This is a genomic window from Rhodococcus sp. NPDC056960 (genome assembly GCF_042674125.1).
Classification (GTDB): domain Bacteria; phylum Actinomycetota; class Actinomycetes; order Mycobacteriales; family Mycobacteriaceae; genus Rhodococcus_F.
On sequence record NZ_JBHURF010000042.1, the window covers coordinates 1 to 54,673 of the forward strand.

Consider the following 54,673-nt stretch of genomic DNA (forward strand, 5'->3'; position numbering starts at 1 on the left):
AAGTCCTCCGAGGTGGTGCCGTCCGCCTCGACCGGAAGCGCGCCGCTCGTCCACACCAGATCGCCGAGGACGGTGGCCGCGGAATACGGCGCCGTTGCGGGCGTCGACTCCAGTCGGACCAGTTCCCGCTCGACGAGACCGTTCGTGCTGGTCATAGAAGAAACCTCCAGATTATGTGTGGCATTCGGGGTGTTGTCGGCGCCGTGACCGACCATCGATTTCTGATCACATATCGCTGTGACCTGGACCTCACAAAGTATGCTGGCCGACCGAGTTGTCTACAAGAAGTAGTGCATGTGAATCCGAAAAAGATGCGTTTTGAGTTGTAAGTAAATATACAAATCATGTCGCCAAGTACGGGTTGAAAAAGATCGCGCGCCGCAGGCCTCAACTCACTGAATTCGCTCGTGTACGGCGCTACAGCATTTGGTCTCACGCGGGAGAAGCAGGCCGAACCCTCTAGACAGGCGAGCAATGAATTAATGACTCGTGCCGTCGGCTAATCCGAACCCTGGGCTGCTGCGGGCGTCGACCGCACGGTTTGCACCCGTCTCGCGAGCGCGGAAAGACGTGGGCTATTTGCGCTTGTCCGCGGGAGTTCCCGCGCCTTCATGGCGCCGGAACAGGTCGACCATGTTGAACACCGCGTTGTCGATCTTGCGGCTCCACAGGCTCGTCACCAGCTCGGGGTCCTGATTCCGCAACGCGTCGAGGATCGCCGTGTCGTCGGCGACGATGTCGTCGACCGAGTACGCGTAGTCCAGCCCCAGGATCGAGATGAACATCCGCAGTTGCAGCGAGAGGCGGACGAACATTTTCTCGATCCTCGGCATGTCGGCGGCATGAGCTGCCGCGTCCTGCCACCGAATGTCCGCATCTCCCGTGGCCGGGGCGTCGCCGGTCCGCGCGTTCCTGATGACGTCCTCCATTGCGGCTTCGACCGGCGCCAGCCGCGTTTTGCCTTTGGTGGCCACGCGCCGCAGGAGCAATGCACCGAGCGGACCACGCGCGGTATAGGTGTCGAAGATGTCCTGGCGGGTCGGAATGGGGATGTACGCACCGCGGTGCGGTTCGAGAGCCACAAGACCGTCCTCGGCCAGGATCTGCAGCGCGTCCCGGATAGGCCCCCGGGAGACACCGAGTCGCGCCGCGAGCGGTTCTTCGAGGATCCTCTGTCCGGCATCGAATGCACCCGTCGCGATCGACTCGCGCAGCGCCTTGACCACGGCAGTCGCCAGCCGCGGCGGCGTATTGCGCAGCGCACCTCCTGCGGCCGCCGGAACGGACGCAGCCGACACCGCGTCCTCGATGCGCGGTGGCCGGACCCACCGGAACGAGCCTTCCCTGCTCGCGGCCCAAGATCGAACCTGGTTTTCCACCGTGAGCAAATGTTCGCCCTGACGCCGATCGAGGGCTTCGGTGATCGAATCCAGTTGCGCGAGCCAGCGGCGTGGCGCTATCTCGTACACGCTGAACCGGGGGTGCCGATACAGCCAGCGTTGGATCTGCGGCGGGAGTTTCACGTCGACCAGCGTGATGATTCGTCGATCTTGTGGGGCCACCTTGTTGACTCGTTCCAGCATGTCGAGAAGGTCCGATCCGACAGCTGACTCGGCCGGCTCCGCTGAGGACACATCCGGCTCGTACGCGAGCTGGGCCGACAGCACGGTTCGCACCACCTCCCGCCACTGGCGGGTCCGGCTGGTGCGCGGCCGCGCGTCGCCACCTCCGGGAGGCGAGGCCGGCTCATGGAAGATGAGGACGCGAGTGTCCGCGCTCACGAACACCGCAGCAAGCACCACCTGGCTCGACGTGTTGAGCACCGATCGTGTGACGAGGTCGGGCGCATCCGTGAACGACAGCCGCCGGACTCGACTGACCGCAGTCTGACTCGTCCCCAGCTCGGCAGCGATCGTGCGCGTCGTCCATGCCCCGCCTGCCGGTTCCCGAAGCTGCACGCCGAGAATTGCTCGCTGCTCGTCGCGTCCGATGGAGACCGGACGACCGGGTCGCGCCAGGTCGCCGAGGCCTTGGATCCCATGTTCGTCGAACCTTTTGCGCCATTTCATGATGGTGCTCCGCGTGACCTCGAGGGTCCGTGCCGCCTCGGTCACCGACTGGTCTTCACTCGCGAGCACGATGCGTGCCCGCAGAGCCAAGGCCTGCGTCGTGGTCGGCGCCGCCACCAACCGTTCCAGCACGTCCCTGTCCGCGGCGGAGAGCGCCATGTCGTCCTCCTCATTCCTGCGCGTGTCCGGGCGGTCGGCAGCGAAGCCCTCTGTCACGCCCATAACCGCACTCCGAGTCATTAATCTGCAACAACAGTCTTCAGCGCTGCTTTGCGTTTACGCCCAGTTTTCTGGGGTTATCCGAGCCGAGCGCGAACCATGCCTTGGTTACGGAATTACAACTCAGAACTGCCTACTTCCGATTTTCAAGTCGATCTTCTTGTCGACAACTCCTGCAAGCAGCATACTTTGTGAGGCGCAGGTCACACAGGCCCGATGGATCCGGAGTTGTCCGACAGTCGACGGCGCGCTCGACAACGTCGCCTAGATCGTCCTCTCGGATCGGTCGACTTCAAGGGTCGATCGGTCCGGCACCACCCGGACGGCTCGTAGGAGCTCTTCGAATCGGCAATGCCATTACGAGCCGCAACACCTTTGCGGCGATTCAGGACGCCTGTCGTCTGCGCAACTCGATCTGAGACCCCCTATCCAATCCCCCGGCCCCGGAAGAGAATAAGGAGATCCCATGTCATCGTTCCGGATTGTGAGGAGTGACTGGTGTCGTCGATAAAGAATACGACCATTGTGTCGAATCAGGCCGACGCCGGCTTCAAGCGGCGCTTCCTATGGAAGCTGGTCCTCGTGCTTACAGGGGGGATGTTCCTGGACGGCTACGTCCTCGGAATCATCGGTCCGGTGACAGGGCCGATGGCCGACGATTTGGGCCTGTCGACGCTGTGGGAGGGGCTGATCGCAGCGGGCGCGTTGTTCGGCATCTTGATCGGCTCGCCGCTGGCGGGCTGGGCATCCGACAAGTTCGGCCGCAAGCTGATGTTCACGGCCGACATGGCACTGTTCGTGATCGCCTCAGCGATGCAATTCTTCGTCCACGAGCCCTGGCAGCTGTTCGCTGTGCGGCTGCTGATGGGAGTAGCGATCGGCGCCGAGTACTCGGTGGGTTGGCCGCTGCTGTCCGAGTTCGTCCCTGCCCAGCTGCGGGGCCGGTTGATGGGCGTGACGCTGATCGCCTGGTATGTCGGGTTCATGATCGCGTACCTGGTGGGGTATCTGCTGTCCAAACACACCGACCTGGGCTGGAGGCTCATCCTGGGCACGAGCACCGTGATCGCCGCGGTGTTGCTCATCGCTCGGATCGGCCTGCCCGAGTCGCCGAGGTGGCTGTGGAATGTGGGCCGCAGGGACGAGGCCCACGCCCTCGCGCACAAATACATGGAGTCCTTCGCCGACATGACCGACGTCGAGCACGAGGACACTCGCAAGGGCAGCTTCGGAATGCTGTTCTCCCGGCAGTACTGGCGGGCCACGCTGTTCACCGCTGGGTTCTGGTTCTGCGCAGTCACACCGTATTTCGCGATCGCCACGTTCGCCGACAGCGTGCTGGACCGATACGGGCTCAGTGGGGGGCTCGCCGGTGGGGTCGGGCTGTCCGCAGTCGCCGCAGGCGCCGTGGTGATCACCGTGCTGTTGGTCGACAGGGTCGGCCGCCGTGTTCTGACCGTGCCGCCGCAGTGGCTGTGTATGGTGCTGCTCGCGGTCATCGGCCTCTGGGCCGGGGCGCCCCCGATGGTCGTGTTGGTACTGTTCCTGGCCTTCTCGTTCTTCAACGCGATGTACAACACGCTGACCGGCATCTACCCGGCCGAGGTATTCCCGACCGAGATCCGCGGGATCGGCACGGGATTCGCGGCCGCGGTCAGCCGCGTCGGCGCCGGCATCGGCACGTTCATGCTGCCGTGGTCGATGGCGAACCTCGGCACCGCAGTCACCATGCTGATCGCCGCCGCCATCGCCGGCATCGGGGCCGGATTGTCCCAGTGGCTGGCCCCGGAGACCAAGGGCATGAGCCTCAGTGAGACTGCTGCGGGCGTAGTGCACTAGCGCAGGACTGGCGCGACGACCGAGCTATCCGCGTCGTGGGTGCCGAGAGCGCTCTGTCATGCCCTGAGAGCCCTGAGGGAAGTACGGAAACTGCGGCTGCTCGTCAGACGCACTCACTTCGCAATCCGAGCGCACGGCTCGGCTGGAAAGAAAGTCGAAATTCAATGCGATTCAGCAAAGTGTTCAACGTCGTCGGCTGTCACGTCGGCGGGGAGGTCGGCAACGTCGTGGTGGGCGGTGTCGGTGACGTCCCCGGCGACACCATGTTCCAGAAGCGGCTCTACCTCGAGAACAAGCGAGACGACATCCGGCAGCTGCTGCTGAGGGAACCGCGCGGCTCGATGATCCGCTCCGTCAACGTGGTCCTTCCCCCGACCCACCCCGATGCTGCCATGGGCTACGTGATCATGGAGTCCGAGGAATACCCGGCGATGTCCGGAGGGAACACCATCTGCGTCGCAACCGTGCTGCTCGAAACCGGGATGGTGCCGATGCAGGAACCGGTCACCGAACTCACCCTCGAGTCACCCGCCGGTCTGATCAAGCTGCGATGCGAATGCCGCGACGGCAAGGTCCTCAGCGTCCGCTTCGTCAACCAGCCCGCCTTCGTCTACCACATGGACGCACCCGTCGAGGTCGAAGGAATGGGCACCGTGACGCTCGACGTCGCATGGGGCGGAATGGCCTTCGCGATCATCGACGCTGCCAGCGTGGGATTCGACCTCGTGCCCGACGAAGCCCGCGACATATGCGTGGTGGGCGAACGAATCAAGGCGGCTGCCGCGGAACAGCTGAAGGCCATCCACCCGGAGAACCCCCAATTCGCCGGCATCACGATCACCGAATTCACCAACCCCCTCCGCCGCGAGAACGACACCCTCATCGCCAAGAACGCGGTCGTCGTCTCCCCCGGCCGCATCGACAGGTGCCCCTGCGGCACCGGCACCTCGGCCCGCTTGGCAGTAATGCACGCCCGCAACCAGATCCGGCCCGGCGAGAACTTCATTCACGAATCACTCATCGGCAGCCGGTTCGACAGCACCATCGAATCGCTCACCCGCGTCGGAGAATACGACGCCGTGGTCCCGAGCGTCGCCGGCCAGGCCTGGATCACCGACATGTCTCAGGTCGGGATCGACCCGACCGATCCCTTCCCCCTCGGCTACACCCTCTCGGACAGCTCGATGCGCGCCGGCGCCACCAGCTGACCGAAACGTCCGACCACGACCCGACAGAAGGATCACCCATGCCGCTCATCCAGATCACCCAACCGCCCGGCTTCGACAACGAACAGAAGCGCACCGCGATCGAAGCGGTCACCCAGGCCTACGTCGACGCCACCGGCAAGCCCGCATCCTCGGTATGGGTCACCATCACCGAAGTTCCCCGCGAATCCTGGGGCGTCGGCGGCACGCCGCTCGGCTGAACGTACGCATTCCGCGATCCACGACAGCTGACGAACCGAGGCGATAGCCGCTGATCGACCCGTGCGACCCGGTCCCGGTGCATTTGTGTGCACCGGGACCGAGCACTGTGAACAGCCGAATCGAGTCCCGGAACCGCATCCGGATCAAACCAGTTGCTTCAGCTTACGAAAGTTTTACCGTCTAGCGCTGGGAAAAACCGTCTGGCACTATATTTCGCGGAATATGCGAGACCAGATCGAAGCAACCCACGGTGAATTTCATGAAATGTCGTAACCGCACGAGCCCATCGGTGCTGGTTGTGTCCACCGCTGTCGAGAGCACGTTAGTCACCCACCTGCGCACGGTCGGACTGAGCGTGACCAGCACCCGCAGCGCACCGACACCGCGTCGCATCGCCGCAGTCGACGTCGTACTCCTCGACATGACAGACGCCCCGGACCACGCACTGGCCGCAGTCAGCGCGGTACGGACCGCCGCCCGGAGAACCGGGATCATGGTGATCGGCAACGATCCCGGTACCGATCACAGCGCCCTGCTCGATGCCGGTGCCGACGACGTGCTGATGACATCCGTGTACCCCGACGAGATGATCGCTCGGCTCCGAGCGATACTCCGCCGAGTCTCACCAGCGCCGACGGTCAGCAGAACAGTTTCATCCGACGACCTGACACTGCAGCCGAAATCGAGAGCGATCGAAGTCGGCGGTAGGAGTGTGCCCCTGTCACGGACGGAGTTCGGCTTGATCGCGATTCTCGTGGACAACATAGGACACGTCGTGTCCCGACCGCAGATATTGAGGACCGTCTGGGGCCTCTCGGCGGACGCACAAACCAACGTCGTCAATATGTGTGTCAGCTCTCTCCGCCGGAAGCTCGACATCCTCGGGGCACCACACACCATCCGCACCATCCGGGGAATCGGACTGCAACTGCAACCGGTCGTCTGAGGACCGCGGCTCACCGAGAGGATGCCGGTGTCGGTTGTCCACGGGGACCACCGACACCGGCCGCCCATCTGCCCTGACTCAGACCAGGTTGACCTGGGCCTCGGAGCGACGTTTCGCGTCGCGACGAACCAACCCGAGCAGGCAGATCAGCGCCACGACAGCGAGGACGACGATCATCAACCCGACTCGCCAGACATTCTCCGCTTGGCCGTTGACCAGGGCGACCATCGCCATCGGCGACATGCCGCCGAGGATCGCGGCACTCTGGTATCCCAGGGACGCCCCGGAGTAGCGGGTTTCCGGGGGAAACAGCTCGGCGAAGAGGGCGGCTTGCGGCCCGGTCTGAATCGACATGATGGCGCAGGACACGACGACCGCGATGCCGAGGCGGGCGGGGTTCTCGGGAGTGGCCGAGCCGATCAGCGTCCACATCGGGACGGCCCAGATTCCCATCCCGGCAATTCCGATGCCGTAGATGAGTTTGCGGCCGAAGCGATCCGACAGGTATGCGGTGGTCGGCACGATGGGAATCATCACCAGTGCTGCGAGGAGGATCCAGAGAAGTACGTCCGATCGGGTCATGCCCAGGGTGGTGGTGGCAACCTGCACGCTTCCGGTCATCGTGATGTAGAACATGGCGATGCCGACGAGGTAGGTGCCGCCGGCCAGGAGCAGGGTGCCGCCGTTGTGGCGGATGACGTCCAGGATCGGTGACCGTCGCCTGGCGGGTGCGGTCGCCAGTTTGGCCTCGGCCTCCTGGAACTCGGGTGTCTCCTCGAGGTACCGGTGGATGGCGAACCCGACGACCAGCATCAGCAGGCTGCACCAGAACGGCACGCGCCATCCCCACGACATGAACGCATCCGGTGAGAGCGCCCAGGTCATGGCCAGGAAGATGCCGTTGCCGAGGACCATTCCGATCGGAATGCCGAGCTGCGCGAAGCTGCCGAAGAATCCGCGACGGTTGGGCGGGGCGTACTCGGTCACGATGAGCACGGCACCACCCCACTGCCCGCCGACGGCGAGCCCCTGCAGCAGGCGCAGGCAGACCAGCATTGCCGGTGCCAGCCACACGATGGAGGTGTTGGGTACCAACCCGACCAGGGTGGTCGACAGTCCCATCAGCAGGATCGACAGGACCAGGATCGGCTTTCTGCCGTACTTGTCACCGAAGTGACCTGCCACGATTCCGCCGATCGGTCGTGCGACGAATCCGAGTGCGACGGTGGCGAAGGAGTTCATCGCCGCGACGACTTCGCTGTCGGTGGCGAAGAAGGTCTTGTTGAACACGAGCGCCGCGGCGGTCGCATAGATATAGAAGTCGTACCACTCGAGCGACGTCGACAGCGTCGCAGCGAACGCGGCCTTCCTGACGGCGCGGGGACCGCGGTTTGGCGACGCAGTGCCGATCTCGGAAGAGAGCGCGGGCGCTCCTCCCGCCGTGACCTTGACGTTCATGCGTGTACCTCCGTAGCGAGTCGATCTACCTGAATGTTCTGTTCACGAATAGATTTGGCCAATACGAGCATTGGATTCCACTACACGGGAGACTGACGCAGTGCCCATGACCGAGCCGGACACGGCGGCGGAGCCATGTGACTAGTTTCCCTGCCACCGGGCGGGTCGTTTCTCTCGGAAAGCGCGAAGCCCTTCCTGAAAATCAGTGGAATTTCTCACTTTTTCCTCCGCATCTGACGTGAGGAGCCAACCCTGACCGTCGCCACCGCGCACGACGGTGGAGATCGCGTGCAGGGTGGCCTGGACTGCCACCGGGGCGTTGGCAGCGATCTGTTCTGCGGTCGTGATTGCGGACCGCTCCGCTGCGCCGTCGTCGACGATCTCGTTGACGAATCCGCAGCTGTGGGCCCTGTCGGCGGTGATCGGCCGGCCGGTGAGGAGCATCTGTTTCGCGATGTTCAGCGGCAGGGGTTGGTGAGCACGGAAGAGGGCGCCGGCATTGGCGACCACACCGTGGGTCACCTCGGGCAGCCCGAACCGTGCCGATCGACCGGCGACGACGATGTCCGATGCCAGTGCCAGTTCGAGACCACCGCCGTAGGCGAAGCCTTCGACTGCCGCGACGAGGGGCTTGGCCCGAGGCCGGCCGACGACGCCGTATCTGCCGCCCCGAATGGTGGATTCTCCGGGACCCTCGATCAGATCTGTTCCGGCGCAAAAGTTGTGCCGACCACCGCTGAGTACTCCGCACCAGAGGTCCGGGTTGTCGTCCAGTTCGTCGAATGCGGCGTCGAGTGCCGCGGTCATGGCGGCGTCGATGGCGTTGCGTTTGGCGGGGCGCTGCAAGCGGATGAGCAGCACGCGACCGTGACGCTCGGTGATCACCCGCGCCGGATCGGCCCGTACGTCGGATTCGGACATCACTTGTCGATCCAGTCGACGACGTCGTCGATGGGCGCGCGGGTGGTCCGGTAGCTGTTCGAGAGGTGCTCGATGTGGGGATATCCGAACGAGATTCCGCACACGATGGTGCGGTCCCGACCCAGGCCGAGTTCTCGCCGCAGCACGCTCGGGTACATCGCGAGCGCCGCCTGGGCCACGGTCCCGACCCCGTGCGCCGTAGCGGCGGTGAGGAAATTGGCCACGTAGCCGCCACAGTCCACGGCCCCGTACGGGCCCAGCGCCTCGTCGGAGTGGATGATCGCCACATGGGGCGCTCCGAAGAACTTGAAGTTCTCCAGCACCTGCTCGTATTGACGCGCGCGGTCCCCGCGTTCGATTCCTAGTGCGTTGTAGAGCTGGAAGCCGCTCTCACGACGACGATCGAGGTGAACGCCGCGATACTCGCGGGGGAAGGGGATGTCGGTGTCCTCGGTGATACCGGCGGAGGCCGTCGCGTGCAGCGCATCGCGGAGCCGTTCGGTGCCTGCACCGCGGGTGATCGACACCTGCCACGACTGGCTGTTGCACCAGGATGCCGTCAGCTGGGCGGTTTCCAGAATCCGTCGGATGGTGTGCTCGGGTACCGGCTCCGGCGTGAAGGCGCGGTAACTGGCCCTGACCGCGAGAAGCTGTTCGAGCGTGCGTGCCGCATCCGGCGGAAGCTGTGCGGTTCGCCGTTCTGCCAATACGTCTCGGGCTTCGGTGCTGACCACAGTGGGCCTTTCTGTGTGGGCCGTGTCGACGACACGGGCATCCGGATTATTCGCCGGCGGAGGGTCAGCGCAGGCTCAGCGCGACCTTGCCTGTCGCCGCACGTTCATTGAGCGATTGCAGGGCAGCGGCAGCGTCGTCCAATTCGTACAGCGTGGGCTCGGGGACTGTGAGGGCACCGGAGGCCAAGAGCGGCAACAGCTCTTCCCATTGCCGCGTCAGATATCCGGGGTCTTCGCGAATGAATTCACCCCACCCGACGCCGATCACGGAGGTGTTCTTCAGCAGGAGCCGGTTCACCTTGACCGTCGGAATGCTTCCACCGGTGAAGCCGAGTACCAGGGCACGACCGCCGGTGGCCAGGCAACGGAGGCTGTCGGTGAACCGATCCCCGCCGACCGGATCGACGACGATGTCAACGCCCCTGCCACCGGTCAGCTCGAGAACCTGATCTTTGAAATCGTCTGCCAGAACCGTGTACGTGGCGCCGTTGCCCTTCGCCACCGCGGCCTTCTCCTCGCTGGAGACGACCGCGATCGTCTCGAGCCCGAGGGCAGCCGCGACGTGCAGTGCCGCGGTTCCCACACCCCCGGCCGCTCCGTGCACGAGGACGGTCCCCCCTTGTGGGCATGAGCGCGCTCGACGAGCGCGAAGTGGACCGTGAGGTGGTTCATGACGAATCCGGACGCCGCGGTGAGCGTCACCGTGTCCGGCAACGGAAACACGTAGCCCACCGGCACTGCCACCGTCTGCTGCCATGAACCCGACAGCGCGAGCACCGCGACGCGCTGTCCCTCTGTCAGACCGCTGCCGTGCGGAGCGGAGCGAACGGTGCCTGCGCCGTCGACACCGAGGACGCAGGGCAACGCCTGGACCATCTGGTAGCTGCCCGTCGTCTGCAGCAGATCGGGGAACGAGACACCCGCCGCATGCAGATCAACTACGACCAGATCATCGGCGGCATCCAGATCCGGTAGCTCGGTGACACGAAGCCCCGACGGTCCTGCGGATTCGACCAGTTGTACTGCTTTCATCACTTCTCCGACTCGAGAGTAGGGGTGAAAAGACGTCGCGAGCGACCCTCCAGCCAGGACATACCGGTCGATTGGCCACCCAATGCCTATGTGGCATTGAGTGGCACATTAGCACCAAGTATCACCGTTGGCTAGGATGCGGTGCATGAGTCCGAAGGCCCCCGAACCGCTCAAACAACGCATCAAGGACCAGATGCGGTCGGAGGTTGTCGAGATCACGATCGGGCTGTTCCTCGACCGGGGCTTCGACGAGACGACCGTCGACGAAATCTGCACAGCTGCCGGGATCTCCCGCCGGACGTTCTTCCGGTACTTCCGCGGCAAGGAGGACGTGGTCGTGTCACGGCTCAGCAAGCTCGCCGAGGAGGGCTGTCACTGCTTCGTCGACTGTCCCCTCGACGAGGACCGGTGGACGGCCCTGAGAATGAGCATGACTCCGTTCGAGAGCTGGGCACACGAGAACCCCGCCCGCGCCCTCGCGCTATTCCATCTGATCGAGGACGCCCCGTCGCTGCGCGCGAGCTACCTCGACCGCCTCGACCGATGGCGGGCCAGTCTCGCCACCGTCATCAGCACCAAGTTCGACCTGGATTCTCGAAGCGACCTCGACGTCGCCGTCATCGCGGCGGCGAGTGTGGGAGCGTATCTCGCGGCGACGCGGGCGTGGGCGGAGTCGGGCGGAAACGATTTCCTGCCGGTCTTGTTCGACCGAGCCTTCAACGCACTACGGCCGGAAGCACCGCAGCTCGGGGGGCGATAGTTCACAGAAACCGGTGAGCCCAAGCCGCGCTCCTCGATCGGGCGAGCACTTCCCGTGGGCGTCCCGGCGGCTGTGAGGCCGCGGTCGTAGTAGGACCTGGGGTTCGGGTCGAGGATGCAGTGCACCTGGACAGGGTGCGCCCGGGCATCGGCGCGATCAGCATTGCTGATCGCGCCGATGGAACGCGGCCACTTGGTGGACGCCTGGTGAGGTCAGCCGATGCTGAAGGGCTGTCCCCACAGGGTGACGGTGCTGCTCACGTTGTCCGTCTCGACAGAGACGTTCACATACGACCGCGCCTGCGCGTAGCCGGCACATCCACTGACCCCGAGGGTCGAGTCACTCCACGAAACCGAACCGGTCGGGCCCTCGACGTAGTTCCCACCCCAATGCGCCTCCCCACCGTAGGGATCGGCATATTCCTGATCGAGGATGTCGACCGGAATCGCCGAACCGGGACCCAGAGTGACCCCGCCACTCGCACCCCCCGACAGCGGGTTCCCCACCGTCCCGGCCACAATATCCGACCACGCCATCCCCGCCCCGCCCTCGGCGCCCGCCTCGGCCCCGAAGTCCACCTGACACGCCAGCACGTAGCCCGGATAGATGTACGCGGACTGCACACCATCCCCCTGCAGCTCCACCGAAGCCTTACCGGAAACCCACACATTGCGGTGCAACGGCGTCGACCCCATCGACGGCGACACGGTCGCACTCTCATCCGTCAGGTTCACCGTCACCACGGTGCCATCCGCCAGGGTCTGCGTGATGCTGCCACCAGGCAACGGAACGAACGTGTCGGCGTTCGCCGCACCGACGGAGCACAAGCCCATGGCCGCGGCAGCAGCGGCACCGACCGCGGCCAGACGCACACCGTTCTTACGGTTGATGATCATTGTTCCCTCTCAGGGATAGAAACCTCGCACACGCGAGAAAGTGGGTGGAAGAACAGCGAAAGAGACCGAAATCAGCCGATGCTGAACGGCGCACCGTACAGAACGGTCTTCGAGTAGTCGTTACCCACGATCTCCACGACCGAGTACGACCGAGCCTGCGCGAATCCACCGCACTTCTGCACCTGCAGCTCCGCGTCCTGGTACTGCAACGCGTACACGCCGTCCTTCTTGATGTCCTTCGCCGCAATCGGCACGTACTTGACCTCACCCGAGTTCAACGGAACCGTCAGACCCGCACTCGCCGACAACGAATCCAAACCCAGACTGAACGACGGCGACGCAGACAGACCGGTGATGTCCACCTGGCAACCCACGATGTACCCCGTCGACACCCGCGAAACACCATGCGTCGTCGACGCATTCGTACCGTTGTAGGTACCCGCATTGTTCGTCGTAGCGTTCGCGTCCGTCACGTCGGTGACCTCCTCGAGCCCGTTGACGTCAGCAGTCACCGTGCCCGACACCCACGCCACCCGACCGGCGCCATTGGCAGCCAACGACGGCGACGACAGAGCGCTCTCCGCGGTACGGGTCACCGTCACATTCGGACCGGTCTTCGAACCATCAGGCAGCGGGATGAATGTATCCGCGCTCGCCGCACCAGTGGACATCACACCGAGCAGGGCAGCCGCAGCAGCACCCAGGCCTGCAATACGGGCGCCACGGCGCAGGTTGGATTTGCTCGTCATAAATGGTCTCCTCGTCGAATACCCTCGCCGGGACGAGGCCTGGTAGTGGGGTAGGTGTACTGGACAGCTGTGTCGCGGCGCCGGACGGCGTTGCGTCTGGACGGTCAGGAATCGAAACCGAGTCCGACCGCGTCCATCGCTTTGAGCCAGAGATTCCGGCGTCCTTCGTTGCCGTCGGCCCGAGCCATTGACCACCGCGTCGCCTGCACACCAATGTAGGCGAGGGGTTCGGGCGGGAACGGTATCGGCTTGGTGCGCACCATCTTCAGCCGCGTTCGCTCGGTCTCTTCCCCTGCCAGCAGGTCCAAGGTCACCTCGGCGCCGAACCGAGTCGCAGCGACACCCAAACCGGTATAGCCGGCCGAGTATGCGACGTTCCCGTCCATCGCCGTGCCGAAGAACACGCTGAATCGGCTGCAGGTGTCGATCGCACCACCCCAGCGGTGAGTGAAGCGAACGTCGGTGAGTTGCGGGAACGTAGCGAAAAAGTGTTCGGCGAGTGTTCGGTAGGTCTGGGGGCGGTGGTTGTGGTCCGAACTGACCCGTTTACCGAAGTGATAAATCGCGTCGTACCCACCCCAGACGATTCTGTTGTCGGCGGTGAGCCGGTAATAGTGGAATTGGTTGCCTGCATCTGCCAATCCCTGTCGCCGGTGCCAGCCAATTCGGTCGAGTTGCTCGGCAGTGAGGGGTTCGGTGGCGAGGACGTAGTCGTACACCGGGACGGTGTATGCGCGCGCCCGGCGAATCAGCGAGGGAAAGACGTTCGTGGCGAGAACGGTATGTTTCGCGCGGATCGTTCCGTAGGTGGTAGTCAGGGTGATCCCGCCGTCGCGGTTGACGAGGTCTGTCACGTGTGAGTGTTCGTAGATGCGAACACCCGCGTCGAGGCAGGCGCGACGAAGCCCCCAGGCCAGGCGTGCCGGGTTGAGCACGGCGGCGCCCTTCTTGTCCCAGAGTCCCGCGCGGTAGGTCGGCGAGTGGATTTCGGCTTGCAGTTGGTCGCGGTCGAAGAACTCTGCGTCGCCGCCGGATTCGACGAATCGATCGAACTCCTCGGCCAGCCCATCGACCTGCCAGTCGTCGACGGCAATATCGAGTTGTCCGGTCCACTCGAAGTCACAGTCGATGTCGAGGTGACCGAGGTCGGCGACAAGTGCGGCGAGATTGTCCTGACCGAGTTGTGTCAGCGTGTCGATCTCCCGGGGGAAGCGGCTCAGACCGTTGCTGTATCCGTGCGTGAGCGAGTCGGAGGCGAAGCCTCCGTTTCGTCCGGAGGCGGCCCCTGCTACATCCGTACTCTCGACGAGGATGACGTCGGTGTCGGGGTTCCGGCGTTTGGCCAATAGCGCTGTCCACAGGCCCGAGTAACCACCGCCGACCACGGCTAGATCGGTGTGCTCGGTACCGACAAGCGCGCCCAACCGTTCGGGTCTGTCGGGGTCGTCGAACCACAGTACGTCCGGGGCGGCGTCGGCGAGGGCCTTGGTGGCCAGGGACCGATAGTCAGGCGTGATGGTCATGCGGTGACATCTCCCAGAACTATGCGGTGCCAGCCCTTGCGGGCAACGCCGGTGACATCGATCATGGCGTGTTTGACGTTGGTGTATTCGTCGAAGGCGTAGGTGCTCATGTCTTTACCGAATCCGGATCGCCCCACTCCGCCGTGCGGCATCTCGCTGGTCATGGGGATGTGGTCGTTGATCCACACACATCCGGCGTTGATTTCGCGGGTCGCGGTCATTGCTCGGTTCAGATCGCTGGTCCATGCCGATGCGGCCAGGCCGTAGTCGTTGTCGTTGGCGAGGGCGAGCCCGGTGTGGTCGTCATCGAAGGGCAGCACGGCCAGGACGGGGCCGAAGACCTCTTTCTGGACGATGTCGGAGCGCTGGTCGGCATCGACTACGAGGGTCGGTTCGTAGTACGCGCTGTGTTCGGGCATGCCGTCCGGCGCCTTGCCTCCGCACACGATCTTGGCGCCGGTGGCCCGGGCGTGTTCGACGGCATGCGCCACTCGGTCACGTTGTGTCGTGGAAACCAATGGTCCGAGTGTGGTTTCGCGCTCGTTGGTGGGACCGGGTCGCACCTGCGTCATCAGTTCTTGCACGCCGGCGACAAACTGTTCGTACAGGGGGCGTTGGATGTAGGCGCGGGTCGCGGCAGTGCAGTCTTGACCGGTGTTGATCAGGGATCCGGCGACCGCGCCGTGGATCGCGGCGTCGAGATCCGCATCATCGAAGACCACGAACGGCGCTTTGCCGCCGAGTTCGAGGTGAACTCTTTTGGCTTGCGCTGAGGCCGCCTTCATAACCGCTCGGCCCACCGCGGTGGATCCGGTGAACGAGACCATGGCCACGTCGGGGTGTGCAGTCAGTGCGGCACCGGCCAGTTCCCCGGTTCCGGTCAGGACGTTCACGACCCCGGGTGGGATACCAGCTTCGGTGCAGGCCTCTGCAAGCATCACCGTGGTCAGCGGGGTCAGCTCACTCGATTTGAGGACGATGGTGTTTCCGGCGGCGACCGCGGGGAGGATCTTCCATGCCGCCATCTGCAACGGGTAGTTCCAGGGGGCGATCGATCCGATGACGCCGACGGGTTCGCGTCGGATCATCGAGGTGTGGTCACCGGAGTATTCGGCGGCGGCCTTGCCCTCGAGGTTGCGGGCAGCGCCGGCGAAGAAGGCGATGTTGTCGATGGTGCCGGGGACATCGAACTCGGTCGCGAGGGTGATCGGTTTACCGGCCTGCCGGGACTCGACGTCGGCGAACGCGTCGGCTTTGTCAGTGACGATCTGCGCAAGTCGGGTCAGCGCACCGGCGCGCTCGGCGGGGGTGAGTCGACTCCATGTGGAGAAGGCCTGTCGGGCAGCGGAGACAGCGCGGTCGACGTCGTCCGCGCCGGCCAGGTCGACCTGAGTGATGGTGAGACCGGTGGAGGGGTCCACGACGTCGACGAAACCGCTGCTGCCCTGGGTGCGTTGACCGTTGATGAATTGGTACATGGTTCAGTTGCCGTTCTGCGCGATGTAGATTTTTCGAAGCGTGGATTCGACCACCCAGATGGTTCGGTCACCGGCGTGGAGGCGTAGCCCTACTCCGGCGGTGAGGGCGAGGGGTGGCCCGCCGTTGACGGTGACAGTCGCTCGGCCGGAGAGAACCAGGAAGAACTCGTCGATCTCCACATCACGGCAGGTGCCCTGGGTCATTTCCCACACCCCGACCTCGACCGGTTGTTCGAAGGAAAGGAGGGCGGTCGTGCCCGTCCACGGCTGCCCCTCGATGGTCTCCGCGTCGGGAAGGGCGGTGGTGACGATGGGCACCGCACCTACTGGGGTGGGACTCCGCAAGTCGTGCAGGGTGTGGGAGGCGGAGACGGATGTGCTGTGTGCACCGTCGCTGTCCGCCGTTGCTCTTTCTGCCATGACGCTTTTTCCTGTCGGAAGGTGTGATCTGTGTGGTGTTCCGGGGCGGCGGTAGAACGCCACCCGATCCCGATGGCGCTGTGCGGCAACGGTTGCGATGGTGTGGGGATGCCGCGGACGCCGACACCAGCGGTGGGCCGTTGATCGACGCACGGAGTGCGGTCGTGACTGCTTCGATCGAAGCCCGCCAGTTGGTCGCGGCAGCGGCTGAGTCGGCGCCGTCAGCGCGGATGCGGAGAGACTAACACTATTTAGAACGGTCTGTCATAAAAACTTTTGCGTCACCTCTGCCCGCGCCTCCGATCGCGCATCACCGAGCTCGCCGTCGTGCGCCGGCTAGGACACTCCGAGGCCGAGACCGCCGAGGATGCGGTGCAGGACCGCCACCTGCTGCTCCGGGGGCCATTTGTCGGGATGCTCGATCGCCGACAGCTGGATGCCGTTGGTCACCGCACGCAGGGCGGCCACGACCGGCTCGACCTCCGCCGGCGACACCAGTCCTTGCAGGTGGTCACGCAGCAGTCCGGTCATGTGCTTTTCCATCAGATCGAGAAATTCCTGGGCGTGGGGTTCGGTGCGCGTACCCCCCGCCAGCAGAACCCGGCCCTGCTCCTGATGTCGGGAGTCCTCGTCGAGCGGCAACAGCCATTCGAGCAGGATATGCAGCCGCTCGAGCGGCGTGGCGCCTTCTTCACGCTCATCGAGATCTTCTTGGAAGTTCACCAGCATCTGCTTGAAGATGCCCCGCATCAGTTCTTCTCGGGTCTTGTAGAAGTGGGTGACGAGGGTCATCGATCCGCCCATGGTCTGGGCGATCGCGCGAAGAGAAATGGCAGCGAATCCGCCCTCGGCGATGAGAGTCTGCGCCGCGCGAGCGATCTCGCGTTCGCGCTCCTGCCTGTTCACAACCTTCGGCATTGCCCCTCCGTGGTCGATGTCCGTACCGAAACAGTAGGCCCCGGCGTCGACGCGAGCGCGCGTGTTCGCTCGACCCGATCGACGGTGCCATCTCGTCAACTCTATGTTTTCCCAGCACCAGGGGGCTGTTTATTTGAAACAGGGTGTTATATATTGATCCGCAGTGAACTACATCACTCATTCTTCGTAACCGACTACTCCAGAACCGGAGGGACCGGATGGCTCTCGGCCCCCAGACGCATGCAGGCATCGACGCCCTGCTCCGTCCCCAATCCATCGTCGTACTTGGCGCCTCCGCCAAGCGATCCACCAGCGGAAACGCGGTAATTTCGAACTTGCTCCGGCACGGATATGCCGGGGAGATTCACGTCGTGCATCCCACGGCGACCGAGGTGGAGAACATCGCCGCACGCCCCACCGTCGCCGATCTGCCACACTCACTCGACGCCGCGGTCGTCTCGCTGCCTGCCGCGGCACTCATGGACGCGCTGCGGCAACTCGACGCACAGGGATGCCGCGCGGCCCTGGTGCCCACCGCCGGACTGACGGCCTCCCAGTCCGACGAACTGGCCGCCTTCACCCATGAGTCCCCGATGGTGGTGCACGGCAACAACTGCATGGGCATCGTCAACGTATCGGATGACATTCCGCTGTGGACCTACGACGCGATCTTGTCCGAGCAGCGACGAGGGGGTATTTCCCTGGTCTCACAGTCGGGCTCGGCGACCTTCGTCTCGCGCGCGATCGAACGCGCCGGCTTTTCGAAGATCATCTCCACCGGAAACGAGGTCAGCCTGACCTCATCGGACTACTTGGCATGGTTGGCGACCGACCCCGAGACCACCGTTGTCGGACTTGTTCTCGAATCTCTCAGCAATGTAGATGATTTCGTCGACGCGGTCCGGCTGTTGCGTGCGGCCGGCAAACCGGTCGTCGCCCTCAAGGTGGGAGGCACCGCACTGGGCGCAAAGGCCACCGCCGCACACACCGGAGCGATCGTCGGCGATCACGCCGCGTACCAGGCGCTGTTCCGTCAGCTCGATATCCCGCTCGTCGCCGACTACGACGAGCTCGCCGAATCACTCAAACTGCTCGGCACCCCCGGCGTCCCCCAGGTCCGGGGGCGCCGCGTCGCAGTGATCACCGACAGCGGCGGTGAGGCCGGGCTGGCCGCGGACCTGTCGAGCCGATACGACATAGAGTTGCCGACCTTCAGTGAGCCGACACTCGCCCGCGCCGGGGAACTGATGCCGGGCGCCTCGATCAACAATCCGTTCGATGCCGGCGCCAGCCCGGCCGCGTCCGAAGAGGCGTACGACGAAGCCCACGCGCTCGTAGCCGCCGACAGCGAGATCGACGCGGTCATGATCATCGCCGAGGCGCACCACACCCTGGGGAAAGCAGAAATCGGCTATCTCGAGGACATGCGGAGCGCTGTCGTCGCGGCCGCGAGCAGCGGGAAACCTGTCCTGATCGCGGCAAGTAGCTCGACCGCCACCTCCGCGGAGCTCGATCGGTTCCTCCCCGCCGACATCCCGGTCGTGCGCGGCATCGGGAACGCCTTCGCCGCCATCGCAGCCGCGGCAGGTAACACCGGCGCCGTCCCACCGCGTATCGGCAGGCCGGCACACCTTCCCTCTCCGACTGCCGTCCGCGCGCTTCGTGCCACCATCGGCGATCACGCCGGGTCACTGCCGCCGGAGCTGTGTCGTGAACTGCTCACCGCGTACCGAATCCCAGTCGTCGAATCTGCTCTCGTCCGCACCGCGGAGGACGCGCTCACCTGGGCTCGCGATCGCTTTCCCGTCGTGGTGAAGGTCGCCTCCGCGGACGTGTTGCACCGCTCGGATGTCGGTGGTGTCGTCACTTCCGTGCAGACCGAGGCAGAGCTCACCGATGCGATTGCCCGCATCCGTGAGTCCGTCCTGCGCGCCCACCCCGCAGCGATCATCGACGGTTACGAGATTCAGCACCAGGTCAATGGGGCACATGAGGCCCTTCTGGGCTTCACCACCGACCCGGTGTTCGGCGCTGTGGCGACCGTCGGCGCCGGTGGGGTCCTCGTCGAGCTCGAACGTGATGCCGTCTCGAGCCCAGCGCCCGTGGACACTACCGAAGCGTTGCACTGCATTGCCGGCACGAGGATGTCGCGGGTGCTCGACGGCTACCGAAACCTTCATCCCACCACCGACCTGTCGTCTCTTGCCGCCGCGATGACGAATCTCTCTTGGCTTGCAGCAGATTTCGCGGGCCTGCTCGAGGCGGCCGACCTGAATCCAGTCTTTGTCGAGTACGGCTCAGGAGCCATCACGATCGTCGACATGCTGATGATCGCCTCCGACGCCGAAACCCGTGAATGCCCCACGGCCACGACCAAGTCCACGCTCCCCCAGGAAGTGACGATCTGATGCCACTCACCCCCACACATACCGAGGCGCCGGTTCGTCTCTCGGTGCGTCTTGCCGAGACCCCCTCGCTGATTGGGCGAGAGTTCCGCGGCCCATGGTTCGTCATTGACCAGAATCTGTTGCCGCTCTACGACCGGTCCTGCGGTATCGACGACGAGACCAGCACGATGGATCCCGACAGCTACCCCGACAAACTCGTCGAGGGCTTTCACCTGCTCGGTTTCCTCGACCCCCTGCTCAACGACGTCGTTACCGTCGACGGCGACCCGTGGTACGGCCTGAACTACGGACTCGATCGGGTGCGGTTCGTCACCCCGGTCCTGGCCGGACAGCCCATTCGCCTGCGCGGCCGCATCGGTGACGTGCGCGAAAAGGGTGACGGGTACCTCGTACTGCACGAATGCGTCGTGGAGATCGAGGGCGAGGAGCGGCCCGGGTTCCTGGCCGATTTCTGGGCATTGTGGCGACCCGCCGCCAACGGGACAGTCCACGTCAATTCGGAAGGACGATGACAATCATGAATGACGACACGCTGTGCTGGATGTCCGCGACCGAACTCGCTCGCAGATATCGCTCCCGGGACATCTCCCCGGTGGAGGTTGTCGATGCCACACTCGAGCGCCTCGAACGGGTCAATTCCACGGTCAATGCCTTCGTGACGGTGACCGCCGCGACAGCACGTGAACAGGCAATCCAGGCCGAGCGTGACTTTGCCTCGAGTGACCACACCGCCCTCGGTGCCTTGCACGGGATCCCGATCACCATCAAGGATCTCACCGACACCGCTGGGGTCCGTACCACCTACGGGTGTCAGGGGCTGGCCGATCATGTCCCCGAACACGACGCCGCCTCGTACGCCCGGATCAAGGCGGCCGGTGCCATCTTGATCGGTAAGACCACCACCCCGGACTTCGGGATGCTCGGGGTCACTCGCAGTTCACTGACCGGTACGACCAATAATCCATGGGACCCGACACGGACCGCGGGCGGCTCGAGTGGGGGTGCCGCCGCCGCCCTGGCCAGCGGTATCGCGCCGTTGGCCTGGGGCAGCGACGGGGGAGGTTCCATTCGGGTGCCGGCCTCTGTCTGTGGAGTCGTCGGGTTGAAGGTCTCACCCGGACGCATCCCCCGAGCCGGGGACGGTGGCATCTTCGACACCGTCGGCACGCCGGGACCCATGGCGCGCAGCACCGAGGATGTCGCGCTGCTGTATTCGGTAACCCAGGGCTTCCATCCCCGCGACCCGCTCTCCCTGCCTCGTGTCTCCGAGGGCGAGATAATGTCGGCGGTCCACGGTCCATCGTTGCGTGGACTTCGAGTCGCGTACTCGCCGATGCTCGGCGCATCGTGGGTCTCGCCGGAGGTCCGCGCGGTCGTCGACCGTGCCGCACGGCTCTTCGCCACAGATCTGGGCGCCGACGTCGAGGAAGTCACGGTCGAACTCCCCGATCCCATCGAGTACTTCAAGAACATCTGGGGAATCGCGATGGTGGACTTCTACGACGAGATGAAGTCAGCTCAACGGTGGGATCCCGACCAACTCGACCCGCAAATCTTGAGCTATGTCGCCGCCGGCCGAGCCGTCACAGCACAGATGTACCACCGCGCCCTGCACCACACCCGCGCCGACATCGTCCGCGGTTTCACCACAATCTTCGACCGGTTCGATATCCTGCTCAGCCCCACCACACCGGTGACAGCCTTCCGGCACGAGGACGAAAGCACCGTCTTCAGCGTGCCGGACAACGGCAACTGGAACGATCAGGATTTGCAATTCCATGCCCTGACCGAATCGCCGAGCCACGCCGCCTTGCCCGCCATCAGTGTGCCGTGTGGTTTTTCGGAGGGCCTGCCCGTGGGATTGCAGATCATCACCCCCTGGCAAAACGACAACCTCGCCCTCCGTGCGGCCGCCGCCTACGAGGAGGCCACCTCGTGGCGGAAGAGTCGTCCACCCCTCGACGGAGCAGTCCCCACTCCCCTTTCGTGAAGAGACGCCCATGTCCAAACAAGCCCGAAAATGTTCCCCCAGTCCGCTCCACACCCGCCGCTCGTACAGCCGGGCCCACAGTGCCCTCACCGCGATAATCGGGTCGGCCACGGCTCTGTCGACACTCGTCGGCTGTTCGTTTGCCGCTGCGGGCAACCTGGAAACCCCCTCCCTCCAAGACCAACTGCCCTCGGCTGCAGCAGATATCGACCACCTGAACTGGGCTCTGCCGGCAGGTGAGCCCCCCAGCCTGAACCCGGTGATGAACGTCGACTATTCATCGACCTTCGTGATCTCGCAGCTGTGTGACACTCCACTGCAGATGAATCCCGACTACAGCGTCTCCGATAATTTGGTCTCCGCCACACAACTCGACGATCTCGCCGTCGAACTCCGACTGATCGCCGACGCCACGTTCTGGGATGGGACCCCCGTCACCACCGAAGACATCGCCTACAGCCTGCGGCGGGCCGCCGCCCCGGACGCACTGGTGAGTTTCGTCTACGCCAACGTCGCCAGCATCGATGTCACCGGCGAGAAGACTGTGACCGTTCGCTTCTCGGCACCCGACGAACTATTCCTCAAGGAGCTCGCCACACCGGTCGCCGCCATCTTTCAGAAGGCCCACGCCGAGAAGGCCGGAGCCGAATTCGGCACCGCCGCCGGGGGGATAATGTGCAGCGGTCCCTTCGCTCTCGACACCTGGAACCCCGGTTCGGCGATTGAACTCATCCGTAACGAGAACTACTGGAACCCACGGTATCGCGCCCACTCGACCTCTGCCACGCTCTCATTCGTTACCGACTCCAGCGCCCTGACGCAGGCGTTGGCATCCGGGCAGATCGACGGTGCCTACGAGGTACCGCCCTCGGTCATTCCCGCACTGCAGAAGTCGACGACCGGGACGGTGTACTACGGACCTGCCCCGCAGACGGTGGGCTTGTTCGTCGCGCGACCAGACGGTCCGCTAGCCGATTTCGATCTTCGGCGCGCGCTGGCCCTCGCCATCGACCGCCAGGCACTGCTCAAAGCCGCGTTCAACGGTGCCGGTACCGAGAATTACACCATGGTCGGGGCTTCGACCTGGGACATCAACGCCCGGCATATCTGGGAAGCGGCGAACGCCGAATACGTTCAGCGCAACGCGTTCGACACGGACGAGGCGCGTAATCTGGTGCAGAACAGCAGCTACGCGGGTGCGTCGATCGTCCTGGCCATCAAGTCCGGCGACGAAACACAGTCACGGGTCGCCCAAGTCATCCAGCAACAGGGACGGGACATCGGACTCGACGTCACGATCGACAAGGTGCAGCCACTCGAGTTCGCCCAGATGCAATACGATCCGGTCGCTCGCGCCGGTATCGATCTGCTGCTGGCCAGCTCGTTCACCGCGACCCCGTCCGATCCCCTCGAATCGATCGGGTTCAGCATCGCCGACGGCGGCCCGTACAACTACACCAATTTCCGGGACGAAACGGCGTTCGACCTCGTCAGCCGCGCCCGGCAGACCTTCGACCCCGCCGCCCGGGCCACCATGTTGACGCAGGCACAACAGCGCTGGGAACAGAGCTACATGGCGTCGACCTTGGTCAACCTCTACGAGGTGAGCTACCTCAACAACAGCTACTCCGGCGCCACCACCTCCTTCAGTTATCTCTTCACGCCGTCGCTGGCGTTGATCGGTGCGAGGTAAAACATGAACTCACCAGCAACTTCCCCGCTGACCCGGCCCTCCTCCGGGTCCACCGCCTCACCTAAAGTCTCTGTCCGCACATCGGCCACCTCGCTCCTCGAGGGGCTGATCGGTCCAGTCGTCACCATCGTCATTGCCTCCTTCGTCGTCTTCACCGCGCTCTCCTTCGCTCCTGGCGATCCGGTCAGCCAGAAGCTCGGGGCCCGCGCCACCGACGTGCAGCGAGCGGCCCTGCGTGCGCAACTCGGCCTGGACCAGCCGCTTCCGATTCGCTACTGGCACTGGCTCGTCAATGCCGCGCACGGAGACTTCGGATCGTCCATGGTCTCCGGATCGACGGTCAGTGAACTACTCGCGCCCCGCATCGCGACGACGATCTTCCTCGTCGTCTACGCCGGTATTCTCGTCCTGGTCGTAGGTTTCGCCCTCGGCACCGTCGGCGCGATGGTGCGGCCACTCAGTTCGGCTGTCGCAGCTCTCACGGGACTCGCCATAGCAATCCCGAGCTATGTCGCCGCCACCCTGCTCGTCGCCGTCTTTTCCCTCAGCTTGGGATGGTTCCCCGTCCTCGGCTCCGGCACCGGATTCGCCGACCGACTCTGGCATCTCACCCTGCCGGCCATCGCGCTCGCCGTCGGATGGAGCGCCTTCGTCACCCAGATCACGGCAGCGTCGCTGCGCCAGGAACGCCTCAGCGATCACGTCGAAACGGCACTCAGTAGAGGCATTCCGCCCGCCCAGGTGTTCCGGCGACACATCCTCCGCAACGCAGCGGTCCCGATCGTCACCACCACCGGTACCCTGCTCGCCGGCCTGGTTGCCGGGAGTGTGGTCGTCGAGACCGCGTTCGGGCTCGACGGGCTCGGCTCACTGCTGGTCACGGGAATCCTCAGCAAGGACTACAACGTCGTCACCGCCATCTCACTCATCCTCGTCGTGGTCTTCGTCATCTCGACCGCAATCGTGACGGCCATGCAGCGGACCCTCGATCCCCGCATCCGGGAAGGAGTCAAGCCATGACCGCCATCGCAGCGGTGCCTCTGTCCACCGACACGGTAGAAACCCGCCGTCACCGCCGGTTCGATCCGGTCACCATCGTCGCCGGCACGGTCCTTGTCGTCCTGGTCACCGCCGCAGTGATCGGGCCGTGGGTGACCCCGTACGACCCCCAGCAGGTCGACATCCTGGCGTCGAACCTGCCACCGAGCGCGCACCACCTGTTCGGTACCGATTCGCTCGGGCGCGACATCTTCAGCCGGGCGTTGGCCGGTGCCCGATTGAGCTTGATCGGCCCCGTCATCGTGGTACTGATCTCGAGCGCACTGGGAACTCTGCTCGCGCTCGCCGCCGCCTGGTACGGCGGACGGCTCGACACCGCCCTGAGCCGGGTGGTCGACGTGATGCTGGCCTTCCCCAGCATTCTCGTCGCGGTGCTGGCGGTGGGAATTTTCGGCGTCGGTCTTGCCGCACCCGTGGTCGCCCTCACCCTCGCATATGTCCCCTACTTCGCCCGCATCGTTCGCGCCACGGCCATCCGGGAAGCGCATCTTCCCTACGTCGAAGCCTGCCAAATGGCCGGGTTTTCCACGTGGAGAATCAATTTCAGGCATATCCTGCCCGCCGTGGCTCCGACCATCGGCGCCCAGGCGACCATCACGATGGGGACCGCCCTGGTCGAGCTGGCCGCAATCTCCTTCATCGGACTCGGCGCCCAACCCCCGTCCTCGGAATGGGGTCTGATGGTCGCCGAGGGCAGCACCGCGCTGCTCAGCGGCTACCCCTACCAAACGATCGCCGGAGGCATCCTCATCGTGCTCACCGTGGTCAGCGTCAATGTGCTGGGAGAACGCGCCGCACAACGAGTGGAGAACCGAGCATGAACACACCCCTACTGCGCGTCGACTCGCTCTGCGTCGATGCCACCGTCGACAACCAACTGCGCCCCATCGTGACGAACGTGTCATTCGACCTCGAAGCCGAAGGCGCACTCGGCATCGTCGGCGAGTCCGGGTCCGGCAAGTCGATGACGCTGCGCGCCATCCAGCGACTGCTCGCCCCGGGTGTGCACGTTCGCGGCGAAGTACTCTTCGACGGCACGGACGTGTACGCGATGAATGCGAAACAGCTTCGCCGCTGGCGCAGCCGAGACATCGCGATGATCTATCAAGACTGCCGGGCGCACATCAATCCGGTACGCACCATCGGTGACTTCCTCACCGAAGGATTAACTACCTGCCGCGGGGTCAATCGCACCGACGCGGTGAAAGCAGCCACGGAACAGCTGCGGGCGGTGGGAATCAGTGACGGACAGCGCCGCCTCAACCAGTACCCGCATCAGCTGTCCGGGGGGTTGCTCCAGCGGGTCATGATCGCCAGCGCCCTGTTGACCGATCCCAAACTCATCCTCGCCGACGAACCGACGACTGCGCTCGACGTGACCATGCAGGAGGAGGTCATGGCGATCCTCAACGACCTACGGACCCAACGCGGTCTGGCGATGATCCTGGTCACGCATGATCTCGAACTCGCTGCCGCTGTCAGCGACCGAATCGCCGTGATGTATGCGGGTATGTTCGTCGAGTTCGGCGACACCGTCCCCATCCACCGCAATACCCTGCACCCCTACTCCGCGGGTCTGCTCGCCTCACGCCCCTCCATCGACCAGCGGGTTCGTCTCCATCCGATTCCAGGCCGGCCCCGCGCGGCCTACGAGGTCGCACGCGGTTGCCGATTCGCAGAACGGTGCAGCTTCACCACCGACGACTGCACGTCGATCGAGCAGTCCCTACACCTGGTCGACGATCATCTCGTGGCCTGCTGTCGCGCAGAGCAGCTCGCCGGGCAGTTATCACTGCATACCGAATCGACGGGAGCGACACTGTGAGCCCGCTTCTCGAAGTTGTCGCACTTCGCAAAACGTTCCCGATGCGCAACACGCGCACCGGACCCGCGGAACTGATCGCCGTGGACGACGTCTCGTTCACGGTCGAGCGAGGTGAATGCCTGGCGATCGTCGGTCAGTCCGGATCGGGAAAGACAACCTGCGCCCGCATCATCGCCGGTCTCGAGAAGGCGACCTCGGGTCAGGTCCTGTTCTCCGGAACGCCACGTTCGACTGAACACAGTTGGGGAGGACGCGGCCGGCGAGAACACGCCCGTCAGATCCAAATGGTCTTCCAGGACCCGAACTCGTCGCTCGATCCTCGGCAAACCGCTCGAGCAGCGATTCTGGAGGTCCTGCGTGAGCATCCCGATCTCTACGGCCCGCCGACCGTCACGACCGCCACCGAACTCCTCGAACGAGTCGGGCTCGATGCGCGGACAGGCAACCTGCGCCCGCGAGCGCTCTCCGGTGGGCAGAAACAACGGGTGGCCATTGCCCGCGCCCTCGCCGCCAAACCCAGCCTCTTGATTCTCGACGAGGCGGTCGCCGCCCTCGACGTCAGCGTACAAGCCCAAATCATCAACCTCCTCGAGGATCTTCGCATCGGCTCCGACCTTGCCTACCTGTTCGTCTCCCACGATCTCGGTGTCGTCCGACAGGTCAGCGACAAATGCATAGTGATGACCGAAGGGCATGTTGTCGAACGTGGCTATACCGCCGATGTTCTCGACAACCCCCGCGAGGAATACACCCGCACGCTGCTCTCCGCGATCCCACGGCCGGGCTGGACACCTACTCGGCAACTTGCGGTTGCGACTTCACACGATTGAAGCCCCAGGACACCGCCGTCCGCCCACCTTCACTACCCGCTCCAGCACGTACCCCGCTCACCGAGCCGACTCTCCAAGGACCCGTATCAGATGGATATCATCCACACCGGACCCGCGCCCGTACCCGACGGTGTCACCAGTCCGTACATCCCCATGCGCGACGGCGTTCGCCTCGCCGCCGACCTCTACCGCCCCGACGGACCCGGACCGTTCCCAGTCGTCCTCATCCGGCTGCCGTACGACAAAGATGGCCGATATTGCTTCATGCCCGAGATCGCTCCCCGCTTCACCGAAAGCGGTTATGCCGTTGTAGTACAGGATGTTCGCGGTAAGTACCGTTCCGAGGGTGTCACCGAATTCGGTGTGCACGAGGTTGCGGACGGGTACGACACAATCGACTGGATCGTCGCCCAGGACTGGTCCGACGGAAACGTCGTCATGTGGGGCGACTCCTACTTCGGAATGACTCAGCTCGCAGCAGCGGTCTCCGCTCATCCCGCGTTGCGGGCCATCTCCCCCCGAGTGACAGGCACCGGACTCAGCTGCGTCACCCGAGAACCCGATGGCTTCCCCGAGCCCGAGCAGATGTGCCGGCGACTGTACCTCGCCAGCCACTACGTCGACCGCGACCAATACGAGTGGCAGTTGGACCCGCACACACGTCCCCTCAGCGCCGCATTCGAAGAATTCTTCACCGAACTCGGGCACCGATCTCGGGACTATGACCACGAACTCACCGCGCCTGGCGATCATCGCGGACCATCGGTGGCGCAACTACTGGCCGCTCCTCCCGTGCCCACCATGTACACGATCGGGTGGTACGACAACTGTGCCATCTGGTCGTGGCATGACGTCAACCAACTGCTAGCGCATCCGGACTGGCAGCAGTCGACCTATCTGCGACTCGAAGGTATCGACCACGAGAACTATCGCTTCTCGAACCGTCCCATCGGCGAGCACGACCGGTATGACAAGTCCGTCGACGCACGCGCGAAGCTCATCCCGCAAATGGTCGACCCCTCGATCGCCTTCTTCGATTTCTGGCTCGGAAGGTCGGTCACACAGCCCGAGAAGGTGACCTACGAGATCTGCCACGGCTCGTGGGACACAGCGCAGGCATGGCCACCCTCCTCGGCCGTGCGCTCCGTACTCCACGTACATGCACTAGATCAGACTCGCAGCGGCGAGCTGAAAGACACAGTGCCGTCAACCGCCGCCGCTCTGGTGTGGGAGTCCGACGGGATCAACCTCGTCCCCTCCGTGACAGCGAATCCCTTCGCCATGGCGCTGGAGATGGAGAATCTCACCCCCACCGACCGCACCGACGTCGCGTTCGTGACCGGCACACCGCTCGACGACGATCTCGTACTCGCCGGTCCCATCGAGTTGACGGGTTGGCTGACCTCCGACCAGAACAGCACCGACCTCTTCACCCGCCTGCTCGACGTCGCACCCGACGGATCCTCCACACTCATCGCGCGAGGCGGCATTCGTCTGAGTGATCTGCGAGGAGTATCCGAGTTCCGGGTCAGCCTTCTCCACGCGGGATACAAGATTGCGGCCGAGCACCGACTGGGACTGCACCTGGCGACCACCGACTTCCCCGAGTACATCTTCAACACCGGAAACGGGACCGACCCATGGGAAGCCGAGCTGGCAGCGAAGACAGTCACCCGGTTGCACACCGGGCCCCAACACGATCTGCGTCTCACCATCACCACCATGCCACCGTTCGGGCAAGTCGAATGACCCGCACACACCTCGAATGCAGGAAACCTCGTGAAGGAGGACACGTTCACAAGAGCCTTGCCGTGCAAGCCGACGGCTTTTCTCGCGGTGACCGCGACATCCTCGACCTCGCCGTCTTGTGGCTACCCCTTGGCGGGCTACCCGCCGAAAAAATTCGTCGCACACTCGGGATGAACCCGACGGAATTTCACGACCGGATCCGAAGCATTGTGCGGCACCACCTACGAGAGCCTCCTGTCAGAAATTACGATGCACTCGAAACCGTTTATGCACCATCAATTCTCACATCTGTGGAACAATCCGCCGCCGACCATAGGCTCGCGGTTGAATGAGGGCTCGCCGGGTTTACTGCAGCAGTTGAGAACATGGCCTGCCTCGATTCAAGGTAAGCGTTCAGGGTCGCCGACGTCATCGAGAATCGCCAGCAGTTCGGCGAGGAGATTCTCGGCTTTCGCCTTTGCCGTCGAGTATCTCGGTGACGTCCCAAGCGGGGTGTGGGGGTCCCGGCGGGCGGCTGCACGGACGAGACTCCGTGGTCAGTGGGCGCCCCTCTCGGCCTGGGTGACCCACAGCCGGTAGAGGGCTTCACGTCGATTTGCCGGGAGACGTAGGTGTAACGGTAGGCCTTGTTCGACCGCATCAGGCCGCGGCGTCGGAGTCGGACTTCTGGCCGTTGGTGGGCCCGTCGACGTCCTGCAGGTTCCGTGGGTCGTTGGCCAGGTCGCGGCGCTGTTCGGGGCCGATCGGCTGGGCACCCTTCTGCCACGTATCCGACAGCGCGACGCGATCGGGTGAGCACGCGAGGCGAGCGCGAACTCGGAGATCACCACGCCGACGAGGGCGTCTTCGGCGAACCGGTCACGTCGTTCGCGTAGCCCGGCGGCACGCTCGGCCGCGGGGAGTGCGATGTGGTGGAGACCCGTTCGCCACGCCGGTGAGCTGGCGTGGCGAACGGGCGATTGTGGGGTTGCCGGCGGTCAGGCGAGTGCTGCCGGGTGGTTCTGGAATCCGACGTCCAACGCGCGGGTGTGCTCGACGACCGGTGGTTCGGCGAAGTGCTCGGCGACGAGGGCTCGCCACTGGGCGAAGTCGTCGGATTCGCGGAACCGGACGGTGTGGTCCTCCACGGTGTCCCATTCGACGATCAGCCGGTAGCGTTGCGGGAATTCCTCGGAGTGCTGAACCTGCATGCCGCTGCAGCCGTGGGCGCGACGGAACAATGGGACAGCCTCGGCGACAGCGGATTCGAACTGTTCGTTGTGTCCGGGAAGGACTTCGAGTTGGGCGATCTCCCACACCATGTCATGTGCCTTTCGGGTCGGATCGACGGTCAGGAGATGTTGGTGCCGTGTTCCTCGTCGATACGGGTGGTCACCCCGGTGGCGACGATGGTGCGGTTCGCGTCGACCGAGGCGTAGGTCCAGAAGATGTGCAGTTCGTCGGTGTCGGACGTGTTCTGGAAGAAGTGCGGGATCCCGGCGGGGATGAACGAGTTGTCGCCGACGGTGACCGGGTACTCGACGCCGTCGATGTGCGCGACCGCCGAGCCCCTGATGATCAGCACGGACTCGTCGCAGTTGTGGATGTGTTCGGGGATCGCGGCGCCGGGCCCGAACATGGTGATGCCGTTGAGGAAGTCTTTCGCGCCGACCTGCGGGGAGACCAGCGGGATGGTGCGGGCGCCGCCGCCGCGCTGACGCGGGGTGATCTCCCCGGACTTCAGCACGACGGCGGGGCGTCCGTCGTCCCCGGCCGATGTCGTCACGTGGTGCCCGGGGGCGGGATCGGTGGTGGTCAAGAGAGGTCTCCTTCGGAAGTGGTTGCGGGAAAATCTATTCGGAAACCGGTGCCTGGGATCCCGGTTCCTTCATCGCCCACCAGGTGCGGACGTTGACGAATTCCCGGATCCCCGCCGAGGCGAGTTCGCGGCCGTAGCCGGAGCGTTTGGTGCCACCGAACGGCATCCGGGCATCGGACGCGACGACGGAATTGATGAAACACGCCCCGGACTCGATGCGCCTGCCGACCGCGATCGCCGCCTCGACGTCGGTGCCCCACACACTGGCGCCGAGCCCGAAACGGGTGTCGTTGGCCACGGCGACCGCCTCGCCCGGCCCGTCGACCGTGATGATCGTCGCGACCGGCCCGAACGTCTCCTCCTCGTACACCGACATCCCCTTGCGGACGTCCCCGAGCACGGTCGGCGCGTAGAAGAACCCGTCCGTGCCCTCCAGCGGGTGCCCGCCGTGCAGCACGGTGGCACCCTGCCCGGCGGCGGTCCGCACCTGCCGGTCGATGCCGTCCAGCAGGTCGCGGCGGGCCATCGGGCCGACATCGGTGCCGTCGATCTCCGGGTCACCGACCTGCAACCGGCCGACGTGGTCCACGAATAGCCGGGTGAACTCGTCCACGATCGACGCGTCGACGACGAACCGCTTCGGGGAGATGCAACTCTGCCCGGCGTTGAGGAACCGGCCCCTCGCGGCGAGCGCCGCCACCCGCGGCAGGTCGGCGTCGGCGAGGATCACGAACGGATCGGAACCGCCGAGTTCGAGAACGGACTTCTTGATCTCCCGCCCGGCCAGCGAGCCGACCGCGCTGCCGGCGCGTTCGCTGCCGGTGATGGTGACCGCCCCGATCCTCGGGTCGGCGATCAGACGCTCGGTGGTCGCGGGCACGTCCGGTTCGGCCACCAGCAGGGCGGTGAACAACCCGTCCGGCAGGCCCGCGGCGCGCAGGATGTCCTCGCTCTCGACCGCCGACCCGGTGGTGTTCGGGGAATGCTTGAGCAGGGCGGCGTTGCCGGCCATCAGCGCGGGCGCGGCAAACCGGAACACCTGCCACAACGGGAAATTCCACGGCATGATCGCCAGCACGATCCCGACCGGCTCGTACGACACCCAGCTGTCGTCGGCGGACGTCGCATAGGTCTCGTCGGCAAGGAAGCCGGCGGCGTGATCGGCGTAGTACTCGAGCCCGACCGCGCACTTCTCCACCTCGGCCCGTGACTCGACCAGCGGCTTGCCCATCTCCCGGGTCACCAGCAACGCCAGCGAATCCCGGCGGCGGCGCAGTTCGGTCGCGGCCGCGCGCAGCACCTCACCGCGGGCAGCGAAATCGAGTTGCGCCCACTGCTTCTGCGCTGCGGCTGCCGTGTCGACGACCGCGTCGATCGTGCTGTCCGACATCGTCGGGTAGGTCTGGAGTGTCTGTCCGGTGGCGGGGTTGACGGTGGTGATCGATGCGGTCATGAGGGTCCTCTCACAGGTGTCCGCGGGCAAAGGAAGCGAGTGGGATGTCGGTCAGCGGAGTTCGGTCATCGCGGTCAGCACCGACTGGGTGAAGTCGTCGGTGCCGAGCGAGCCGCCGATGTCGCGGGTGCGGGTGTCGGGGTTGTCGAGCACGCGGTCGATGGCGCGCATGATCAGCTGACCGCCCTCGATGAGCTTGGCGTCGTTCTTGCGCTGGCCGATCCAGTCGAGCAGCATCGCCGCGGAGATGATCAGCGACGTCGGGTTCGCGACGCCCTGGCCTGCGATGTCGGGTGCGGAGCCGTGCTGCGCCTGGGCGACGCAGATGTCGTGGCCGGCGTTGATGGCGCCACCGAGGCCGAGGCTGCCGGTCAGTTCGGACGCCTCGTCGGAGAGGATGTCGCCGAACATGTTGGTGGTGACGATGACGTCGAACCGGGAGGGCTGCCGGATCAGCAGGGCGGCGGTGGCGTCGACGATCAGTTCCTCGAGTTCGATCTCCGGGTACTCGGCGGCGACCTTGCGGACTTCCTGGAGGAACAGTCCGTCGGACAGTTTTACGACGTTGGCCTTGTGGACGGCGGTGACCTTCTTACGGCGGCCCTGCGCGAGTTCGAAGGCGGCGCGGGCGACGCGTTCGCAGGCTCCGCTGGTGATCTTGCGGATGGACAGTGCGGTGCCTTCGTCGGGCATGAATTCGCCTGTGCCGGCGAACATGTTGCGGTCGGAGTAGAACCCCTCGGTGTTCTCACGCACGATGACCAGGTCCATCGGGTCGCGCAGGATGCTCAGTCCCTCACGGGAGCGGCACGGGCGGATGTTGGCGAACAGTTCGAACTTGGTGCGCAGCTCCGCCGACGGGTTGATGCCGCCCTCCGAGCGCGGGGGGTAGTCGTAGTGCGAGACCGGTCCGAGGATGACGCCGTCGACCTCGGGGATGCGGGCCAGGGTGGCGTCGGTGAGGGTGGTGCCCTTGTCCGCGAGGCTCTTCAGGCCGATGTCGTGGGTTTCGAATTCCAGGTCCAGGCCGAGGGCCTTGTCGGCGGCCTCGAGGATCTGCAGGGTCCGGGGGGTGATTTCGGGGCCGATGCCGTCGCCGGGCAGGACGAGAATCTGGGTGCTCATGGTGGTACTCGCTTTCTGGAAAAGTGGTGAAGAGAAGTTGTTTACAGGCCCCACACGGCGGCGAGGGCGAGGATTCCGGCGACGGTGATTCCGCCGCCGATCCGGGTGGCGATCTGGGCGAACGGCATCAGACGCATGCGGTCGCTGGCGGTGAGGATGGCGATGTCGCCGGCGCCGCCCATGCCGGAGTGGGTGGAGGTGATGATGGCGCCTTCGACCGGGTGGATGCGCACCAGTTTGGACGTGAAGAAGCCGGTGATCACCAGGGCGGTGACGGTGGCGACGATGGTGATCAGATTGCGCGGCGCAAAGCCCTCGATCAGCTTCTCCCAGGGGGTCAGCACCAGCCCGAAGGCGAAGAGCATCGGGAACGCCATGGCGGTGAGGAAGAAGGTGTAGACGATCTTCGAGCCGGCCTGGATCCGCGGGGTGACGCCGTGGGCGAGTTTGAGCAGCACGGCCAGGAAGAGCATCGTGACCGGCCCGGGGAGACCGAACACCTCGTGCGCCATCTGACCCGCCAGATACAGCGTGACGGCCACGATCATTGCGGCGGCGATGTTCTGGACGCTGAACAGGTTGGACTGATCGCGGGTGTCCTCCGCCTCGAGGAGGTCGTCGTTCACTCCGGGCTGCAGGCGCCCGAAACCGGTCAGGTGCGGTCGCCTCTTGCCGAGGTAGCTGAGCAGGCCGGACAAGATGATGGCGGTGAGGTTGCCGACGAGGATGGCAGGCATGACCTTTGCGAGCAGTTCACCCTGATCTCCGAAGCCGGCCTGGGCGTAGCCGAGGGTCAGCGGGACCGCGCCCTCACCGACGCCGCCTGCCATGATCGGCGCCACGATGAAATAGAGGGTGTCCTTGAATCCGATGCCGACGAGAGAGCCGACCGCGGTGCCGACGACGCCGGCGACGACCGAACCTGCCGCGAGCGGTACGAAGATCTTCACGAAACCCTTGATCAGGACGGTGCGGTCCATGCTCAGGATGCTGCCGACGATCACCCCGGCGATGAACAGGTACAGGATGTTCGTCGATTTGAAGAAGTCGCTGACGATGTCGACGTTCGACGCCGGGATCCAGCCCTTGTAGTTCAGGTACGAGGGCACGAAGGTGACCACCACCGCGGCGCCGCCGATGTTGCGGATGATCGGTGCACGTTTGCCGATCTCGCCGAGTGTGAACGCGAAGACCGCCATCACCGCGATGACCATGGTGATGTCGCTCTTGACGACGTCCATCGCGGTGAACCCGATCAGCAACCCGACCAGCAGGATGTAGATCGGAATCGGGATGATCCCGATGTCGCGGTCCATCAACTTCCACCACCGGGCGCGCCAGGGATGCCCGGACAGTTCCGGGGAGTCCGCGCCGTGCGGTGCGGTCGTGTGTGTTGCCATGGTCAGTCCTTCGACAGGGCGGCGATGCCCGTGGGTGAGGGGAGGCGGGATCAGAACCCGAACAGTGCGGCGGGGTTGTCGACGAGGATGCGGCGGGCGTTCTCGTCGGATCCGGCGGCGCGGCGGATTCCGGCCAGGACAGCGGCATCGTCGACGTCGAAGAACGGATCGATCGACGCCGCGGTCCGGGGGACGTCCTTCGGTAGGCGCCCGGTGTGCGGCCAGTCCGACGCCCACAGCAACCGGTCGACGGCCGCCTCGACGAGCCTGCGGGACAGGTCCTCGACTGCCGCAGGTGCCGGGTTGTGCGGCAACCGGTAGGGGGCGGACATCTTCAGCCACACGTGTCCGGTGGCGAGGAGCTCGGTCAACTCGCTCACCCCGGGCGCATCGGGGCCGGCGACCGGATCGACTCCGGCGTAGTGGTCGAGAATGATTGGGACAGAGGATCCTTCGATCAGTCCCCGGTTGTCGAGGAGGAACCGCGTGCCGGCGTAGATCTCGACTGCGAATCCGAACGGCGCGGCGCGGTCGACGGCAGCGGCCAGCGCGCTTCCGGTATCGCCGTGGACGGCGACGTTGACCCGCAGGCCGCGGACACCGGCGTCGTGCAGACGCACGAGTTCGGAGTCCGTGGAACGCGCACAGTCGATGACAGCGACGCCGCGGGCCACGTCGGGACCGAGCTTGGCGAGCCCGTCGAGGAGCGCCGCGTTGTCCGTCCCGTAGATACTCGGCTGCACCAGTACCACCCGCTCGATACCCATCCGCCGCGTGAACGCTGCGAGGTCGGTGATCGTGGCCGCAGCCGGGGTGTACGTCCGATCGTCCGCGTAGGGGAACCGCTGCGGGTCGAGCACGTGGACGTGGGTGTCACAGATTCCGGCCAGCTCGGCGGGGGTATTCGTGCTGCCTGACATGTCTGATCCTCTTCGGGTGGGTCGCAACACCGGAACTCTTCGGTGTGCTTCACCACACTAACGTCGACGTTGGTTTTTTACAAGGTCTTAATACCAATAAATTGTGCCAACGCCGTACCAGCACGATCGCCATGTCCCTGACGAGGGGAAATGCGGCGAACCAACGGGGCTCGACGAGCCCCGCGCGGCGGTCAGTGCGCGGTCTTCTCCACGCTGACAGTGGCCAGATGGCGGTACATCAACGAGCTGGCGCGGGCGTTGTCGCCGTCGAGCAGCAGGTTGGCGATCTGCACATGCTCGCGGCAGCGGATGAGTGCCTTCTCGCGTTGCAACGACCGCCGGTACTCGATGAGCCGGCGCGTCTTGTCGATGCGTTGCAGCGCATCGACGAAATAGGCGTTGTGGCTACATCCGATGATGACCTCGTGGTGGTGCGAGTTCAGATCGAACAGTTCGGCGTTCGACACCGTCCAGATGTCGCCGTCGACAAGGCGCTGCTGTGCGTCGCGGGAGGCCTCGACTGCGGCGCGGTCGAGGTCGAAGGTGGTTTCCAGGATGGCCGCCGGCTCGATGACCAGGCGAAAGTGGTAGCTGTCCTCGTACATCTTGAGCGAGGTCAGCATCGGCAGAAACTCCCACCCGTAGCCGGGAAGGCGGTCGATCCACCCCTCCTTGGACATACGGCGCAGCAGCTCGGCCAGTTCGGAACGAGTGAGGTCGTAGCGGCGGGCGAGTTCGTTCTCGGTGATCCGGTCGGGTAGTTCGCCTGCCAGGCGCTCTTCGGCGACACGGAGATAGGTCTCCTCGCGGCTTGCAGCGCCCTCGATCGGAGGGCTCGCGAGCTCGTCTCCGGACTTGAGGACGACGAACCCGCCACGCTCGGCCGGCCCGACCACCCCGTCCTGTTCGAGAAGTTGCAGCGCGCCGCGGATCGGCGATCGGGACACCCGCAGATCGTCGGCCAGCCGGCGTTCGACCAGGCGGGTTCCGGGCTCGTACCCCTTCGATCGGATGTACTCGACGATCTGTACGGCGATCTGATTCACCAGGGGCGTTGCGGTCATCGTCACGTCCTGCCACCTCTCGAAGTCGGTCCATCTTATCCGTGACGTCGCGCCCGGACGCTCGATCACGACCGCGATTGGCATTAAGCCGTTGCAAAAAACCTTATTCGACGATAGTGTTCCACTTCACAGCCGGGTCGACACGAAACGCGGAGCACATCTCACGGTCGTCGGAGGCGCCCCCGATCCGGCCCGGTCTTTCGTCCCCATCACGAACCTGCACTGCGAGCGAGACCCCACGGCGCGCCCGTGGCCCTATCGACCCATCCGAGGAGACCATCGCAATGACACACGAGCAGGGCGACCTGCGAGGCAACACGACGTCGCTTCGGCGCGAGCGGGCGCGCCGCCGGATCTGCGCGGTCGCCGCGGCCGCGCTGACCGCAGGAGCGCTCACCGCGTGCGGCGCCGGGGAGGACTACAGCAGCTACCCGGTCACGCTGCCGGACTACTATCCCGGCGACTACGCCACCACCGTCGTCGACGCCTCCAAGAACGAAGGCGGTGCCCTCACGATCTATTCGAGCACCGACCAGCAGAGTTGGGCACCGATATTCAAGGCGTTCCAGAACAAGTACCCGTGGGTGGACAGCATCAACGCCACCAACCTCGACAGCGACGAAGTCTTCCAACGGGTGCTCAGCGAGCAGGCGATCGGGCAGACGTCCGCCGACGTGATCGTCACCGGCGCTGCCGACGCCTGGGCCGATTTCGTCGAGCGGCCCGGAACCGTTGCGCCGTACCGGTCCCCGGAGAAGGATCACCTCCCCGACTTCGCCGAGGTCCTCCCGTCGGTGTATTCGATGTCGGTGGACCCGATTTCGATCATCTACAACACGGCACTCCTCGACGAGGACGAGCGCCCCACCGGCATCGCCGACCTCGCCGAGAAGGTGAAGGCGGACCCGGAGCGGTTCGATGGCGCCGTCACCGTCCGAAACCCGAAAGGCGCCTTCGGATTCACCGTGACCCGCGCCTTCGTCGACAACGACCCGGCGGCCTGGGACGCCCTCGCCGAGATCCTGCCGTACAGCAAGAACGAGACGTCCACCGGTTCGCAGGTGGAGAAGGTGACCGCCGGTGAGTATTCCGTCGGCTTCTTCATGGGTTCCCCGGCGCTCACTGCCGAACAACGCACCGGCGGCCTGATCAAGGCCGTCTTCCCCGACGACGGTACCCCGTTGCTGCGGCGTGGGATGTCGATGCTCCAGGGCGCCCCGCATCCGGCGACCGCGAAGTTGTTCACCGACTTCGTGCTTTCCGCCGAGGGTCAGGCCGCGGTCGCCGAGGGCGGCCTCGCCGCGTACCGCGACGGGGTGCAGCGCGTCGACGGTGGCGTCCCCACCTACCGCGACGTCGTCCAAGAGGTTGGCGAAGAGAACACGATCCTCATCCCGTACACCAAAGCATCCGACGAAGACATCGAACGGTTCACGGACCGTTGGTCTTCGTTGCAAGCCGGCTGAGCCGAGATAGCGACCTCACCATGACACTGACGACACCCACCGAATCCCCGACGACCGAGCCCTTCGTCCCGCTGCGCCCCGGTGAACTGGGCAGCCCGCGCTACCGGAAGTTCCGTAACATCGGACGCGACACCATCATTCAGTACGCGGTGCTGCTGTTCCTCGCCGCACTGGTCCTCGCACCGGTGATACCCACCCTCTACCAGTCCTTCATCGACCGTCCGCTCTACGAGAGCGGCGGCGTTCTCGGGCTCGACAACTACGCCCGCCTGTTCACCGAGGCCGGGTTCGGTGACGTCATCGTCAACACGGTGCTGTTCGCCGGCCTGACCACGATCCTGGCGCAGCTGTTCGCGGTGCCGATGGCTGTCGTGGTCACCCGCACGAAACTACCCTTCGGCAAGTTCATCGCAGGCTCGATGCGCTGGCCCTTCTACATCTCCTCCCTGCTGCTGGGATTCGGCTGGATCATCCTGTACGGGCCCGCCGGATTCTTCAGCGTGCAGTTCCGCGAGGTCTTCGGGTTCGTCCCCTGGAACCTGTATTCGATCCCCGGCATGGCACTGACCGAAGCCGTCGCACTCGCACCGATCGCGTTCACGTTCTGCGTCGGCGCCCTCCGCCAGGCCGACGCGTCCCTCGAATCGGCGGCCCAGGTGTGCGGCGCCGGACCGGTGCGGATCCTGCGGTCGGTCGTGATCCCGATGCTGCGCCCCCCGATCGTCTACAGCTCGGTGCTGATCGTGAGCATGTCCCTCGAGACGCTGTCGGTTCCCCTGCTCTACGGCCAGCCGTCGGACATCACTGTCTTCTCGACGTTCCTGTACACCAACGGTCTTCAGGCCATCGACCCCGACTACGGCGTCCTCGGCGCCGCCTCGGTGCTGATCCTGGTCGTCACGATCGCCATGGTCGCGATGCAGGCCAAGATGCTGAAGAACGCCAAACGGTTCGTCTCCGTCCGCGGCAAGGCGACCCGGCCGCGGCAGTTCGACCTCGGCTGGATCAAATGGATCTCGGCCGCCTTCATCGCGGTCTACCTGATCTTCGGTGCGCTGCTGCCGATCGCAACGCTGGTCTTCCGGTCGTTCACCTTGGTGCTGACCCCGTTGAAGTCCCCGTTCTCGACGCTGACCTTCGCGAACTACGTGCCTATCTTCAGCTACCGCTCCTACTACATGTCGATCGTCAACAGCGTGGTCATCGCGGTCGTCGGCGCCGTCGTGGTCGCGGTGCTCGCCACCCTGGCGGTGCTCGTCGCCCGCCGTTCGACTATGCGCGGCGGCAAACTCGTCGAGTACCTGGCTCTGGCCCCGCAGGCCATGCCCGGCCTGATCGTCGGCATCGGATTCTTCTGGGCTCTGGCCTTCTCCCCCGGCTTCGTCTCCGCTCTCCTGACCGGGACCATCTGGATCCTCGTCATCGCCTTCGGGATGCGGGCGCTCCCCACCGCCTACGGCAACATCTCCCCGCTGCTGATGCAGATCGGCGAGGAACTCGACAACGCCGCCCGTGTCAGCGGCGCCGACTGGTTCAAGACCTTCACCCGGGTGCTCGGCAAACTCATCGTTCCCGCATTCGCCGGCGCCCTCATCCTCGTCTTCGTCACGATGATCAAGGAGTACTCACCCGCCGTCTTCCTCGCCAACTCGCAGAGCAGCGTCATCGGCACCACCGCGCTGCAACTGTGGGCGGAAGGAAACGCCGGCTCCGTCGCGGCGCTGGCCACCGTCCAGATCGCCATCACCGTCGTCTTCGTCGCCATCGCCACCCGACTCCTGAAGGGCCACAACTCCGATGCCTGAACTGACCGTCACCGACGTCAACAAGACCTTCAACGGCACCCAGGTGCTGCACGACATCAACTTCACCGTCCACGACGGCGAGTTCTTCACCCTCCTCGGGCCCAGCGGCTGCGGGAAATCCACCACCCTCTCGTGCATCGCCGGCCTCGACCGGCCCGACACCGGCACCATCGCCCTCGACGACGTCGTGTTCTTCAGCGGACGGCACAACAGCTTCGTCCCGCCCGAGGGCCGCAACCTCGGTATGGTCTTCCAGTCGTACGCGCTCTGGCCGCACATGAGCATCGCCGACAACCTCGCCCTCCCGCTGTCGCTGCGGAAGGTCCCCAAGGCCCGCCGCGACGAACTCATCGACGACGCGCTCGACAAGGTCGACCTACTGCACCTGCGTGGCCGGTACCCGCACGAGATGTCGGGCGGCCAGCAGCAGCGCGTCGCCCTCGCCCGGGCGCTGGTGTACTCCCCGCGGGTGCTGCTGCTCGACGAGCCGCTGTCGAACCTCGACGCGAAACTGCGCGAGCAGGCCCGCGCCTGGCTCAAGGCCCTGCAGGCGTCCGTCGGCATCACGACCATCTACGTCACCCACGATCAGGAAGAAGCCCTCGCCATGAGCGACCGCATCGCCGTCATGGCGAAGGGCCGCATGGTGCAGATCGCGTCCCCCACCGAGATCTACGACCGTCCCGCCGCCCGTGAGGTCGCCGCCTTCGTCGGCAGTTGCAGCTTCCTCGACGGGCGGGTCGTCGACGCCGGCGACACCTACGTCGAACTGGTCGATTCCGGCCAGATCGTCCACGCCCGTGGCCGATTCGACGTCCGCACCAGCGACGGCGTCAGTGTCGCCGTCCGCCCCGAACGAGTCACGATCACCGGCGCCGACGCGCCCGCATCACCCGGAGTGAACCGTATCCGGGCACACGTGCGCTCCTCGTCGTACGTCGGCGCCCGCTACGAGTACCTGCTGTCGGTCGGTGACAGCCAGATCGCCGCCAACTGCCTCTCCCCCACCCACCACGGCGACGTCGACCTGCTGATCGACCCCGACAACGTCTTCCTCTACCCCCGGCACGAACTCGCCGGAGTCTGATCTACAGGACCTCGCAAACAGAGGATCGCCCCTGGACACGCGACCGGAGGGCCGGTGTGGAATCGATCCACCCGACCCTCCGGCGGTTTTCCTGTCAGTCCGAGATCGTGGCCGACCCCGAGAACTACTCAGACAACGGTCCCTTCGGGCTGTGCAGTCACCGAGGAGCCGGACGCATCCGCCACGCCGTCTTTCGGGCCGGCGGTAGCCCGAACCAATGTCGTTCCGCTGGTCTCACGTGCGATCAGCACTGCTACCAGGGTGATCACGGCAAGCACACCGATGTAGCCGAGGATGTAGTAGATCTTGTCGTCGTTGGCGGCCAGCAAACTGATGGCGACGAGAGGCGCAATGCCGCCGGCGACCACGGACGCCACGTTCGCGCTGATCGCTGTACCGCTGTACCGGAAGTCGGTCGGGAACAACTCCGCGAACCATGCCGGCTCGACCGAGAGCATCGGTGCCATTCCGAAGGCGTAGGCCAGGGAGAATGCCAGCCAGATCAGACCTGTCGTGTTGGTACCCAGGAGAAGGAAGAACGGCCAGTAGAAGGCGGTGAGGAACAGCAGTCCGCCCAGGAAGATCTTCTTCCTCCCGATCCGGTCCGACAGCGCTCCCCAGAGCGGAATCATCGGAATGGCAATGACACCGGCGAAGAACACTCCCATTGTCAGGGTGCTCGTTTCGACTCCGATGACCTGTTCCGCATACGTCACTGCGAATGCCGTGATGAGGTAGGCGGACGCGTTCTCGAAGATCCGGATGCCGATCACGATGAAGATGTTGCGTCCGTTGCTCTGCAGCGCTTCCTTCAGGGACGGTTTGGCGACGGAATTGTCCTCTTCGAGTGCCTTGAATTCGGGGGTTTCGTCGAGCGTCCGCCTCACGATGAACGTGGCCAGGAGGCCGATCGCGCTGAGCAGGAACGGGATCCGCCAGCCCCAGTCCTGGAACTGATCGTCCGGCATGATCGTGACGAGAAACGTGAACAGCGCCGTTGCGGGCAGGAGACCGATGTACTCACCGGAGTTGATCATGCTGGTAAAGAAGCCGCGCTTCTTCTCCGGCGCATACTCACACACGACGATGGCCGCACCGCTCCATTCACCACCCACACCGACACCCTGAGCGACTCGCAGGACGACCAGCAGGATCGGGGCAGCCATGCCGATGGAGTGGTAATCGGGCAGCACACCGATGAGCACGGTGCTGATACCCATGAGCAAGATCGTGATGATCAGCGTCGGTGACCGGCCGATCTTGTCACCGAGACGACCGAAGATCACTCCACCGATCGGACGGGCGATGAACCCGACCGCGAAGGTGCCGAACGATGCGAGAGTACCGACGAAGTCGGACGACCCCGGAAAGAACACGTGGGGAAAGACCAACGCTGCCGCCAGGCCGTACAGCGCGAAGTCGTACCACTCGAGCGCCTGCCCTCCGACGCTCGCCAGCAGCGCCCGCCGCAGCGGGCTCGCGACGGTTGTTTGTTGTGTTTTCACTGATCATCCTTAACTGCTCGGTCTCACAAGACTCGATTTGCTCTGGGCCGGCCGATGCGTCAACAGCCGGTCGACGCCCCCAGCCAGTATGTGATGCGTGACATGTAGTAGGTAATATAGTACTGGCTGTCACGGGTGGTCAACGGTTCTTCGCCCCCGCGTGGAACTGCCGAGACTGTCAGACCTCGGCGGTCAGAGCCAGCTCGACGTCCTTGATGACCTGGGCACGATCCTCCGCACTGAGCGGATTGCGAGGCGGACGGGTGGGTCCGCCGTAGTGCCCCGCGACCTCCTGCGAAAGCTTGATTGCCTGCACGAAGGTGTGCTTGGTGTCCCAGAAGAACGCCGCCTGCAGCACCTCGTAGAGCTTGCGCGCCTCCTCGATCCGACCCGTGGTGCCGAGCTCGTAGATCCGAGAGCACGCCTTGGGCATCGAGTTGGAGAATCCGCCGATCCAGCCGACCGCTCCCATCAGCGTGGCTTCCAAGACGTTGTCATCCGCGCCGGAGAGCACGTCGAGGGTCGGAGCAATACGCTGAATGGCGGTGATGCGCCGAATGTCTCCCGAGAATTCCTTCACTGCAACGACATTGTCGATCTCCGCCATCCGCGACAACAGTTCCGGAGTCAGATCGACCCGGGTGTCGAACGGGTTGTTGTATGCGACGACAGGCAGTCCGACCGTCGACAGCGCACGGTAATGATCGACGACCTCGTCATCGTTCGCACGGTACGAGTTCGGCGGAAGCGCCAGCACTGCGTGCGCACCGGCCTGCTGCGCCTGCTCGGTCCACCGCTGCGACTCGGCAGAACCGTATGCGCCCACCCCTGGCACGACGTTGAAGCCGTCCGGCGCGGCCTCTACTGCGAGCTCGACAACGCGAGCACGCTCGGCGTCGGTCAGCACCTGGTACTCACCGAGCGAGCCGTTCGGCGTCACACCGTGGGCGCCGTTCTCGGCAAGGAAACGAACGTGATCCTGAAAACGGTCGTAGTCGACCGTCAGATCGTCCTTGAACGGGAGGGTTGCGGCGACGACAATTCCGCGCCAGGGCTTGGCAGTCATGAAAACCTCTTCGGGGGTCGGTGGTGATCTGCGTAACAGTGTATCACCGGTAATCGGTAATATTCTACCTTCCTGAAGAAGTTCTTCAGCCGACGTCCGACACGTCGCATCGCTGCCACCCCGAGCGGGGAAGCAGCGACCGACGCACTGGACTATCGGGGCCGTCTACCTGCGCAGGCTTTCCAGGACGGCGTTCGCCGCCCGCTCGCCCGACGTGGCTGCGTCGGCGAGTGACGGCAGATCGAGCTGGTAGTCGCCGGCGAGGTAGATGTTTCCGAGCGGATCACGGAGTGTCGGAAGCGATTTCTTCCGTCCGGGTGCCCAGAAGGGCACGACCCGACGGTGCCGCCGCACGATGCCGTCGCCCAGTTTCCCTTCCAGCTCGGGGAACACCGCGAGCAGGTCCTTCGTGAATCGCGACACGATCTTGTCGTCGCTCAGGTCGAGCAATGCGTCGGCCTGAGCGCCGCCGGCGAAACAGGCCAGTGCTCCACCCGGCTTGCGGTCGGCGCCGTTCCGCATGGCCGCGGCGTGGTTGAACATCGCCTGGAACGACAGTTGCGGCGTCGAGACACCGAAGTAGTCGTCCCAGCGTTGCGGCCCGGCTTCGTCGGTGAAGAATCCGACGACCACGTACCGGCCGTAGGTGATGTCGTTGAAAGCGTTCCGGTGCTGCTGCGGAAGGTCCGGGATGATCCGCCCGGCGATGTCGGCGGGTGCGGTCACGATCGCGCGCTCGGCCCGCAGCCGCACAGGCCGGTCACCGTCGTGGTAGTCCACGACCACGCCCGCACCTTCCGGTCGCACCGACTGCACGGCCGAGTTCAGCCGGATCCGATCACCGAGATCTTCCGTCAGCACGTCGGTCAACGTCTGGTTGCCGCCGACCGGCAGCGAGAAGTTCGGGATCTTCTCCGGGTCGGCCAGCGCGATGCCGACGGATGTGACGAACTGGGTGGCAGCCGTCTCGTCCACCTCGCATCCCATCCACTGCGCCGACCACGACCGGACGACGGCGGCGGCCAAATCCGACCGGACGCCTCTGAGCAGGTACGACGCCAGCTTGGTGTCGAGTTTGGCGCGCACCCGTTGCGCGATACGGCTCTGCGACTCCAGGAACGGCATGGCCGCGAGGATCCGGGCACCGACGATGGCCATTCCGAGACGGTCCATCATGGTCATTCGCGTGCGGAACATCAGCGCGACGGGATTCGAGGTGTCGACCACCCCGCCGTTCAGGTGCAGCGCGATGCTCTTGCCCGCGAGCGAGCCCATCTCGATGCCGTGCCGGTCGAGGGCATCGATCAGCGTGCCGGTGCCCTCGGTGAACTGGGTCCCGACGTTGATCCAGTAGTCGCCCTGCCGGATGGTCTCGACTCGCCCACCCGTGCGATCGGTGCTTTCGAGGACAACGACGTCGGTCTCCGGCGCCAGCGTGGTGGCCGCCATCAGCCCCGACATTCCGGCGCCGACGACGACGACCTCGGTGGTTTCTTCCTGCACTTCGTGCGTTGTCATGTTCGGTTCCTGACTTCGGATCGATCGAGGGGAAGGGCCGGCGAAACCCGCTTGTTGTGGGCGTCGAACGCGCGGTAGGCGCGGTAGTACGTGAACATCTGCAGGCCCCACGTGGACAGCGCGAAGATGTAGAAGATCGTGTGCTCCGCGTCGTCTCCCGGGATGTGGACGAAGTCGTAGATCGAGGCGATGGCGAATCCGCACGCGGTGGCGACGGCGGCCCAGATGGCGTGCCCGCGCTCGCGAATGTCCCACAGGCGCTTGACGAAGTAGATCAGGAACAACGTGGTGAGCACGTTGACCACGATGTAGTAGATCTTGCCGGGGGTGCCGATCGCCTCGGCGAAATGGCTGAGGGCGAAGCCCACCACGGCCGCGAGGGCGAACGCGCCGATGTCCACCGCGACGGACGGCTTGTACCGGTGGGTGACCTTCATCAGCCCGAGGACCAGGATCAGCGTGATGCCGACGGACCGGGAGAAGGCGTCCAGGAAATAGGCGAAGGCGTACATCGGGCTGTCCTGACCAGCCCTGATGAGGCCGTAGACCAGGAAGTTCGAACCCGATGTCGCGACGATGATCCACTCGATGCCGAGCAGGTAATTCTTGTAGTTCCGGATGAACTTGATCCCGTAGGTGAATCCGACGGCGATCATCCAGAGGTCCGCGATCGCGAAGAGCGATTCTTTGATGGACATGATTTTCTCCTTGGAGGGGTGACATCAGCCGACCGGCGGCGAGATGGTCAATTCGTGAGGGCTGCCAGGCGGTCGGAGGCGCGGTCGGCGAGCCAGGTGGCGTGCAACGCGGGTCCGCTGACGAGGTTGGGCCAGAAGCGTTTCCGGCCGTGCCAGATCGCTGCCAGGTCGTCGTGCAGCGGTGCGCCGCCGAGCCGGTCCGCCAGCAGGTGGCCGACGTACTGCGCCTGGGCGAACCCGTGGCCGTTGCAGGCGAGCGAATACAGCACGTTGTCGGACGCCTCACCGGCGACGGGAAGCCACGTGGAGCTCATGCCGATCCAGCCGCCCCACGCCTGCTGTGGCTCGATGTCGCGCAGGCCCGGGAATCGCTCGCGGAATCCGCGAACGAGGTCGTCGGCGACGTTCCGCGCCGGCGTGCGGTCCGGCAGTGGGTTCCGGCCGGTCTGCACGCGGCGGGTGCCGAACACGATGGTGCCCCGCGGGGTGACGCGATAGTTCTCGATGATCATGTGCAGCGTGACCATCGGGGCGCGACTGGTCCAGCCGATCTCGTCGAGTCGCTCGGGTGCGACGGGTTCGGTCTCCACCAGGGAGGTCCACACCGGGGTGGCGAGGTTCTTCGGCGCGAGGGACAGACCCGCGGTGTGGGCGTTGGTGGTCAGCAGCGCCTTGCGGGCCCGGACCCGTCCGTGCGGGGTTTCGACGGTGACCCCGTCGCCGGAGTCGGTGACGTCGCGGGCGGGAGTGTGCTCGTGGACGCGCACGCCGGACGCGATCGTCGCGGCCCGGAGGCCGAGGGCGAACTCGCCCGGGTTGAGCGTGCCCCCGACGCCCTCGCGCACTCCGCCGAGGAAGCCGTCCGGGAGGCCCGCCTCCCGGCCCTCGACGAATTCGGCCGACGATCCGGCCTCGGCCATGACTTTGGCATTGCGGCGCGCGTGCCGCAGCTGACCCTTGGACACGGCGGCCATCACGATTCCGGCCCGCTGATAGCCGCAGTGGATGTCGTGGTGAGCGATGGCGTCCTCGGCGAAGTGCACCGCGTTCTCGGCGTACCGGTACAGGTTGCGCAGCCGCTCGCGCTTCAGCAGAAAACCCAGCAGTTCCGGATCGGCTGCGATCGAGTTCGTGATGTATCCCGCGTTGCGGGAGGTGGCGCCCCGGCCGAGGGTCTGCGCCTCGAGGAGCACGACGTCGACGCCCTTCTCTGCCAGTCGGAGTGCGGCCGACATGCCGCCCCCGCCGCCGCCGATCACGACCACGTCGCAGTCGATGTCACCGGTCAGGGGCGGTTCGACGGCGGCGGGCGCTGCGGCCCAGCCGGTGTCGTGAATCAGCTTCATCGTCGTCACTCCGTCTCGCTTGAAGGGATGACCGCGGTGCCGCGAGCGCGCACCGCGACCAGGGGAGACTCCAGGACCCGCGAACGGCCGGTGCCGTCGGAGCCACGGCAGATCACCCGGAGCTCGAAGTCGACTGTGCGGCTGCGGTTCCCCTTCCTCACCAGCTCGGCCTCGGCTTCGACGACGTCGCCGCCACGTACCGGGGCGAGGAACTCGACGGACGAATAGCCGGCGAACAGGCCCTCGTGGCCGTCGAGCTCGATCGACAGGTTGGTGCCGACGTCTCCGAAGAGCTTCAGGGCGTAGGCGCCATCGACCAGATTGCCCGCGTAGTGCGCGTCGGAGAAGGCGACGTAGCGCCGGTGGACTGCCCTGGTCATGAGATCTCCCGATGGATGGGGCCGAGGTGGCGGGACTCTGCTTCGCCGTCGATCTCGATGCCGGGGTAGCCGCTCTTGGCGATCTCGGTGCACATCCGGCGGTACTTGCCGACACCACCCACGTAGCCCATGAAGGTGTTGGGCTTGCCCTCGATGTTGGAGCCGCGGTACCAGGAGTCGGTGGTGGCGTACAACGTGGCGGCGACGGTCTCCTCCGAGATGTCCACCCAGTCGTTCTGGCCCTCGACGGTGGCCTCGACGAGCGTCGCGCCGGAGTCGCGAGCGTGCTCGAGGAGGTCAGCGATCCAGTCCACCGCCTGTTCGATGGTCATCACCACGTTGCTGGCGAGCGCGGGGCTCTGCGGGCCCCCCACCATGAAGAAGTTGGGGAAGTCCGCGGTCATGATCCCGAGGTACGTGCGGACACCGTCGTGCCAGGCATCCTGCAGCTTCGTGCCGGAGGCGCCGGTGAGACCGAGTCCGTACAGCGGGCCGGTGAAGGCGTCGAACCCGATGGCGAGTACCACGGCGTCCGCCTCGTAGGTGCCCTTCGAGGTGACGATCGCGTTCGCGGTCATCGTCTCGATCGGCTCGTCGCGCAGCGACACCAACGACACGTTGGGACGGTTGTAGGTCTCGTAGTAGTCGGTACCGAAAACGCTGCGCTTGGCGCCCAGCGGGTGGTACCGGGGCACCAGCAACTCGGCGGTGGCCGGATCCTCGACGATCTCGCGAATCTTGTCGTGGAGGAATTCCGACGCGGTCCGGTTCGCTTCGACGTCGGTGAGCAGGTCGGCGAACTCGGCGCCGACACCCTGGAACCCGCTGCGCTCGTACGCCGCCTCGTAGCGACGCCGCCGCTCCTCCGCCGAGACGTCGAAGGCCTTGTCGGTCACCGGGCGGTCGGGAATGCCGCCGGGCGAGTGACGGCATTCTTCGCGGATCGCCGGGTAGTCGCTCTTGATGGATTCGATCCGCTCCGGGGGGAGTTCGGCGTTGCGGGCCGGCATCACGTAGTTCGGGGTGCGCTGGAACACCGTGACGTGCTCGGCCACCTCCGCGATCAGCGGGATGGCCTGCACACCGGACGATCCGGTGCCGATCACGACGACACGTTTGCCGGCGAGGTCGTCGAGCGAGATGTTCCACCGGCTGGTGGACACCTGCAGTCCGGTGAAGTTTCCGAGACCCGGCACGTCGAAGTCCTTCGGGGTGGACAGGCCACCCGCGCCCGAGATCAGGTAGCGGCCGCGGCGCGTCTCGCCGTTGTCCAGCTTCACCTCCCACAGCCGGTCGTCCGCGTTCCACGTCGCGCCCACGACGCGGGTGTCGAACGTGAAGTGCCTGCGCAGGTCGAAGCGGTCGGCGACGTGGTTGATGTAGCTGAGAATCTCGGCCTGCGGCGCGAATCGCTGGCTCCACGTCCACTCCTGCTGGAGCGCTTCGTCGAACGAGTACGAGTAGTAGATGCTCTCGACGTCGCAGCGCGCGCCCGGATAGGTGTTCCAGAACCAGGTGCCGCCGACGCTGGGGCCGGCTTCGAATCCCGCGAAGGTCCACCCCGCGGTGGTGAGCCGGTGTGAGAGATAGAGGCCGGAGAAGCCGGCGCCGACGCCGATGACATCGACGATCCCGGTGTCGGACGTGGTGGGAAAGTTCATCGCAATAGCCGCTTTCGTTGAATTGATCAAAGCTCGTTACAGGGGAAGGTCGGGTGAATCGACGCCGACCACCCGGTCGCCGCAGAACACCCGAACGGACTCACCGGGGGCGTGACCGCCGATTCCGGAAGCGCCCCAGAAGCTCTGAGCCGAGCCGTCGCCGAGATCGGCGATCTTCGCGCCGTTCACGCGCACCTCGCCCGACAGCACTCGGGATCCGACCTCGACGGCGCGCTCCAGGTCGCCGCCGAACACGTACGCGTCCAGACCCGACGGGTTGGCGTTGGCAACGCGCAGTGCGTCCTCGTCGGACTCCACGGCGTGCAGGCTGACGAGTGGCCCGAACAGCTCGGCCGTCGCCACCGACGCGTCGACTCCCGAAGCGACTGTGGGGGAAAGGAAGAACCCGTCGAGTGCGGGCAGCTGTGCAGGCTGATGGATCGTCGCGCCGCGGGCCCGCAACCCTGCGATCCGGCTCTGCAGCGTGGCGAAGTGCGGGGCGTTCGAGATCGGGCCCAGCTGTGTGTTCTCGTCGAGCGAGTGCCCGACGTCGATGCGGGAGATGCGATCGAGCAGCGCGTCGAGCAGCGGCTCGACGAGACTCTTGTGCGCCAGCACCTTTCCGGGGCCCTCACACCACTGACCGTTGAGCTTGGTCATCCCGTCGAGGATCCCGTCGGCGGCCACGTCGATGTCGGCGTCGTCCAGCACCAGGGCCGGGTTGTTGCCGCCGAGCTCGAGCTGGAGAACCTTGAAGTCCTCGGCGGCCGCGCGGGCGATCGCGCGGCCCGCGTTCGGGCCACCGGTGAACGAGACGATCTTCACGCGGGGGTCGCCGGTGATCGCGGCGCCCACGCCTCCCGCGCCGTGGACGAGTTGGAGAGCACCATCCGGTAGCCCGGCCTTGACGAAGCATTCGACGATGATCTGGGCGCTGCTCGGCGCATGCTCCGACGGTTTGAGGATGACCGGGCAACCGGCGGCGAGGGCGCTCACCGTCTTCGCGGCGGGAATGAAACTGGGGCCGTTCCACGGGGTGAGGATGGCGGCGGGGCCCCACGGGACCTTGTAGAGCCGCACGTCGCGGCCACCGGCGTCCAGCGCCGTGCGACGCGGGATGGCACGCAACTCCGTCGCCGCCGAACGGATCCGGTGTGGCAGGAACGCCGCGACCATCCGAGCCTTCGCGATCGGGACGCCGCTGGTGAGGGCATCGGTGCGGGCGATGTCCTCGATCCGGGCCTCGACGACGTCGGCCGCCCGCTCGATGACCTCCGCCCGTTCCTCGCTCGCCGCGTCGTCCCAGCGTTCGAAGCCGTACGAGCGCTCGGCATGGTGGAGGGCGCGCTCGAGGTCGTCCGGGCCTGTGGTGACGGCGCGGTGGACGGGCTGGCCCGTGTTGGGGTCGAGATTCCACGCGTCCGGGATGTTCCGGCACTCGGACCACTCGTCCGCGATGTAATTGATCGGCTGGGGCAGTTGCGTATTCGACATCTGCGGCCTCCTTCGATGGGTCTTACAGGTGTGGATGAGTCGGAGTGATCACGCGGTGAGGTCGGCGACGATGCGGGTCACCTCGCCCGACTTCATCGCCTCGAAGCCCTTGTTCACCTCGCCGAACGGGATCACGTCGCTGACCATTTCGTCGAGCAGCAGGCGGCCCTGCAGATACAGCCGCGCGAACTGGGTGATGTCCTCGCGCGCCTGACCCGAGCCCATGTAGGAGCCGATGAGGCGCTTCTCACCGAAGAAGAAGTCCGACGCCGGGACGGTGAGGTCCGTGCCGTCGGGTGCGATGCCCACCAGGCAGGCGGTACCCGTGGCGCGCAGGACCGACAACGCGGTGGCCGCGGTGCGCGCGGAACCGACGGCCTCGAACGAGTAGTCGACCCCGTCGCCGAGCAGCTTCGGGATCTCGGTGGCGACGTCGGCCGCGCCGTTCACGACGTGTGTGGCACCGTACGTACGTGCCGCAGCGAGCCGGGCGTCGTCGAGATCCACGGCGACGATCGCCGAGGCACCGGCGAGCCGCGCGCCCTGGATGATGGCCGAACCGACACCGCCGCAGCCGATCACGGCCACCGTGGCACCGGGGCGTACCTGCGCGCCGCGGAAGACGGCCCCGATGCCGGTGACGATGCAGCACGAGAGCAGGCATCCGACGTGCAGCCCCACCTCGTCGGGCACCTTCACCAGAGAGTTCTCCCGCATCAGGGTGTGGCGGGAAAACGCGCCGATGTCGCCGAGTCGCTCGACGGCCCGGCCTCCCGGCAGCTGGAACGCCGGGCGCGGCCGCTGCCGGATCTGCGCGACACGCCGGCACTGCGTCGAGTGCCCGGCCGCGCAGTTGCGGCACGACCCGCACGAGGGCGTGAGGGCGCCGACGACGCGGTCGCCCGGGCGCAACGAGGTCACCGCCGAGCCGACCGACTCGACGATGCCCGCCACCTCGTGCCCGACCACCACCGGCAGGTCGGCGTGCACCGTTCCGGTCATGTAGTGCAGGTCGCTGTGGCACAGGCCCACGTTGGAGACCGCGAGGCGGACCTCGTTGGGTTCCGGGTCGTCGACCTGGATCTCGGCGAACTCCAGCGGCTCGTTGACCGCGGTGAGAAGTGCTGCCTCGGTGGTGATCATCTTCGTCTCCGATCTCAATTGCTCTGCGCGGGCGCCGTCGGCGCCGCGCTCTTCGATGCCCAGAAGCCCGCGATGCCCTCGGTGAAGGCGCCGGACTCCCACGACTGGCGGGCGGCGTCGTCTTCGCGGGCGAACGCGGCCTCGATGTCGTCGGGACGCGGTCGCAGCAGACCCAGGTGCAGCGCGGTGGTACGGGGGTCGGAGTTCCACTGCCTGATCACCTCGACCGCGCGGTCCACGAGGGATTCCGGGGCCACGATCTCGTCGAGCAAGCCGATCCGCAGGGCCTCGTCCGCATCGATCCGGTTCGAGCCCAGAATGATTCGCATCGCATGGTTGCGGACCAGCCTGCCCAGGAGGAAGCTCGAGGCGTTCGAGACGATGATCCCTCGGTGGTTCTCCGGCTGGTAGTACTCGGCCCGGGGGGTGCCGATCCGCGAGTCGCAGCAGAGTGTGATCTCCGAGGCGCCGCCGACCGCGATCCCGTTCACGGCAGCGATCACGGGGACCTTCGTCTCGAGAATCGCCCGGGTGATGTCGTGGAAGGTCGCGAAGGCCTCGCGGATCTCGTCGTAGTCGGTCCGCACGGTCTGCAGGTCCTCACCGGCGGAGAAGGCCCGTCCGGTGCCCGTGAGCACGATCCCGCGCACGATCTCACCGGACCCGAACCGGCGGATCGTCTGCGCGAGCAGCACCCGCGTGCCCACGTCCACCACGTTCAGCTTCGCGGGGCGGTTCAGCGTGAGCACCGCGACGTCGTGGTCGATGTGCACGTCGAGGTAGTTGTCGGTCATGTCTGGCTCCTCAGTTGCCGGTGCCGGCGGTACGCGGCGGCTGCAGGTCGTGGGTGATGCCGGGATGCTCGGCGGAGCGCGCCTTCAGCGCCGGCTTCGACACGCGCTCGGACGGAGTGCGCGGAAAATCGGCGACGAACTCGATGTAGCGCGGAACCTTGAATCGTGCCAGCCGGTTTCGTGCGACATCGACGATCCGCTCCGCGGTCTCGCGGCTCTCCGGAGCCCCGGGGGTCAGCTGCACGAAGGCCTTGACCTCCTCGCCGAACAGCTCGTCCGGGACGCCGACCACCGCCGTCGCGACCACAGCGTCGTCGCGCTCGAGGACGCGCTCGACCTCGGCGCTCGCGATGTTCTCGCCGCCGCGGCGGACCATGTCCTTGATTCGGCCCACCAGGCGGTAGCCGCCCGCTTCGTGGACCGCGACATCGCCGGTGTGCAGCCATCCGCCGCGCAGGACCTGCGCGGTGCCTTCGGGGCGGTTCCAGTAGCCGAGCATCATCGGGCTTCCCGACGTGATCAGCTCGCCGGATTCGCCCTCGGCAACGTCCCGGCCGTGCGGATCGACCACCCGGACCTGCTTGGTGGGAACCGGCCGCCCCAGCCGTCCGCTGCCGACGTCGGTGATGCTCTCGGGAAGGCTGGCCAGGTCGACCCCACTCTCGGTCATGCCGAAGATCTCCCGCCACGGTGCGCCCCACCGCTGTTCGAGCTCGGCGTGCAGCGAGGCGGGGATGGCCGAGCACAGCACGAGGCGCAGGTCGTTGTCGCGGTCCTGCGGGCTGGGCGCCTGCTTGAACAGCAGGGTGGGCATCGAGCCGAGCACGTAGCAGAACGTGGCCCGGTGCCGGCGGACGTCCGCCATGAAACCCGACGCGGAGAATCGGGGCAGCACCACCAGCGGCGCGCCGATCGTGAGGCACAGTGCGGTGTTCCACTGCGGGTCCATGTACGAGAACGGCTGCGAGGTGAGTACCACGTCGTCGATCCCGAGTCCCGCCACGCCCGCGCAGATCCACCCCAGCCGGACCCAGTAGTCGTGGGTCAGCATGCACGCCTTCGGGAACCCCGTTGTCCCCGAGGTGTATTGGAGGTTGGCGAGCGTCTCTCCGGAGACGGCGACCCTCGGCCGGTCCGCCGGGTACCGCGCGAGTTCGTCGCGCGCTCCGGCGTCGACGATGCGGACGTCGGCCAGATCGCCGTTCGCGGCGCGTACCTGTTCGACGAGCGGGGTGTGACCGGCGTCGGTGAACAACACCCGAGCGCCGGAGTCCCGCAACACGAATTCGAGGTCGGCGCTCCGATACGACGAGTTCACCGGCACCGCGACGCCGCCGGCCTTCAGGATCGCGAGCCAGGCGATCGGCCACTGCACGACGTTGGGCAGCATGATCGCGACCCGGTCGCCCGCGCGGACCCCGTCCTCAGCGACCAGACGGTGCGCCAAGTGCGAGGTCCAGTCCTCGATCTCGCCGAAGGTCCACGATCCTTCCGGGAACCGGAGGAACTCGCGGTCGGGCGAGGTCGCGGCCCGGTTCGCGAGCAGGCCGACGAGGGTGTCGATCGGCGGGTCCGCAGCGATGCGATCGAGTGCGATCGTGCGGTCCCGGTGAACTGATTCGACTCCGGTCATGGTCATCCTCTTCGGGCTTGTCGGTGCGAGGCGGCGCAGATGGCGCCTGACTGTGGGCTCAGCCATAGCCTAGAAGAACACAGTCATACGATCAAGACATTTGACTAACTCGTAGCGAATTCTCCGATGCGCCGGGCGGACCGGGCGCGGGAGATCAGCACGGTCACCACGACGAGCAGGGCGAGCACTCCGGACAGCCCGTAGCCGATGCCGTAGAGGCCCTTGGCGGCGACCTCGAGACCGGTGCCGGCCATCGGGACCAGGGATGCGCTGAGGTCACCGCTGATCAGTGCCGTGCCGACGGCGAAACCCACGGCCATGAACGTGCCGGCGATACCGGCGGCCATCCCGGCCTTCTCCTCGGGCACCGCCAT

At 65.5% G+C, this 54,673-nt stretch carries 45 protein-coding genes and 3 pseudogenes; 17 read left to right on the forward strand and 31 right to left on the reverse strand.

Annotation, left to right across the window (positions count from 1 at the left end; translation table 11 throughout):
* Positions 1 to 575 precede the first annotated feature (575 nt).
* Positions 576 to 2,228 carry a helix-turn-helix domain-containing protein gene (locus ACFTWF_RS40865; RefSeq protein ID WP_378466781.1) on the reverse strand — a complete coding sequence of 551 codons (1,653 nt, stop codon included), beginning with the start codon at positions 2,226 to 2,228 and terminating at the stop codon, positions 576 to 578.
* Positions 2,229 to 2,786: 558 nt separating this feature from the next.
* Here ACFTWF_RS40865 and ACFTWF_RS40870 point away from each other — a divergent pair.
* The 4 genes from ACFTWF_RS40870 (at position 2,787) to ACFTWF_RS40885 (ending at position 6,500) form a co-directional block, all read left to right on the forward strand.
* Positions 2,787 to 4,127, forward strand: a complete 1,341-nt coding sequence (locus tag ACFTWF_RS40870) for an MFS transporter (RefSeq protein WP_378466782.1) — start codon at positions 2,787 to 2,789, stop codon at positions 4,125 to 4,127.
* 164 nt (positions 4,128 to 4,291) lie between these two features.
* A complete protein-coding gene (locus ACFTWF_RS40875; RefSeq protein WP_378466783.1) occupies positions 4,292 to 5,335 on the forward strand; it encodes a proline racemase family protein in 1,044 nt (347 codons plus the stop codon).
* A 38-nt stretch (positions 5,336 to 5,373) separates the two neighbouring features.
* Positions 5,374 to 5,553, forward strand: coding sequence for a 4-oxalocrotonate tautomerase family protein (locus ACFTWF_RS40880; RefSeq protein ID WP_378466784.1), 180 nt, complete (start codon positions 5,374 to 5,376; stop codon positions 5,551 to 5,553).
* A gap of 299 nt (positions 5,554 to 5,852) precedes the next feature.
* Positions 5,853 to 6,500 carry a winged-helix domain-containing protein gene (locus tag ACFTWF_RS40885; RefSeq protein WP_378466785.1) on the forward strand — a complete coding sequence of 216 codons (648 nt, stop codon included), beginning with the start codon at positions 5,853 to 5,855 and terminating at the stop codon, positions 6,498 to 6,500.
* A 78-nt stretch (positions 6,501 to 6,578) separates the two neighbouring features.
* Here the strand turns inward: ACFTWF_RS40885 and ACFTWF_RS40890 are convergent, their stop codons facing one another.
* The 4 genes and pseudogenes from ACFTWF_RS40890 to ACFTWF_RS40905 all read right to left on the reverse strand — a co-directional run bounded on the left by ACFTWF_RS40890 (position 6,579) and on the right by ACFTWF_RS40905 (position 10,645).
* Complete coding sequence (locus ACFTWF_RS40890; RefSeq protein WP_378466786.1) at positions 6,579 to 7,958, reverse strand: MFS transporter; 1,380 nt, start codon at positions 7,956 to 7,958, stop codon at positions 6,579 to 6,581.
* Between the two features lie 141 nt (positions 7,959 to 8,099).
* A complete protein-coding gene (locus ACFTWF_RS40895; protein WP_378466787.1) occupies positions 8,100 to 8,879 on the reverse strand; it encodes an enoyl-CoA hydratase-related protein in 780 nt (259 codons plus the stop codon).
* On the reverse strand, positions 8,879 to 9,586 hold the full coding sequence (locus ACFTWF_RS40900; RefSeq protein ID WP_378466788.1) for a nitroreductase: 708 nt from the start codon (positions 9,584 to 9,586) through the stop codon (positions 8,879 to 8,881). The genes ACFTWF_RS40895 and ACFTWF_RS40900 overlap by 1 nt, the downstream gene beginning before the upstream one ends.
* A gap of 91 nt (positions 9,587 to 9,677) precedes the next feature.
* Positions 9,678 to 10,645: pseudogene (locus tag ACFTWF_RS40905) on the reverse strand (NADPH:quinone oxidoreductase family protein).
* 145 nt (positions 10,646 to 10,790) lie between these two features.
* Between ACFTWF_RS40905 and ACFTWF_RS40910 the strand changes: the two are divergent.
* Positions 10,791 to 11,405, forward strand: coding sequence for a TetR family transcriptional regulator (locus tag ACFTWF_RS40910; protein ID WP_378466789.1), 615 nt, complete (start codon positions 10,791 to 10,793; stop codon positions 11,403 to 11,405).
* A gap of 212 nt (positions 11,406 to 11,617) precedes the next feature.
* Here the strand turns inward: ACFTWF_RS40910 and ACFTWF_RS40915 are convergent, their stop codons facing one another.
* The 6 genes from ACFTWF_RS40915 to ACFTWF_RS40940 all read right to left on the reverse strand — a co-directional run bounded on the left by ACFTWF_RS40915 (position 11,618) and on the right by ACFTWF_RS40940 (position 17,389).
* Positions 11,618 to 12,301, reverse strand: coding sequence for an MspA family porin (locus ACFTWF_RS40915; protein ID WP_378466790.1), 684 nt, complete (start codon positions 12,299 to 12,301; stop codon positions 11,618 to 11,620).
* Between the two features lie 71 nt (positions 12,302 to 12,372).
* On the reverse strand, positions 12,373 to 13,050 hold the full coding sequence (locus ACFTWF_RS40920) for an MspA family porin (RefSeq protein WP_378466791.1): 678 nt from the start codon (positions 13,048 to 13,050) through the stop codon (positions 12,373 to 12,375).
* A 104-nt stretch (positions 13,051 to 13,154) separates the two neighbouring features.
* A complete protein-coding gene (locus ACFTWF_RS40925; RefSeq protein WP_378466792.1) occupies positions 13,155 to 14,573 on the reverse strand; it encodes an NAD(P)/FAD-dependent oxidoreductase in 1,419 nt (472 codons plus the stop codon).
* Positions 14,570 to 16,051, reverse strand: coding sequence for a gamma-aminobutyraldehyde dehydrogenase (locus ACFTWF_RS40930; protein WP_378466793.1), 1,482 nt, complete (start codon positions 16,049 to 16,051; stop codon positions 14,570 to 14,572). Before ACFTWF_RS40930 ends, ACFTWF_RS40925 begins: the two co-directional genes overlap by 4 nt.
* A gap of 3 nt (positions 16,052 to 16,054) precedes the next feature.
* On the reverse strand, positions 16,055 to 16,471 hold the full coding sequence (locus ACFTWF_RS40935; RefSeq protein WP_378466794.1) for a cupin domain-containing protein: 417 nt from the start codon (positions 16,469 to 16,471) through the stop codon (positions 16,055 to 16,057).
* 336 nt (positions 16,472 to 16,807) lie between these two features.
* The gene (locus ACFTWF_RS40940; RefSeq protein WP_378466795.1) at positions 16,808 to 17,389 is read right to left on the reverse strand and encodes a TetR/AcrR family transcriptional regulator; all 582 of its coding nucleotides are present in this window, start codon (positions 17,387 to 17,389) and stop codon (positions 16,808 to 16,810) included.
* A 218-nt stretch (positions 17,390 to 17,607) separates the two neighbouring features.
* Between ACFTWF_RS40940 and ACFTWF_RS40945 the strand changes: the two genes are divergently transcribed.
* The 9 genes from ACFTWF_RS40945 to ACFTWF_RS40985 all read left to right on the forward strand — a co-directional run bounded on the left by ACFTWF_RS40945 (position 17,608) and on the right by ACFTWF_RS40985 (position 28,943).
* The gene (locus ACFTWF_RS40945) at positions 17,608 to 19,797 is read left to right on the forward strand and encodes an acetate--CoA ligase family protein (RefSeq protein ID WP_378466796.1); all 2,190 of its coding nucleotides are present in this window, start codon (positions 17,608 to 17,610) and stop codon (positions 19,795 to 19,797) included.
* Positions 19,797 to 20,309, forward strand: coding sequence for a hypothetical protein (locus ACFTWF_RS40950; RefSeq protein WP_378466797.1), 513 nt, complete (start codon positions 19,797 to 19,799; stop codon positions 20,307 to 20,309). The genes ACFTWF_RS40945 and ACFTWF_RS40950 overlap by 1 nt, the downstream gene beginning before the upstream one ends.
* Positions 20,310 to 20,314: 5 nt before the next feature.
* Entirely contained in the window at positions 20,315 to 21,787 is a 1,473-nt protein-coding gene (locus tag ACFTWF_RS40955) for an amidase (protein ID WP_378466798.1), read from the forward strand.
* Between the two features lie 10 nt (positions 21,788 to 21,797).
* Positions 21,798 to 23,480 carry an ABC transporter substrate-binding protein gene (locus ACFTWF_RS40960; protein WP_378466799.1) on the forward strand — a complete coding sequence of 561 codons (1,683 nt, stop codon included), beginning with the start codon at positions 21,798 to 21,800 and terminating at the stop codon, positions 23,478 to 23,480.
* Between the two features lie 3 nt (positions 23,481 to 23,483).
* Entirely contained in the window at positions 23,484 to 24,500 is a 1,017-nt protein-coding gene (locus tag ACFTWF_RS40965; RefSeq protein WP_378466800.1) for an ABC transporter permease, read from the forward strand.
* Entirely contained in the window at positions 24,497 to 25,360 is an 864-nt protein-coding gene (locus ACFTWF_RS40970) for an ABC transporter permease (protein WP_378466801.1), read from the forward strand. Before ACFTWF_RS40965 ends, ACFTWF_RS40970 begins: the two co-directional genes overlap by 4 nt.
* Positions 25,357 to 26,364, forward strand: coding sequence for an ABC transporter ATP-binding protein (locus tag ACFTWF_RS40975; protein ID WP_378466802.1), 1,008 nt, complete (start codon positions 25,357 to 25,359; stop codon positions 26,362 to 26,364). Before ACFTWF_RS40970 ends, ACFTWF_RS40975 begins: the two co-directional genes overlap by 4 nt.
* A gap of 41 nt (positions 26,365 to 26,405) precedes the next feature.
* Complete coding sequence (locus tag ACFTWF_RS40980) at positions 26,406 to 27,194, forward strand: ABC transporter ATP-binding protein (protein ID WP_378466803.1); 789 nt, start codon at positions 26,406 to 26,408, stop codon at positions 27,192 to 27,194.
* Positions 27,195 to 27,284: 90 nt separating this feature from the next.
* Positions 27,285 to 28,943 (forward strand): CocE/NonD family hydrolase, encoded by a 1,659-nt coding sequence (locus tag ACFTWF_RS40985; protein ID WP_378466804.1) that lies wholly within the window; start codon positions 27,285 to 27,287, stop codon positions 28,941 to 28,943.
* 536 nt (positions 28,944 to 29,479) lie between these two features.
* Here ACFTWF_RS40985 and ACFTWF_RS40990 read toward each other — a convergent pair.
* The 8 genes and pseudogenes from ACFTWF_RS40990 to ACFTWF_RS41025 all read right to left on the reverse strand — a co-directional run.
* Positions 29,480 to 29,726, reverse strand: a pseudogene (locus ACFTWF_RS40990) (HNH endonuclease family protein); the annotation flags it as partial.
* Positions 29,727 to 29,920: 194 nt separating this feature from the next.
* Positions 29,921 to 30,244 carry an antibiotic biosynthesis monooxygenase family protein gene (locus ACFTWF_RS40995; protein WP_378466805.1) on the reverse strand — a complete coding sequence of 108 codons (324 nt, stop codon included), beginning with the start codon at positions 30,242 to 30,244 and terminating at the stop codon, positions 29,921 to 29,923.
* 29 nt (positions 30,245 to 30,273) lie between these two features.
* A complete protein-coding gene (locus ACFTWF_RS41000) occupies positions 30,274 to 30,741 on the reverse strand; it encodes a cupin domain-containing protein (protein WP_378466806.1) in 468 nt (155 codons plus the stop codon).
* A gap of 34 nt (positions 30,742 to 30,775) precedes the next feature.
* Positions 30,776 to 32,194 (reverse strand): NAD-dependent succinate-semialdehyde dehydrogenase, encoded by a 1,419-nt coding sequence (locus tag ACFTWF_RS41005; protein ID WP_378466807.1) that lies wholly within the window; start codon positions 32,192 to 32,194, stop codon positions 30,776 to 30,778.
* A 51-nt stretch (positions 32,195 to 32,245) separates the two neighbouring features.
* Positions 32,246 to 33,319: an isocitrate/isopropylmalate dehydrogenase family protein gene (locus ACFTWF_RS41010; protein ID WP_378466808.1), complete on the reverse strand. Its 1,074-nt coding sequence runs from the start codon at positions 33,317 to 33,319 to the stop codon at positions 32,246 to 32,248.
* A gap of 41 nt (positions 33,320 to 33,360) precedes the next feature.
* Positions 33,361 to 34,719, reverse strand: a complete 1,359-nt coding sequence (locus ACFTWF_RS41015) for a 2-hydroxycarboxylate transporter family protein (protein ID WP_378466809.1) — start codon at positions 34,717 to 34,719, stop codon at positions 33,361 to 33,363.
* Positions 34,720 to 34,769: 50 nt separating this feature from the next.
* The gene (locus tag ACFTWF_RS41020; RefSeq protein ID WP_378466810.1) at positions 34,770 to 35,639 is read right to left on the reverse strand and encodes an amidohydrolase family protein; all 870 of its coding nucleotides are present in this window, start codon (positions 35,637 to 35,639) and stop codon (positions 34,770 to 34,772) included.
* Between the two features lie 191 nt (positions 35,640 to 35,830).
* The gene (locus tag ACFTWF_RS41025) at positions 35,831 to 36,787 is read right to left on the reverse strand and encodes a GntR family transcriptional regulator (protein WP_378466811.1); all 957 of its coding nucleotides are present in this window, start codon (positions 36,785 to 36,787) and stop codon (positions 35,831 to 35,833) included.
* A gap of 200 nt (positions 36,788 to 36,987) precedes the next feature.
* On the opposite strand from ACFTWF_RS41025, the gene ACFTWF_RS41030 reads away from it, so the two are divergent.
* From ACFTWF_RS41030 to ACFTWF_RS41040, 3 genes are read left to right on the forward strand one after another with little or no spacing between them, the layout of a single operon-like run.
* Entirely contained in the window at positions 36,988 to 38,169 is a 1,182-nt protein-coding gene (locus ACFTWF_RS41030; protein WP_378466812.1) for an ABC transporter substrate-binding protein, read from the forward strand.
* A gap of 20 nt (positions 38,170 to 38,189) precedes the next feature.
* Positions 38,190 to 39,974 carry an ABC transporter permease gene (locus ACFTWF_RS41035; RefSeq protein ID WP_378466813.1) on the forward strand — a complete coding sequence of 595 codons (1,785 nt, stop codon included), beginning with the start codon at positions 38,190 to 38,192 and terminating at the stop codon, positions 39,972 to 39,974.
* Entirely contained in the window at positions 39,967 to 41,061 is a 1,095-nt protein-coding gene (locus ACFTWF_RS41040; protein ID WP_378466814.1) for an ABC transporter ATP-binding protein, read from the forward strand. The genes ACFTWF_RS41035 and ACFTWF_RS41040 overlap by 8 nt, the downstream gene beginning before the upstream one ends.
* Positions 41,062 to 41,189: 128 nt before the next feature.
* Here ACFTWF_RS41040 and ACFTWF_RS41045 read toward each other — a convergent pair whose 3' ends face one another.
* The 12 genes and pseudogenes from ACFTWF_RS41045 to ACFTWF_RS41100 form a co-directional block, all read right to left on the reverse strand.
* Positions 41,190 to 42,566 (reverse strand): MFS transporter, encoded by a 1,377-nt coding sequence (locus ACFTWF_RS41045; protein ID WP_378466815.1) that lies wholly within the window; start codon positions 42,564 to 42,566, stop codon positions 41,190 to 41,192.
* A 178-nt stretch (positions 42,567 to 42,744) separates the two neighbouring features.
* Positions 42,745 to 43,632, reverse strand: a complete 888-nt coding sequence (locus ACFTWF_RS41050; protein ID WP_378466816.1) for a dihydrodipicolinate synthase family protein — start codon at positions 43,630 to 43,632, stop codon at positions 42,745 to 42,747.
* A 165-nt stretch (positions 43,633 to 43,797) separates the two neighbouring features.
* On the reverse strand, positions 43,798 to 45,150 hold the full coding sequence (locus ACFTWF_RS41055; protein WP_378466817.1) for a flavin monoamine oxidase family protein: 1,353 nt from the start codon (positions 45,148 to 45,150) through the stop codon (positions 43,798 to 43,800).
* A complete protein-coding gene (locus ACFTWF_RS41060; RefSeq protein ID WP_378466818.1) occupies positions 45,147 to 45,848 on the reverse strand; it encodes a transporter in 702 nt (233 codons plus the stop codon). The genes ACFTWF_RS41055 and ACFTWF_RS41060 overlap by 4 nt, the downstream gene beginning before the upstream one ends.
* A 47-nt stretch (positions 45,849 to 45,895) precedes the next feature.
* Positions 45,896 to 47,194, reverse strand: coding sequence for an NAD(P)/FAD-dependent oxidoreductase (locus ACFTWF_RS41065; RefSeq protein ID WP_378466819.1), 1,299 nt, complete (start codon positions 47,192 to 47,194; stop codon positions 45,896 to 45,898).
* 5 nt (positions 47,195 to 47,199) lie between these two features.
* Positions 47,200 to 47,574, reverse strand: a complete 375-nt coding sequence (locus ACFTWF_RS41070) for a hotdog domain-containing protein (RefSeq protein WP_378466820.1) — start codon at positions 47,572 to 47,574, stop codon at positions 47,200 to 47,202.
* The gene (locus ACFTWF_RS41075) at positions 47,571 to 49,235 is read right to left on the reverse strand and encodes a flavin-containing monooxygenase (RefSeq protein WP_378466821.1); all 1,665 of its coding nucleotides are present in this window, start codon (positions 49,233 to 49,235) and stop codon (positions 47,571 to 47,573) included. The genes ACFTWF_RS41070 and ACFTWF_RS41075 overlap by 4 nt, the downstream gene beginning before the upstream one ends.
* 36 nt (positions 49,236 to 49,271) lie before the next feature.
* Positions 49,272 to 50,729, reverse strand: coding sequence for an aldehyde dehydrogenase family protein (locus tag ACFTWF_RS41080; RefSeq protein WP_378466822.1), 1,458 nt, complete (start codon positions 50,727 to 50,729; stop codon positions 49,272 to 49,274).
* Positions 50,730 to 50,777: 48 nt separating this feature from the next.
* Positions 50,778 to 51,872, reverse strand: coding sequence for a Zn-dependent alcohol dehydrogenase (locus ACFTWF_RS41085; protein ID WP_378466823.1), 1,095 nt, complete (start codon positions 51,870 to 51,872; stop codon positions 50,778 to 50,780).
* Between the two features lie 14 nt (positions 51,873 to 51,886).
* Entirely contained in the window at positions 51,887 to 52,666 is a 780-nt protein-coding gene (locus ACFTWF_RS41090) for an enoyl-CoA hydratase/isomerase family protein (RefSeq protein WP_378466824.1), read from the reverse strand.
* Positions 52,667 to 52,676: 10 nt separating this feature from the next.
* On the reverse strand, positions 52,677 to 54,299 hold the full coding sequence (locus tag ACFTWF_RS41095) for a class I adenylate-forming enzyme family protein (RefSeq protein WP_378466825.1): 1,623 nt from the start codon (positions 54,297 to 54,299) through the stop codon (positions 52,677 to 52,679).
* A 104-nt stretch (positions 54,300 to 54,403) separates the two neighbouring features.
* Positions 54,404 to 54,673 (reverse strand): annotated as a pseudogene (locus ACFTWF_RS41100) (MFS transporter); the annotation flags it as partial.

Bases quoted from the DNA above. Each gene is read 5' to 3' on its own strand.
- ACFTWF_RS40945 (WP_378466796.1), top strand. From the start codon at position 17,608: ATGGCTCTCGGCCCCCAGACGCATGCAGGCATCGACGCCCTGCTCCGT.
- ACFTWF_RS40940 (WP_378466795.1), bottom strand. From the start codon at position 17,389: ATGCCGAAGGTTGTGAACAGGCAGGAGCGCGAACGCGAGATCGCTCGC.
- ACFTWF_RS41005 (WP_378466807.1), bottom strand. From the start codon at position 32,194: ATGACCGCATCGATCACCACCGTCAACCCCGCCACCGGACAGACACTC.
- ACFTWF_RS40895 (WP_378466787.1), bottom strand. From the start codon at position 8,879: ATGTCCGAATCCGACGTACGGGCCGATCCGGCGCGGGTGATCACCGAG.
- ACFTWF_RS41095 (WP_378466825.1), bottom strand. From the start codon at position 54,299: ATGACCGGAGTCGAATCAGTTCACCGGGACCGCACGATCGCACTCGAT.
- ACFTWF_RS40980 (WP_378466803.1), top strand. From the start codon at position 26,406: ATGCGCAACACGCGCACCGGACCCGCGGAACTGATCGCCGTGGACGAC.
- ACFTWF_RS40960 (WP_378466799.1), top strand. From the start codon at position 21,798: ATGTCCAAACAAGCCCGAAAATGTTCCCCCAGTCCGCTCCACACCCGC.
- ACFTWF_RS41065 (WP_378466819.1), bottom strand. From the start codon at position 47,194: ATGAAGCTGATTCACGACACCGGCTGGGCCGCAGCGCCCGCCGCCGTC.
- ACFTWF_RS40995 (WP_378466805.1), bottom strand. From the start codon at position 30,244: ATGGTGTGGGAGATCGCCCAACTCGAAGTCCTTCCCGGACACAACGAA.
- ACFTWF_RS41015 (WP_378466809.1), bottom strand. From the start codon at position 34,719: ATGGCAACACACACGACCGCACCGCACGGCGCGGACTCCCCGGAACTG.
- ACFTWF_RS41030 (WP_378466812.1), top strand. From the start codon at position 36,988: ATGACACACGAGCAGGGCGACCTGCGAGGCAACACGACGTCGCTTCGG.
- ACFTWF_RS40880 (WP_378466784.1), top strand. From the start codon at position 5,374: ATGCCGCTCATCCAGATCACCCAACCGCCCGGCTTCGACAACGAACAG.
- ACFTWF_RS40950 (WP_378466797.1), top strand. From the start codon at position 19,797: ATGCCACTCACCCCCACACATACCGAGGCGCCGGTTCGTCTCTCGGTG.
- ACFTWF_RS40970 (WP_378466801.1), top strand. From the start codon at position 24,497: ATGACCGCCATCGCAGCGGTGCCTCTGTCCACCGACACGGTAGAAACC.
- ACFTWF_RS40935 (WP_378466794.1), bottom strand. From the start codon at position 16,471: ATGGCAGAAAGAGCAACGGCGGACAGCGACGGTGCACACAGCACATCC.
- ACFTWF_RS41075 (WP_378466821.1), bottom strand. From the start codon at position 49,235: ATGAACTTTCCCACCACGTCCGACACCGGGATCGTCGATGTCATCGGC.
- ACFTWF_RS40915 (WP_378466790.1), bottom strand. From the start codon at position 12,301: ATGATCATCAACCGTAAGAACGGTGTGCGTCTGGCCGCGGTCGGTGCC.
- ACFTWF_RS40920 (WP_378466791.1), bottom strand. From the start codon at position 13,050: ATGACGAGCAAATCCAACCTGCGCCGTGGCGCCCGTATTGCAGGCCTG.
- ACFTWF_RS41090 (WP_378466824.1), bottom strand. From the start codon at position 52,666: ATGACCGACAACTACCTCGACGTGCACATCGACCACGACGTCGCGGTG.
- ACFTWF_RS40890 (WP_378466786.1), bottom strand. From the start codon at position 7,958: ATGAACGTCAAGGTCACGGCGGGAGGAGCGCCCGCGCTCTCTTCCGAG.
- ACFTWF_RS41040 (WP_378466814.1), top strand. From the start codon at position 39,967: ATGCCTGAACTGACCGTCACCGACGTCAACAAGACCTTCAACGGCACC.
- ACFTWF_RS41080 (WP_378466822.1), bottom strand. From the start codon at position 50,729: ATGTCGAATACGCAACTGCCCCAGCCGATCAATTACATCGCGGACGAG.
- ACFTWF_RS41070 (WP_378466820.1), bottom strand. From the start codon at position 47,574: ATGACCAGGGCAGTCCACCGGCGCTACGTCGCCTTCTCCGACGCGCAC.
- ACFTWF_RS40925 (WP_378466792.1), bottom strand. From the start codon at position 14,573: ATGACCATCACGCCTGACTATCGGTCCCTGGCCACCAAGGCCCTCGCC.
- ACFTWF_RS41060 (WP_378466818.1), bottom strand. From the start codon at position 45,848: ATGTCCATCAAAGAATCGCTCTTCGCGATCGCGGACCTCTGGATGATC.
- ACFTWF_RS41025 (WP_378466811.1), bottom strand. From the start codon at position 36,787: ATGCCAATCGCGGTCGTGATCGAGCGTCCGGGCGCGACGTCACGGATA.
- ACFTWF_RS40965 (WP_378466800.1), top strand. From the start codon at position 23,484: ATGAACTCACCAGCAACTTCCCCGCTGACCCGGCCCTCCTCCGGGTCC.
- ACFTWF_RS40985 (WP_378466804.1), top strand. From the start codon at position 27,285: ATGGATATCATCCACACCGGACCCGCGCCCGTACCCGACGGTGTCACC.
- ACFTWF_RS40910 (WP_378466789.1), top strand. From the start codon at position 10,791: ATGAGTCCGAAGGCCCCCGAACCGCTCAAACAACGCATCAAGGACCAG.
- ACFTWF_RS41020 (WP_378466810.1), bottom strand. From the start codon at position 35,639: ATGTCAGGCAGCACGAATACCCCCGCCGAGCTGGCCGGAATCTGTGAC.
- ACFTWF_RS41085 (WP_378466823.1), bottom strand. From the start codon at position 51,872: ATGATCACCACCGAGGCAGCACTTCTCACCGCGGTCAACGAGCCGCTG.
- ACFTWF_RS40975 (WP_378466802.1), top strand. From the start codon at position 25,357: ATGAACACACCCCTACTGCGCGTCGACTCGCTCTGCGTCGATGCCACC.
- ACFTWF_RS41010 (WP_378466808.1), bottom strand. From the start codon at position 33,319: ATGAGCACCCAGATTCTCGTCCTGCCCGGCGACGGCATCGGCCCCGAA.
- ACFTWF_RS41050 (WP_378466816.1), bottom strand. From the start codon at position 43,632: ATGACTGCCAAGCCCTGGCGCGGAATTGTCGTCGCCGCAACCCTCCCG.
- ACFTWF_RS40875 (WP_378466783.1), top strand. From the start codon at position 4,292: ATGCGATTCAGCAAAGTGTTCAACGTCGTCGGCTGTCACGTCGGCGGG.
- ACFTWF_RS40955 (WP_378466798.1), top strand. From the start codon at position 20,315: ATGAATGACGACACGCTGTGCTGGATGTCCGCGACCGAACTCGCTCGC.
- ACFTWF_RS40930 (WP_378466793.1), bottom strand. From the start codon at position 16,051: ATGTACCAATTCATCAACGGTCAACGCACCCAGGGCAGCAGCGGTTTC.
- ACFTWF_RS41055 (WP_378466817.1), bottom strand. From the start codon at position 45,150: ATGACAACGCACGAAGTGCAGGAAGAAACCACCGAGGTCGTCGTCGTC.
- ACFTWF_RS41035 (WP_378466813.1), top strand. From the start codon at position 38,190: ATGACACTGACGACACCCACCGAATCCCCGACGACCGAGCCCTTCGTC.
- ACFTWF_RS40865 (WP_378466781.1), bottom strand. From the start codon at position 2,228: ATGGCGCTCTCCGCCGCGGACAGGGACGTGCTGGAACGGTTGGTGGCG.